Annotated in this window: 38 protein-coding genes; 12 read left to right on the top strand and 26 right to left on the bottom strand. The window is 64.3% G+C overall.

Going from position 1 to position 50625, the window contains the following annotated elements:
• Nucleotides 1–90: 90 nt before the first annotated feature.
• From JW897_RS23410 to JW897_RS23435, 6 genes are all read right to left on the bottom strand, one after another.
• Nucleotides 91–2640: a TonB-dependent receptor gene (locus tag JW897_RS23410; protein WP_259045910.1), complete on the bottom strand. Its 2550-nt coding sequence runs from the start codon at nucleotides 2638–2640 to the stop codon at nucleotides 91–93.
• Nucleotides 2641–3211: 571 nt separating this feature from the next.
• Entirely contained in the window at nucleotides 3212–5803 is a 2592-nt protein-coding gene (locus JW897_RS23415; RefSeq protein ID WP_240352353.1) for a TonB-dependent receptor, read from the bottom strand.
• A gap of 389 nt (nucleotides 5804–6192) precedes the next feature.
• Nucleotides 6193–8460 carry a glycoside hydrolase gene (locus JW897_RS24575; RefSeq protein ID WP_205467840.1) on the bottom strand — a complete coding sequence of 756 codons (2268 nt, stop codon included), beginning with the start codon at nucleotides 8458–8460 and terminating at the stop codon, nucleotides 6193–6195.
• An 83-nt stretch (nucleotides 8461–8543) separates the two neighbouring features.
• Nucleotides 8544–9320 carry a DUF2861 family protein gene (locus tag JW897_RS23425; RefSeq protein ID WP_205467841.1) on the bottom strand — a complete coding sequence of 259 codons (777 nt, stop codon included), beginning with the start codon at nucleotides 9318–9320 and terminating at the stop codon, nucleotides 8544–8546.
• The gene (locus JW897_RS23430) at nucleotides 9320–9964 is read right to left on the bottom strand and encodes a response regulator transcription factor (RefSeq protein ID WP_240352354.1); all 645 of its coding nucleotides are present in this window, start codon (nucleotides 9962–9964) and stop codon (nucleotides 9320–9322) included. The genes JW897_RS23425 and JW897_RS23430 overlap by 1 nt, the downstream gene beginning before the upstream one ends.
• Entirely contained in the window at nucleotides 9961–11343 is a 1383-nt protein-coding gene (locus JW897_RS23435) for an ATP-binding protein (protein ID WP_205467842.1), read from the bottom strand. The genes JW897_RS23430 and JW897_RS23435 overlap by 4 nt, the downstream gene beginning before the upstream one ends.
• Nucleotides 11344–11442: 99 nt before the next feature.
• Here JW897_RS23435 and JW897_RS23440 point away from each other — a divergent pair, with 99 nt between their 5' ends.
• Entirely contained in the window at nucleotides 11443–12750 is a 1308-nt protein-coding gene (locus tag JW897_RS23440; RefSeq protein ID WP_048416027.1) for an MFS transporter, read from the top strand.
• A gap of 254 nt (nucleotides 12751–13004) precedes the next feature.
• On the opposite strand, the gene JW897_RS23445 is transcribed toward JW897_RS23440, so the two are convergent.
• The 8 genes from JW897_RS23445 to JW897_RS23480 form a co-directional block, all read right to left on the bottom strand.
• Entirely contained in the window at nucleotides 13005–13550 is a 546-nt protein-coding gene (locus tag JW897_RS23445; RefSeq protein ID WP_205467843.1) for a DUF1120 domain-containing protein, read from the bottom strand.
• Between the two features lie 2 nt (nucleotides 13551–13552).
• Nucleotides 13553–16036 carry a fimbria/pilus outer membrane usher protein gene (locus tag JW897_RS23450; protein WP_205467844.1) on the bottom strand — a complete coding sequence of 828 codons (2484 nt, stop codon included), beginning with the start codon at nucleotides 16034–16036 and terminating at the stop codon, nucleotides 13553–13555.
• Between the two features lie 35 nt (nucleotides 16037–16071).
• Nucleotides 16072–16749, bottom strand: a complete 678-nt coding sequence (locus tag JW897_RS23455; RefSeq protein ID WP_205467845.1) for a DUF1120 domain-containing protein — start codon at nucleotides 16747–16749, stop codon at nucleotides 16072–16074.
• A gap of 16 nt (nucleotides 16750–16765) precedes the next feature.
• Nucleotides 16766–17494, bottom strand: a complete 729-nt coding sequence (locus JW897_RS23460) for a fimbria/pilus chaperone family protein (protein ID WP_205467846.1) — start codon at nucleotides 17492–17494, stop codon at nucleotides 16766–16768.
• A gap of 162 nt (nucleotides 17495–17656) precedes the next feature.
• The gene (locus tag JW897_RS23465; RefSeq protein WP_156188015.1) at nucleotides 17657–18388 is read right to left on the bottom strand and encodes a DUF1120 domain-containing protein; all 732 of its coding nucleotides are present in this window, start codon (nucleotides 18386–18388) and stop codon (nucleotides 17657–17659) included.
• A 327-nt stretch (nucleotides 18389–18715) separates the two neighbouring features.
• A complete protein-coding gene (locus JW897_RS23470) occupies nucleotides 18716–19447 on the bottom strand; it encodes a DUF1120 domain-containing protein (protein WP_205467847.1) in 732 nt (243 codons plus the stop codon).
• Nucleotides 19448–19972: 525 nt separating this feature from the next.
• A complete protein-coding gene (locus JW897_RS23475; RefSeq protein ID WP_205467848.1) occupies nucleotides 19973–21367 on the bottom strand; it encodes a dihydrolipoyl dehydrogenase in 1395 nt (464 codons plus the stop codon).
• 148 nt (nucleotides 21368–21515) lie between these two features.
• Complete coding sequence (locus tag JW897_RS23480; protein WP_205467849.1) at nucleotides 21516–22247, bottom strand: glutathione peroxidase; 732 nt, start codon at nucleotides 22245–22247, stop codon at nucleotides 21516–21518.
• A 184-nt stretch (nucleotides 22248–22431) separates the two neighbouring features.
• Here JW897_RS23480 and trkA point away from each other — a divergent pair, with 184 nt between their 5' ends.
• The 7 genes from trkA to JW897_RS23515 all read left to right on the top strand — a co-directional run bounded on the left by trkA (nucleotide 22432) and on the right by JW897_RS23515 (nucleotide 31013).
• On the top strand, nucleotides 22432–23805 hold the full coding sequence (gene trkA, locus JW897_RS23485) for a Trk system potassium transporter TrkA (RefSeq protein WP_048416042.1): 1374 nt from the start codon (nucleotides 22432–22434) through the stop codon (nucleotides 23803–23805).
• A 2-nt stretch (nucleotides 23806–23807) separates the two neighbouring features.
• Entirely contained in the window at nucleotides 23808–24200 is a 393-nt protein-coding gene (gene gloA2, locus JW897_RS23490) for an SMU1112c/YaeR family gloxylase I-like metalloprotein (protein WP_156188017.1), read from the top strand.
• A gap of 3 nt (nucleotides 24201–24203) precedes the next feature.
• Nucleotides 24204–25658, top strand: coding sequence for a TrkH family potassium uptake protein (locus JW897_RS23495; RefSeq protein WP_205467850.1), 1455 nt, complete (start codon nucleotides 24204–24206; stop codon nucleotides 25656–25658).
• Between the two features lie 81 nt (nucleotides 25659–25739).
• Nucleotides 25740–27635, top strand: a complete 1896-nt coding sequence (locus JW897_RS23500; RefSeq protein ID WP_240352356.1) for a lytic transglycosylase domain-containing protein — start codon at nucleotides 25740–25742, stop codon at nucleotides 27633–27635.
• A 71-nt stretch (nucleotides 27636–27706) separates the two neighbouring features.
• Nucleotides 27707–28654, top strand: a complete 948-nt coding sequence (locus JW897_RS23505; RefSeq protein ID WP_205467851.1) for a complex I NDUFA9 subunit family protein — start codon at nucleotides 27707–27709, stop codon at nucleotides 28652–28654.
• A 15-nt stretch (nucleotides 28655–28669) separates the two neighbouring features.
• A complete protein-coding gene (locus JW897_RS23510) occupies nucleotides 28670–29893 on the top strand; it encodes a multifunctional CCA addition/repair protein (protein WP_048416018.1) in 1224 nt (407 codons plus the stop codon).
• Between the two features lies 1 nt (nucleotide 29894).
• Entirely contained in the window at nucleotides 29895–31013 is a 1119-nt protein-coding gene (locus JW897_RS23515) for a 2-methylaconitate cis-trans isomerase PrpF family protein (RefSeq protein WP_048416017.1), read from the top strand.
• A 12-nt stretch (nucleotides 31014–31025) separates the two neighbouring features.
• Here JW897_RS23515 and JW897_RS23520 read toward each other — a convergent pair whose 3' ends face one another.
• From JW897_RS23520 to tssK, 12 genes are all read right to left on the bottom strand, one after another.
• On the bottom strand, nucleotides 31026–31847 hold the full coding sequence (locus JW897_RS23520) for a rhomboid family intramembrane serine protease (RefSeq protein WP_053077542.1): 822 nt from the start codon (nucleotides 31845–31847) through the stop codon (nucleotides 31026–31028).
• Nucleotides 31848–31957: 110 nt separating this feature from the next.
• Nucleotides 31958–32518 carry a DUF2867 domain-containing protein gene (locus JW897_RS23525; protein ID WP_048416016.1) on the bottom strand — a complete coding sequence of 187 codons (561 nt, stop codon included), beginning with the start codon at nucleotides 32516–32518 and terminating at the stop codon, nucleotides 31958–31960.
• Nucleotides 32519–32554: 36 nt separating this feature from the next.
• Nucleotides 32555–33355 carry a TrmH family RNA methyltransferase gene (locus JW897_RS23530; protein ID WP_205467852.1) on the bottom strand — a complete coding sequence of 267 codons (801 nt, stop codon included), beginning with the start codon at nucleotides 33353–33355 and terminating at the stop codon, nucleotides 32555–32557.
• Between the two features lie 5 nt (nucleotides 33356–33360).
• Nucleotides 33361–34686, bottom strand: coding sequence for an HDOD domain-containing protein (locus tag JW897_RS23535; RefSeq protein ID WP_205467853.1), 1326 nt, complete (start codon nucleotides 34684–34686; stop codon nucleotides 33361–33363).
• On the bottom strand, nucleotides 34673–35413 hold the full coding sequence (locus tag JW897_RS23540) for a class I SAM-dependent methyltransferase (RefSeq protein WP_205467854.1): 741 nt from the start codon (nucleotides 35411–35413) through the stop codon (nucleotides 34673–34675). The genes JW897_RS23535 and JW897_RS23540 overlap by 14 nt, the downstream gene beginning before the upstream one ends.
• A 22-nt stretch (nucleotides 35414–35435) precedes the next feature.
• Entirely contained in the window at nucleotides 35436–36365 is a 930-nt protein-coding gene (gene motB, locus JW897_RS23545; protein WP_048416013.1) for a flagellar motor protein MotB, read from the bottom strand.
• Nucleotides 36366–36380: 15 nt separating this feature from the next.
• On the bottom strand, nucleotides 36381–37238 hold the full coding sequence (gene motA, locus JW897_RS23550) for a flagellar motor stator protein MotA (protein WP_039755446.1): 858 nt from the start codon (nucleotides 37236–37238) through the stop codon (nucleotides 36381–36383).
• A 193-nt stretch (nucleotides 37239–37431) separates the two neighbouring features.
• Entirely contained in the window at nucleotides 37432–40053 is a 2622-nt protein-coding gene (gene tssH, locus JW897_RS23555; RefSeq protein WP_205467855.1) for a type VI secretion system ATPase TssH, read from the bottom strand.
• A 160-nt stretch (nucleotides 40054–40213) separates the two neighbouring features.
• On the bottom strand, nucleotides 40214–40699 hold the full coding sequence (locus tag JW897_RS23560) for an Hcp family type VI secretion system effector (protein WP_048416012.1): 486 nt from the start codon (nucleotides 40697–40699) through the stop codon (nucleotides 40214–40216).
• Between the two features lie 126 nt (nucleotides 40700–40825).
• Nucleotides 40826–42469, bottom strand: coding sequence for an OmpA family protein (locus JW897_RS23565; RefSeq protein ID WP_205467856.1), 1644 nt, complete (start codon nucleotides 42467–42469; stop codon nucleotides 40826–40828).
• 13 nt (nucleotides 42470–42482) lie between these two features.
• The gene (locus tag JW897_RS23570) at nucleotides 42483–43145 is read right to left on the bottom strand and encodes a DotU/TssL family secretion system protein (RefSeq protein WP_205467857.1); all 663 of its coding nucleotides are present in this window, start codon (nucleotides 43143–43145) and stop codon (nucleotides 42483–42485) included.
• Nucleotides 43142–44485 carry a type VI secretion system baseplate subunit TssK gene (tssK, locus tag JW897_RS23575; protein ID WP_205467858.1) on the bottom strand — a complete coding sequence of 448 codons (1344 nt, stop codon included), beginning with the start codon at nucleotides 44483–44485 and terminating at the stop codon, nucleotides 43142–43144. Before tssK ends, JW897_RS23570 begins: the two co-directional genes overlap by 4 nt.
• Before the next feature lie 523 nt (nucleotides 44486–45008).
• On the opposite strand from tssK, the gene tssB reads away from it, so the two are divergent.
• The 4 genes from tssB (at nucleotide 45009) to JW897_RS23595 (ending at nucleotide 50460) form a co-directional block, all read left to right on the top strand.
• Nucleotides 45009–45515, top strand: coding sequence for a type VI secretion system contractile sheath small subunit (gene tssB, locus JW897_RS23580; RefSeq protein ID WP_048416010.1), 507 nt, complete (start codon nucleotides 45009–45011; stop codon nucleotides 45513–45515).
• A 15-nt stretch (nucleotides 45516–45530) separates the two neighbouring features.
• Nucleotides 45531–47063, top strand: coding sequence for a type VI secretion system contractile sheath large subunit (tssC, locus tag JW897_RS23585; RefSeq protein ID WP_205467859.1), 1533 nt, complete (start codon nucleotides 45531–45533; stop codon nucleotides 47061–47063).
• Between the two features lie 206 nt (nucleotides 47064–47269).
• Nucleotides 47270–49651 carry a type VI secretion system Vgr family protein gene (locus JW897_RS23590; protein ID WP_205467860.1) on the top strand — a complete coding sequence of 794 codons (2382 nt, stop codon included), beginning with the start codon at nucleotides 47270–47272 and terminating at the stop codon, nucleotides 49649–49651.
• Between the two features lie 14 nt (nucleotides 49652–49665).
• A complete protein-coding gene (locus tag JW897_RS23595; RefSeq protein WP_205467861.1) occupies nucleotides 49666–50460 on the top strand; it encodes a DUF4123 domain-containing protein in 795 nt (264 codons plus the stop codon).
• The last annotated feature ends 165 nt before the right edge of the window (nucleotides 50461–50625 follow it).

Here is a 50625-nt window from a genome sequence, read left to right on the forward strand (position 1 = left end):
TCCACTGTCTTCTGATTCGCTCGGCGGCGGCGCGCCGCCGAGCCCGAGAACAGGGCGGATCCGATCCGCCCCGTCCAGTGTCCCGCCGCCTTAGAGCTTGTAATTAGCCTTGAGGAAGAAGGAACGGCCCATCGGATCGGTAAAGCGCGGATCGTAGCTACGCGGCGTGGTATCGCTCTGGTTGGAGTACGGCGGCTCTTGATCGAACAGGTTCTTGATGCCGGCGGTCACCGTCAGCTGCTTGTTCCAGGCGTAGGAACCGGACAGATTCCAGGTGGAGTAAGGCCGCACAGTATTGTTCTGACCTTTCTTCGAGTTGCTGTCGGTGTAGCCGGAACGATAGTTCTGCGCCAGCACCCCGCTCCACGCGCCCAGCGACCAGTTCATCGACAAAGTGTGCTGCCAGCGGAAAGCCGGACCGTTCGCATCGATGTAAGATCCAAGGTTGCTGAAGTACGGGCCCTCTTTCTCTTTCTGGTAGGAGTACTTGGACAGATAGGTGCCATCCAGGGACGCATTGAAAGTGCCAATCGCGGTCCTGGGCAACAGCCAGTTCATCTTGATATCCACCCCTGCAGCGCTGAGATTGCCCAGGTTGGAATAGTCATCGACTAGATAAGACAGATTGCCGTTGCTATCGCGAATGAAGCGATCCGAATATTTGGACGGATTAGCGAAGATAGTATCTTCCGGGATCACATTGATCTGATTCTTGATCATGGTCCACCAGAAGTCGGCACTGGCGGTAAAGCTCTTCACCGGCTCGATCACGATGCCAAAGGACAAGGAGGACGACTTTTCCGGCTCCAGGTTCTTGTTGCCGCCGTAACGGATATCCCGCTGAATACTCTGGCACGCCAAGGCGTTCGCGCCAGGCACCGGGGTTTTGCCATTAGGGCAAGCACCGTAATCCACATAGGCACGGCCTGTCAGCTGCAACTGGTTAGGCTTGTGCATATTGTACAGAGACGGCGCACGGAAACCGGTACTGGCGGAGGAGCGGAACATCAGCTGCGGCAGCGGCTGGTACTTCACCGCCACCTTCGGATTGAAAGAGCTGCCGGAGTCGCTGTAGTGGTCGTAACGCGCGGCCAACTGTGCGTCCAGGTTCTTCAGAACTGGAATATCCGCCTCACCGTACAACGAATAGGAGTTGCGGCTGCCAGCGGCGTCTTCGGTCTTGTTCTGACCAGTGCTCAGCGCATCGCGGGTTACCGCTTTGTTGTAGATCGTGCTCAAGGACTCGCGGCGTACCTCCGCGCCAAAGGCGATGGCCATCATCCCGGCCGGTAGTTGCAGCACTTCGCGGCTAGCCTTGATGTCGGCCATGTCTATGGTGGACTTGGCTTCCTTGGTCTGGCCGGTTATGCCCACCGAACGCCAGGCCGCCAGATTATTGCCGGACAAGTCAAACGGATCCAAAGCCCCGCTGTCGACCGCGGACTGCATCTTGCTCTTGCTAACGTAGCCGGAGTTCAGATTTTCCTTGACCAGGTTTTCCGAACGGCCGATGCCGGCGCGATAATCCCAACCGGCGATCAGGCCTTCCATATTCAACATCAGGCGCTGCGTGACCGAATTGGCTTCAGTCACGCGATTACCTAGCGGGACGGTACGCACGTACAACTGGTCGCGCTTGCTCGGGTCCACAGCGTTGGCGCGGGTGATGTCTCCCCCAGTCGGCAACGGCGCGTTTTGGGAGGTAGTGGTGGTTTCGGTGCGGGTGTATTGCAGCGACAGCTCGTGATTGTCGCCGATGCGTTTAGTGGCCTTGATCACACCGGAAATCTGCTCTACCTCCGGAATAATGCTGGGGTACAGCGAGTAATATTCCTGGCAGTTTTCGCCATTGAACGTGGAGAACGGCGGCCGGCAATTCGGTGCGGATGGAGTCATTAAGTCCCCGGTAACCCCATCAACATAATTGCCAGGCCAGGCATTGGGACTGGAACCGGTATCTTTATTGATCAGCGAAGCAAAGCCGCGCTGAGATGCCATCACTGGGTCTTTTTTCTGGTAATCGATGGCGCCGTAAATATTGAAACCGTCGTTACCCAAATCCCCGTAGCCATAGGAAACATTGATGTTTTTATCATCGCCGCCGCCGTGCTGCGGATTGGAAACACTGCCTCCAATGCTGAAGCCCTTCAAGCTCTTCTTGGTGATGAAGTTCATCACGCCGCCGATGGCGTCGGTGCCGTAAATAGCGGAGGCGCCGTCCAGCAACACTTCCACACGATCAATCACGGAAAGAGGGATGGCGTTCAGGTCGGCGGAAGTACCGTCAATCGCCTGATTGGCCATGCGACGACCGTCCAGCAATACCAGGGTGTATTGATTGCCCAGACCACGCAAGCTTGCAAACGCGGCACCGCCCGTAGAGGCGCCCACTGCAGCTGCCGCACCTTGCGACGACTGGTTGGCGGCGATGCTGTTGACCACCTGCTCCACCGTGGTCAGACCTTGCTTGGCCAGGTCTTCGGTTTTGAGAATGGTGACGGGCAGCGCTTTTTCCTGCTTGATGCTGCGCTTGATGTTGGAACCGGTGACCTCTACCCGATCCAGCTGACCGGAGTTCGCCTCAGCGGCGAATGCGAACGGCGCATGGCTCGCCATGCCGGCCATGGCCAGGGCAAGCACTAGCTGCTTCTTTTGACTTCTCAACTTGATTTCTCCTTAACTGCACACGGAAACCAGCAACGCTTCTGGCGAACGTTTGCTGGATACTGCAGGTCGTCGACAATCGAACGTCATGACCGTGTTTCGAGTGTGTTAAGGATTGTTGCCTTCCGTCAATATTTGTTGAGGGACGATCCGCGCTGTCCGGCGGCCCGCGCCAATGTGCCGTTTGACGGAGAAATGCGTAAAAATCATGTTAGCGCTTGAAAATCAATAGACTATGCCCCTGATTTTTGCCAGCAGCTTTTACAATCCCCAGCTAATTCCATGTCATTTTTTATAGCGAACACAACTTGCCATTGTTGCTTTTTTGCATTTTCACGACAAATTTGTACAAGAATTTCAGATTAGACTAATTTTCCAAAAACTTATGCATTCGTTTTTTTAATGGCAGACATGCAAAAAATCATGGATCGCCAATGTCGTCCATTCCAACTTAGCCATTTCCATACAAGAAAAATCATTCCAAAAACATAAAACCCCGCCGCGCCAAACGGCGCGACGGGGCTTGGTCAATCCAACTTGCCGAGGCTTAAAGCTTGTAGCTGGCTTTCAGGAAGTAAGCGCGCCCCACCGGATCCGCCACCACCGGATCAAAACCGTACTGGAAGGTCTTGGTCTGATTGCTGTATGGCGGCTCCTGATCAAACAGGTTGCGGATGCCGGCGGTAATGGTCAGCTTCTTGTCCCAGACATAGCTGCCGGACAAGTTCCAGTTGGAGTACGGGCGCACATTATGACCCTCTTTCTTGGGATTCAGGTCGGTGTAGCCGGACGAATAGTTCTGCACCAGCACCCCGCTCCACGGCCCTTGCGCCCAGTTGAACGCCAGGCTGTGCTTCCAGCGCAAGGTCGGCTGCAGAATATTCTTGTACCAACCGCCCAACGAACTTAGATAAGGCCCCTTGGGCTCTAGCTGTTGCTCGTACTTGGAGGTGTAGGTGCCGTCCAGATTGACGCTGAAATTTCCCCAAGAATTCTTGGGCAGACGGAAGGCCAGACTGATGTCCACGCCGGCCGCGCTCAAGGTGCCCAGGTTCTGGGTAGTAGTGATCACATGGTTGAGCGAGCCGTCGGGATTGCGCACGAACTTGTCGGCGTACTTGCCCGGATCAGCGAAAATCACGCCCGGGTCCAACGCGCCTATGGTGTCCTTCACCGTGGTCCACCAGAAGTCAGCGCTGGCGGTGATTTCCTTGATCGGCTCGATCACGATGCCGAAGGTCAGCGAGCTGGCCTTTTCCGGCGACAAGTTGTTGTTGCCGCCCTGCAGCGCCTCGAACTGGGTTTTGCAATCGTCCACTTTGTTGCCGCCGTTAGCCGGCGTGCCGCCCGGGCAGCGCAAGGGGTCATCGAACTTGTCGGCGGTGTAGGTCTTGCTATTGGGCGTGAACACATCGTACAACGTCGGCGCGCGGAAGCCCTTGCTGGCCGAGGAACGGAACAGGACCTGCGGGATAGGCTGGTACTTGACGGCGATCTTCGGATTGAAGGAGCTGCCGAAGTCAGTGTAGCGGTCGTAACGAGCCGCCAACTGGGCGTCGAAGTTCTTGAAGATGGGGATATCCGCTTCGACATAGGCCGCGGTCACCCCGCGGCTGCCGCTGGTGGATTTGGAATCGGCGATGCCGGAACCCAGCGCGTACTGGGCAATGTCCTGGATCTGGCTGTCCAGCTTCTCGCGCCGGGTTTCCACGCCGAAAGCCGTCGCCAGCATACCGGCCGGCAACTGCAGCACTTCCTTGCTGACCTTGAAATCCGCCATCACCGTCTGGTATTTGGCGACCCAGCCGTCTCCCGTCAGTTCGGTGCTCTGCCAAGCGCCTGGCGCCGAGTCGCCGAAGGGGTTGATGGTGCCGTCCTGGAAGGCGGCGGCGATCTTGTCGCCGTGCACATAGCCTGACTTGTAGTTGATGATGGTCTTGTTCTCGGAGTAGGCCACCCCGCCGCGGTAATCCCAGCCCGCCAGCAAGCCTTCGGCATTGAAAGCCAGCCGCTGCGTGGTGGACAGGCTCTCGGTCACGCGCGGTCCCAGCGGCACTGCCCGTGAGTTGATCACCACGTCGCTGCCGTCGGTGGGAGTACCGTCCGGCAAATGGGTCGGATAGTACTTGTCGCCGGCCTTCAGCGTGGCGATCTTGGCCAACGGCACCGGCGAGATACGTGTGGTGCTGACGTTGTGCGCGCCCATGTATTGCAGCGACAGGGTATGGTCCCCAATCTGCTTGGTGCCCTTGACGAAGGCGGTCAGCTGTTCCACCTCCGGCGTCAGGTCCATGTAGAGGGTAGCGTTTTCGCCACAGGAGTTGGCGTCTATCGGCTTGGCGTACGGCGGTTTGCAGTTCGGCGCCGCCGGGTTGTAGGCGCTGCCCTTGTAAGTGAAGTTGGACGGGAAAACCCGGCCGTTCAGATTGTCCGCAGTCAGGTATTTGTTGGCGAAGGAACGGTTCAGCGTGGTGATGGCGTCCAGCTTCTGATAGCTCAAGGAACCGTAAACGTTGTAGCCGTCCTTGTTCAAATCGCCGATGCCGGCGGTGATGCTGGCGCTGCCGGTGTTGCCGCCCTTGTGGTCGGTGGACACCAGTTCGCCCACCACCGTCACGCCCTGATAGCTTTTCTTGGTGATGAAGTTGATCACGCCGCCAATGGCGTCGGTGCCGTAAATGGCGGAGGCGCCGTCGCGCAGCACTTCGATGCGCTCAATCGCCGACAAGGGAATGGCGTTCAAATCCGTGGCGTAGCCGCCAATCGCCTGGCTGGCGACGCGACGGCCGTCCAGCAACACCAAGGTGTACTGCGAGCCCAGGCCGCGCAGGCTGGCGTAGGACGCGCCGCCCGACACCGTCTGCACCGACGAGGCGCCCACCATGCTGGACTGGTTGCTAGCCAGCGAATTCACCACTTGCTCCACCGTGGTGAAGCCCTGTTTGCTCATTTCCTCGGTGCGCACCACCGTGACCGGCAGCGCCTTTTCCTGCTTGATGCTGCGTTTGATGTTGGAGCCGGTGATCTCCACCCGGTCCAGGGTGCCGCTGCTGGATTCCGCCGCCCAGGCGCTGCCGGCTTGGCCGCCCAGGCCTGCCAGGGCCAGGGCCAGCACCAACTTCTTCTTGCTAGTTCTCATGATTTCTCCAGTCATGTGTCTAACCTGCTTAGCGCGCTTCTCTAGACACGCTTTTCGCAGATCATCCAGCCACAGACTATTTGTCATATGGCCTGACACGATGCTTGGAGCATTTATTACAGACGGTCAATCGGCATCATGATTCGTCACACTCGGCTTTTCCGTCCCTGCCGGTTCCCAGAGCTGCAACCGCCCCGCCGCCATCGGCCGGAAAGGCCGCCGGCAAAGGCTCGCCACCTATACCAGGGCATGGTCCGCCGCGCCGGCGAGCGCAACGGCGCGTTGCCTTTTTGCCAATGCGCTGCGCGGCACGATATTTTTATGACATGTGTAAAAATCAGAAAGACGATTAAATCAATGCATTTAACTCATGCCTATCGAACGCCGACTCATGAGGCCGGACTCGGTTCGCAGTCCTTTAAAGAAACCATGCGTTCCGACTGTCCGGCCAGTTGCACCCGCATCGCCCGGCCGGCCAGTTCGCGTCCTTCCAGCCGGCGCGGCTCGGCGCTGAAATTCACCGTCAGCCGGCTGCCGTCGGCGAAGCGGGTCTGCTGCGACAAGCGATCCGGCGTCAGCCAGGAGAAGCCGGTCATCGCCTGGGTCGCCAGTTGCCGATGCAGCGGTCGGAACACTTGGTCGGCGCAACGCATCAGCGGCAAACGCCGCGCCAGGCTGTCCGCGCTCAGGTGCCAGAGCGGCGGCGTGTTGTACAGCCACTGCGCCAGCAGATTGTCGGCGTAGGCGTTGCTGAACTTCAGGTTGTCGTACAGCCAGTGATTGGTGGTGACGATGGAGTCGTGGAACACCGCCTGATAGAGCGGTAGCCGGTATTGCGGCTGGTAGTAGATGCTCAGGTAAGGCTGTTTCAAGGGCACTGAACGGAAAAACACCTCGGGCTGATTCGCCGGAAACCAGCGACCCAGGAAATACGGCGACTTGGGGTTTTTCTGCAGATCGACATCGCCCCAGCCCAGCACCGGCACCTGCATGCCGTGCGCGAAGGCGATGCCGAGGGAGGTGGCGGCGTTGCCGTTCTCCGAACCCACCGGCACGCCGAAGCGATCCCGCACCCAGGCCATGCTGCGCTCGTTGCCGGCCGCCATCCCGGCCTGGCTCATGCGCCGCCCCGGAGTGTAATCGTCGAACACCATGCCGGTGGCGTAGGCGTCCAGGAACCAGCTGTTGAAGCCCAAGGCCCGATGCAGCGCCTGGCTGCGCTGGCGCAACACCGGCCGCACGCACTCCGGATTGGTGTAATAGCCGGACTGCTGGAAGCCGCTCTTGCGCCGGCCGCCGGCCAGGGTGATGCCGCAGTCCCGGTACGCGGCGGCGCCCAGCTGCGCCGTCAGCCAATCTTCGCGCCGCCCCGGCTGCAAGGCGGTTTGATAGGAGTCGTAAGACGCCATCAAGTAGCCGGCGCTCACGCCCTCCGCCATCGCTTGCGGCTGCCACAAGCCCCCTTCCCAATTGTCCATGCCCAGCCACAGCCGCTCCAGGCCGGCCTCGCGCAAAGCCCGGAGCGTGCGCAGCGACAAGCCGCCGCCCCAGTCGTCCGCCGGGCCCAAGGCCGCGCCGAACACCTCCCTCACCTCGCGCCGCAGGCGGCGGTAAGGCTCGGCCAGCTTGTTCCACGCCGGCGCGGCGCTCAGCCAGCCGGCGCGCGCCTCCGCCGTGGCCGCCTGATTGAAGGCCGCCAACAACACCCGGCGCTGGTAGGCGTCGGGCCGGGCCGAGGCCGTCCGCAGCGCCGCGGCGGCTTCGGCGTCGAAGCGCTCTCTCAGCCGCCGCGCCAGTGCGCTGTCGCCGCGCAACAGGCTCAGCCAGCGTTCCCAGTCGCTCACATCGGCCGCGCCCAGCAAATCGTTGCCCCACAGATAGACATGGCTGGCGCCCACCAGCTTGGCGGTTTCAGGCTGCGCGCGCATCTTGTCGGCCAAGCTCTCGAAACGCCCCGCCTCGATCAGCCATTGCCGATAACGCTTGGCCCCGGCCAAGGGATCGCCGTCCGCCAGATGCAGCAGCAGCGTCATCGGCTCCCGCTGATTCACGGCGTTGAAATCATGGCTCAGCGCCAGGCTCAGGCCGGCGCCGTCCCGGCTGATCCGCAAGCGGTTGTTGAAGGGATTGAGCAGCAGCCAATGCAGACTGTTCGCGCCGTAGTCCATGCCCCACAGCGGCAGACTGAGGTTTTCCGAGGTGTTCAGCCCGTCGCCGGCGAAGCGCGGCAGGAAATCCAGCCACAGCGGATCGCCGGCCGGCGCATAACTGCCCTCGGCCAAGGGCAGCAGCAAGCCGCGCCCCATCGCCGCCGCCGGTTGCCGCAGCAACGGCACCGTCTCCGCGGCGCCGGCCTTGGCTTGAACCGTCAAGCTCAGGTCCGGCCCGTCCAGGCGCGCGCTCAAACGATAACGGCCCTGCTCCCAGGACCAGGCGGCGCCGGCCTCGTCCGCGCGCAGATCCGCCACCGCCCGCGCCGGACCTCCGCTAGACACCGCCAGCGGCGGCTGCCCGGCCGGCGTCGCGGTCACCGCCAGGGTGGCCGGGTCCAGCGCCACCCGCCATTGCGCGTTTTCCAGGCGGATTTGCGCCCAGGCGCTCAGAGGCAAGCTCATCGCCGCCAGCGCCAGAACAAGGAAACGAGGGGTAATCGGCATCGCGAACGCTCTCCATATTGGAATCAAGATGGAGAGATTAGAAAGGCAAAGGCCGGCGCGATTGTCAGGCCAATGTCAGGATTTCAGCGCGGGCCGACCTGACGGTGCGCCAGCCTCAGCACCAATTGGCCGCGCGCCTCGGCGCGCACCAGGGCCACGCTTTGCCACAACTCGCCCCGGCTGGGTGGCCAGCGCAGCGCCTCGCCCAACTCGCGCCGCCGCCACCAGACAAAACCATAGTCGCTGCGCCGCAGCAGCGACTGCTCCAGCCAAGGCTGCGCGCAGGCCGCGCGCGGCGGCGGCAAGCGCGACACCGCCAGCGGGCTGCGCGACAGCCAGTCCAGATTGGCCACTTCCGGCAAGGCCAGCTCCGCCTGCCATTGCCGGCCGGCGGCGCTGAGCTGCAAGCGATAAGCGCCCGCCGCCAGCGGGCGGCTCAGGTCCTCGCTTTCCAGGCGGAAACCCTGGCCGTCTTCCCGCTCCAGCAAGCCGCCGCGCAACAGGTCATGCCCCTGCGCGTCCAATAGCCTGGCGTCCTCCAGCGCGCCGCGGCCGCTCAACACCACCCGGTAGGCGCGCGCCAGCGGCATGTCGCGCTGCGCCAGTTCCAGCGTCAGCCGCGGCAACCAGGCCGGCAGCGTCAACGGCGCGTCCTTGCCGCAATGCTCGGCGCTCAGCGCCGCCAGCGCCTGCGTCCAGGCCTGCCGCTGCGCCTGGCTGCGCAAGGCCGGCCAGCTCTCGGACAGCGCGCGCCAAGCGGCCGCGTCGTCCGCCCCCAGCAAGGCTCGGTTCAAGGCCGCCAAGGGGTCGGCGACGGCCGGCGCGGCCAGCGCCAGGCACAGGCACAAAGCGCGCCGCATCAGGCCTGCTCCAGGCGGTAGCCGACGCCGCGCACGGTTTCGATGGCGAGGCCGGGCAGCTTCTGCCGCAGTTGCAGGATATGGGTGTCCACGGTGCGCGTGGACGGGAAGTGCTGATAGCCCCAGACCTGGTTCAGCAGTTCGTCGCGGCTCATCACCCGCCCGGCCATGCGCGCCAGCAAGGCCAGCAATTCGAACTCGGTGCGCGTCAAGGCCACCTCCCGTCCCTGCCAGTTCGCCGACTGCCTGGCCGGCTGCAGGCTCAGGGCCCCCAGACTCAGGCTGCCGTCGCCCAGGGGCCGCAGCTGAGCGCGAACCCGCGCCAGCAACTCGGCGTGGGCGAAGGGTTTGCTCAAGTAATCGCGCGCGCCCGCCTCCAAGCCGGCCACCCGGTCGCCCACCTCCACCCGAGCCGTCAGCACGATGACCGGCAAGGCTTTGAGCGCCAGCCAGCCGGGCAGATGCCGCAGACTGTCGCCGTCCGGCAAGGTGCGGTCCAGGATGACCAGGTCGGCGCGCAGCCACTGCGCTGCCGCCTCTTCCGCCCGCCGCAGCCACAGGCAGCGATAGCCCGCGTCCTCTAGAAAGCGGCTCAGGCCCTCGCCCAGCGTCTCGTCGTCTTCAATCAGCAGCAAGGTGTTCATGCAAGATGATCCTGTCGCGGCGCCCGCTTGACGGGCAGTTGCAAGCTAAAACTCGTGGGCGGGCCGGACAGGCGCAGCCGCCCGCCCAACCTCGCCAGCACCCGCAGGACAATGGCCAGGCCCAAGCCCATGCCTTCGCCGCCGCTGCCGCGCCGCCTCAGTCGGCGCAGCCGGTAATCCGACAAACGGCCGCCGTCGCACACCGTCAGCGTCAGTCTGCGGCCGTCCCAGTCCGCCAGCACCCGCCACGGCGGCCGGCCGTGCCGGCGCGCGTTGGCCAGCAGATTGTCCAGGCACAGACCCAGCCAATAGGCCGGCAACAGCAGCGTCGCGTCCTCGTTCAGGCAAAAAGCGGCCTGGTGCCGCTCCGCGACCGCGTCCAGCCACTCCGCCAGCCGCACCGCTTGCCGCCCCTCGTCCAGCCGGTCGGCGGACAAGTAATGGCGGCTGGCTTCGGCCAACTGGCGCAGGCGGCTGACGCCGCCGGCCAAATGGCCAAAATGATCTTGAGCGGAATCCGGCAGGCGGTCGAAGTCGCGGCGCAGCCCCTCCACCACGCCGGCCAGGCCGGCGATGGGAGTGCGCAACTCATGGGTCAGCATCTGCAAGGCGAAGCGCCGCTCCCGCTCCAGACGCCGCCGCTGCCAGGCCAGCCAGCCGCCGCCGGCCAACGCCAGCCCGGCCAGGCCCGCCAGCACCGCCCGCCACGGCCAGGCCGGCGCCGGCATAGGGTTCAAACACAGCCCGTCCATACGCTCCGCGCAAGCACTCGTCCCGGCCGCCGACACACTCACCCCGGCCGCTTCCGCCCGCTCCCGCCAGGCGGCGGCCGGGTAAAGCCGCCAATGGCCGTCGCGCAGCCGCCACAAGGCGCCGTCCTGCCACAGCCAGCGCGCGCCGGCCAGCAAGGCGTCCAGATTGTCGTCGGACAAAGCGCCCAACAACCCCAGGTCGTCGGCGCGCTCGCGCACGTGCAGCCAGTCCGCCGCCTCCGCCCGCGGCCGGCCCTGCCGCCAATGCGCGGCGCTGCTGCCACCCAGCGGATGGACCGGATGCAGGCGCAGCCAATCCGTCGGCAAGCGCCCGTCCATGCAGCGCCGGCCTTCGAAATCCCGCCACAGCGGCGGCACGGCGGACAAGTCCCCCTCGCAGCCGCGCTCGTGCGCCGCCAGCTGCCGCAAGGCGCGCAGGCCGTAGCGAGACCAGGCCGGCTGCAGCGACTCCGGCGCGATCAGGCCCTCGTCCAGCGACTGGATCCGCGCCAGCGCCAAAGACTGCGCCGGCCGCGCTCCGGCCAGGGCGGCGTCCAGCCGCGACGACAGCCCGCCGGCCCAGGCGGCCTGGCAAAACAGCAGACAACAACACAGGCGTAGCATCATGCCTCGCATTATACGGAAAACCCGCCGCCGCTCGGCTGACAGCCCGGCGCGAATCCGCTAGCATGCGTTTCCGGCACATGACACCAGATCGGCATCCACGTGAAAGCAGGCTTCTCCTTCTTCGCCACCCGGCGCTTCTTCCCGCTGTTCGGCACCCAGTTCCTGGGAGCGTTCAACGACAACCTGCTGAAGACCGCCATCGTGGTGCTGATCAGCTTCCATGGCCTCAGCCTGGCCGGGCTGCCGCCGGAGCAACTGGTCAATCTGGCCGCCGGCGTGTTCATCCTGCCCTTCTTCCTGTTTTCCGCCACTGCCGGCAAATTGTCCGAGCGTTACGACAAGGCCGTCATCGCCCGCTGGATCAAGCTGGCCGAGATCGCCATCATGCTGCTGGCCGGCGCCGGCTTCTTCCTGCACTCCGCCGGCCTGCTGCTCTCCGCGCTGTTTCTGATGGGCGCCCACTCCGCCTTTTTCGGCCCGCTCAAATACTCGGTGCTGCCGCAATACCTGAAAGAGCATGAGCTGGTGGGCGGCAACGGCCTGATCGAAATGGGCACCTTTCTCGCCATCCTGGTCGGCCAGATCGGCGGCAGCATGCTGACCACCGGCGGCCCGCTGCTGATCACCGCCACCTTGCTGGCCACCGCCCTGTTCGGCTACGGCGCCAGCCGCGCGATGCCGCCGGCCCGGCCCGGCGCGCCGGAGTTGAAGCTGTCCTTCAATTTCCTCAAGGACTCGGTAGTGCTGATGCGCGACGCCTGGCGCATCCGCGACGTGCGCTGCGCCATCCTCGGCATTTCCTGGTTCTGGCTGATGGGCGCGGTCTACACCACCCAGCTGCCCACTTTCACCCGCCTGCACCTGGGCGGGGACGCCGGCGTCTACACCCTGCTGCTGGCGCTGTTCTCCATAGGCATCGGCCTGGGTTCTGTGGTTTGCGCCAAGTTGTCGCAAGGCAAGCTGCAATTGGGCATGGTGCTGGTGGGTAGCGTGGGCATGACGCTGTTTGGCGGCGACCTGGCGCTGTCGGCGCTGCCGCACTACCGTGGCGAGTTGATCGGCCTGGCCGATTTCCTGGCCCGCGCCGGCAGCTGGCGCAATATGGTCGATGTGGCGTTGCTGGGCTTCTTCGGCGGCTTCTTCACCGTGCCGCTGTACACCTGGCTGCAAACCGCCAGCCCGGACGATTTCCGCTCCCAGGCCGTGGCCGCCAACAATATCGCCAACGGCTTCTACATGGTGGCCGCCGCCATCGGCAGCGCGCTGGCTCTGAAGTTTTACGACAGCATCGCCATCCTGCTGCTGGCCACCGCCGCGCTCAATATTCTGGCCACACTGCATCTACTCAGCGCCGCGCCGGTGATCTGGCGGCAACGGCTGGACTGGCTGCGGGCGTTGCGCGGCTAAGAACCTGTTTACGATCTGCTGCGCTGCGTGGAGCGTTACACGATGAGTACGCCTTCGAAATGCTCATGTACCGTGTGTACATTCCGCTTTCTCAGCCGTTTTCGCCTTGTCTCGCCTTAGCTCGCGAGATCGTAAACACGTTCTAAGAGCGGCTAACATTGTCAGTTTCACGCCTGAGGCAAGGCGCGCCGACGCAGGCAGTACTTGAGTACGACAAGGCGGCGCAACGCAGCATCAGGGGTTTGTTAGCCGCTCTAAGCGTCGACAGCCTCCAGCTCGAACACCCCGTCCATCCGCCAGCGCTCCCGCTCCCGGGAGGGCACCGCGCCGGCCGGCAGCGCCGGCCGCACTTCCAGCTCCAGTTGCAATGCTCGGCCCGTTTTGCCGCCATCGGGGTACACATACACCCGCTGGCCGGGACGCAGCGGGGCCGAGCGCAGACGTTCGCCACCCGCTTCCCCCTCTAGCCGGAAGTAGGCGGCGCGCCCATCCAGCGTCGCCGAGCGCAACACCAGACGCACCGAGCCCTGGGGACCGAAGCGGAACGAGGCCGCATCCGCCGCCGGGCCGTTGAAACGCAAGGCCAGCGCCTGGGGCTGATCGCAGACGGCTTGCAAGCTCAACACCCGCGCCTCCAGGCCGGCCCCCAACACGCCTCGACCGACATGTTCGCGCAAGGCGGCCAGCGGCACCACGCCATAGTCCAGATGGGGCGAGCTCACGGTCAACGCGCACCGCCGCTCCTCGGCCGCGACGCCGGCGCTCAAGGCCGCCAGCACAAGCAAACTCCACTTGCTCATTCTCATCCCTCCGCTCCTCTGTCTTCGTCGCGGCGTTCCGACGCCTCCGCTTTGAGCTGCGCGCTTGGCGGCTCCTGCACGCAGCTTGCCTTGACGGTTTGGTACAAGGCGGACGCCTCCTCGTCCGGCAACACATAGCTCAGCCGGCAGCGTTGCCCCGGCAGATGCTCGACATACAGTCCGTTCTGCGCCATCGCCTGATCCAGAAACACCTCGCCGCCGCTCCCTGTTATCGTGACAAAACGCCCTTCCGCGTCAACCACGCTCAAACCCGCCGCCAATGACGTGCCGCCCTCGCCCACAATCTGGATCAACAGGCGCTGGGTTTTAAGCACCGAGAACGCCACCTGGCTGACCGAACCATGCCCGGCGCGCACTACCTTCAAGCCGTTCGCCACATCCGCGTTGCGCGGCAGGCTAGGCGTCTGCAGTTCCACCCGGGTATCGGCATAAGCGTTCAGGCTTGCCAATACCGCGTGGCCCTCGCCATCGCTCCACACCGGGCCGCTGGGCGTGCTGAACTTCACCCCGGACAAGCCCCCCACCGACACCACCCCTATGCTGTCGCGCAGCGGATAGGGCGAGAAAGTCAATCCGCGTTCATGCCACAGCGCGCCACCGCGCAGGCTGGCGTTGTAAGACTGCGCGCCGCTGCGCTGGCTCAAGCCCAGGCCCAGCTGGGCGTAACGCGGAATCCAGTGCAAGTTGCCGTTGAAGCCAGTGCTGTTCCTGTTGGCGTCCCGCTCCGCCGCCACGCTGTAATTCAGGTTGTCGCTGACGATTTCGCGGTAACTGGTCCCCAGGGTTTCGCTCTGACCATAGCGTTGCAGATAAGCGCTCAGGCTGGCGCGCTCCAGCGGCAGATCCACGTTCAAGTAAAACTGATTGCGATGCGCGCCCGCGCTCTGCCCCAAATCGCGGCCCATGTTCAAGGTCACATTGGCGCCGCCCAGACGCCGGCTCCAGCCGCCATTCAACCGCTGAGTGGCATCCGCGCCGTTGCGGGAGCGAGTGACGCCCAGGCTGAACGCGCCCAGCGCGTCATGGCGATAAGACAGAGACAGGCCGTACTGCGTCAACGCCGTCGGCGTCTCCTGCTGCCGAGCCGCGGAGTCCGACAGCGTGCGGAAGTGGGCGCTCTGCCGGCTCACACTCAAAGCGCCGGATAAGCGCTCGCCCCAGGCCGCGCTCAAGGACGCGCTGTATTGCATGCCGCTCCGGTTCGCCGCATTGTCGCGGGAGGTCACCGCTCGCGCGCCGGCCAAGACCTGAGGACTCAGCAGATAGGACAAGGCCCCGCCGGCGGAATGAAAGCGCTCGGACCACAGGCCGCCCAGGCTGAGATCCAACTCCCGGGCCAGCCGCCAGCTGCGGCTGCCGGAAAACAGCCACGGCGTGTCGCCATCCTGGCCTCCAAACTGGCGCACCCTGCCCGCCGCGATATTGAAACCCTCATCGTCGCCGGCCGGACTAGCGAAAAACGCCGCCGCCGGCACGGTGAAAGCGTGCTGACTGCCATCGCTTTCAGTAACGGTGACATGTAGATCGAAACCCGCCGAGAGGATGGGCACATCGTTCAATTCAAAAGCGCCGGGCGGCACCATCGTGCTGTACACCAACGCGCCGGATTGCCGCACTTCCACCCGGGCTTCGCTCTGGGCGATGCCCTTGACCAGCGGCAAGTTGCCTCGCGGCAACAGCGCTCCTTGCGGCAGCCACTGCGCGCCGGAGAAGTTCACGCCGGCGAACAGCGGGTTGTTCAGCGACAGCTCGCCCAATTGCAGGATGGACTTGCTGTCCAGCAGGGTCTTCTGCGCATAGCTGTACAGGTACTGGAAACGATTGCTCGCCTCGTTGCGCGCAAAGCTTTGCCGGCTGCGCACCATCCAGTCGTTCCAATTGAATCCCAGCTCCGTGAAGCCCTGCAGATACTGCAGGCTTCGCCCGCCGCTGCTGCTGCGCATGGCCAGCAACTCATAGTTGAACAGACCGGCGCCGCCGCCGCTGTCGTAGCCGTCCAGCTGTGCCTGCTCGCGCCGCAAGGCGCTGCTGGGCGCCAGGATGTCCACCCGCGCCAGTTCCGGCCGCAGCTTGACCACCGCCTGCGGATAAAAGTCCGTCAGCTCGCGGCAGCCTGCCTCCGCCGGCTGCCGGTCAGCCGTGGGCAACAAACCGGCGGCGGCCCAGAACCCGTCGTCGACGCACAGGCGACCATTCCCGTCTATCGTCAGCTCGGTGCTGCCGCGGCCGGCGCCATTGACGGATAAGGACACCCGATTCCTACCTGGCACAAAGCGCGCGCCCTGGCTGAAGTACTCCGCCACGCCGGGATCGATGCCGCTTGCCTTCAATACGCCCAAGTCGAACATCGTGCCGTCTTCGGGCACGCCTCGCGCCGCCGCTTCAACGGAAAACACCGGAACCAGCCCGACCAGCCACAGCAATAGCGGAATGGGCCGGAGCAACCATTCAATTGAACACTTCATCTAGCAGGACCAAAGAATTTGGATGAATAGGGAAATCAGGGATAGAAGACCGTGACCGTCGCGTGGCCATCCAGCTGAACGAGCTCGCGCGCGCTGAGCGCTTGCCGCCCCCTGAGCGCGGCGCCGACCCGCAGAGTGAGCACATGGGTGCTGGCAGGCTGCAACGCCTTGTGCGTTCCCAAGGCGTAGCCGTAGCGCAGGTCCAACGGCGCGGCGTCGGCTTGCAGCCACCCTTCTTGCCTGACGTCGCTGCGCATCAGCGCCGCCGTGCGCTCGTCTGCTCGGGCTTCAACCGGAGTCAACCACCAATAACCCAGCGCTTGCTTGCGGCCATCCCGGCCCAGACCCAGAGTCTGTTCCGCCTCCGTCGGCAGCAAGGACGCCGACGCCCGGACCGCCCCCATGACGGCGATGTCCGCTCGGCTGTCGCGTCGGTTGTCCCGTATGCTCAAACCCACCAGAGCCGGCTGATCGCACTGCACCCGCAAGCTGAGCTCACGCTCGCTCAGTAGCGTCGCGCCCTGATTCAGCGTGGACCAGGCGATGACGCCGTAGTCGACCACGCCGTTGTTGGAAAAACTGGGCGTGCAGCTGGGCGGCACCACTTCGGCCGTCAACTCGAACGGCGCGCTCGCCGCCAGGGCCGGCGCGCACGGCAGCCAGGCCAGCATGACAACACGCATCGCTGCGACAATCGCTTGGCTAATGTTCATGACCAGACTTCATCGTTCAGTTCAAGGACGCAGTGAATGAGTCCACCGCATAGCCGTAACTGGTTGCCGGCCATAACTTGACGTGAGTGGCATCCAACGGCAGCGTCTGACCTGCCGACGCCAGTTGCAGACGCTCGCCGGGCAGGATATAGGCCTTGGGTAGCTCCAACGCTTGCTTGCCTGGCTGCAACTCCACCTTGTGCGTGGACAGCCGCACTACATAAGGGCTGTCGTTCTTCACTTCCACCATGCCGTTCTCCGCCAGGCCCCATTGCAACTTGGTCCATGGTTCTCTTTCACGCGGCAGGCCCTTGGGACGGATCAGCACCGGCAAATTCTGATTGAAGGTCATCTGGATGCGATGCCCTTTCTCGGCGGTTACCGCGGGAATTCCCTCGAAAGAAGCTCGCATCAGCCGCTCAGTCTGCAGCGGACGCGACGATTTCAATAAAAAGCGGACCAATTGCTTTTCTCCACCCTCCACCCTGGAAATGGGCGGAGAAGCAAGCAGCAGGCCCTCCGGGTCTTCCGGCAGGTTTTCCAGGCGGACATACATCAGGCTGGCATGGGCGTCGGTATTCTTGACGTTGATCACACCCTCTCCGTCGCCCTCTTCCACCACCACCAAGGAGGTTTCCGGCACCACGCCGGCGGACCAAGCCATCAAGGGCAGCAAGGCTAATAGCAGGGCACCCAGCGCCCTGCCGACGTTCTCGGCGGCCAACATATTCAAGGCCTTCTTCATCTGGAACTCTCTCTCGTCAAAAACCAATCGCAATCCAGCCATGCCGTGACGACAGGCGGGATCCAGCATGCCTGCATTAGAAAGCCGGCACGCTGCGCGCCGGCCCGCCCATGTTGATCAACGTTGGGGGCGGGCGACCGCCCCCTAAGTCGATTAATTAACTTACTGATAGTAAATAGTGAAAGTACCTACTCCATCCAGCGTAGTGTCGTCCTTCACGTTCAAACGCCCCTTGGTATTCAATGCGGCGCCCACAACCATCGGGAAAGTATGTACGGTTGCCACAGCGGGAGTATTCACGCCCTTGCCCTTGATGGCGAAAGCCCCTACCCCGGCCCCGGCGAAATGCGGGTTCAGAGGAGACGTGGTGGTTTCTCCCCAACTAATACCACTATTATCGGAGTACAACAGGCGGGGCTCGCTGACCTCTTCGGACAAACTATTGGTCGCTCTCAGATTGGCCCTATCAACCGTCATCCACCATACGCCGAGCTTGCCCGCAGCCGCATCATTCCCCAAGCCCATGGTCTGGGTGTTTGCAGTGGCCACGGCAAGGTTGGATTGAGAATGCTTGACCGGCTGTGGAATTTCACTGCCCAGCAAAGGCTTGCTCTCCGCGCGGGCATCGGTGATGCGAATTCCCAGCGCGGTATCTTCCTCACAAGTCACCGTCAAACTGACATCACGGTCTTCCAGCGTATGCGCGGCACTGGCGCTTAGATTGGATACCGGGATGTCTCCATAATCAATTACCGCGCCGCCGCTCAATGTCGGCGTACATGCCGGTGGAATCAACCTCCCGGTAATCAGCAAGTCTGCGCTGTTTGCTGCCGCCCATTGCGCTGTTCCAGCAAAAACAGCTGCCAACACCAAAATCATTTTTTGCTTATTCACGGATAACTCTCCAAATAAATTAGAACTCACAACCCAAGCCCCCCTTTGAAAGCCTTTGCCTCCAACAGAAAATCTAAGCGCTGGCAACGTTTACTTCCATTAGTGGGCAGATCAATATTGCATCGTTCGCACTGACCCACACAATAGGATTTATCCTAAGCCATACAGATATTTACCCTAAAATTTCTCAAAACCACTCCCTTCAAGCTGCTCAATCATTAATTGATGAATATTTTAATTATTTGCAAAATAAAAACCGGCGAACTCAATAGTCGCCGGCCACTCCACAACATCTCCCTGTCACTCACATCCAACTCCATCCTCGTTTCATTGGTAGTAAATTGTAAACACCCCTTTGCCATTCAGTCTGGTGTCGTCCTTCACAGTCAAGCTGCCCCGGGCATTGATCGCGCCTCCAACGACCAAAGGAAACTCATGCAAAACCGCCACGGCAGGACTGGTCGCCGCAATGCTCTTGATGGCAAAGGTCGTTGAATCGGCCCCACCATAATGCGGGTCAAGCGGGGAGGTTGTCGTCCTGCTCCAGCTCTTGCCATTATTGGTGGAGTACAACAACTTGGCCTCGCTCACTATTTCAGACTCGCTATTGCTTGCCTTCAAATTTTCCCTATCAACATGCATCCACCAAACACCCAGCTTGCCTGAAACGGCATCCAGGCCAAGACCCATTGTCTGCCTGTCTGTTCTTGCAACCGCCAGATTCGAGTCGGAATGTTGGCTCGGCCTGGGAATTTCTCTATTCAACAAAGGCTTGGTATCAGCACGTGCGTCAGTGATCCGAATGCCTAATGCGGTATCTTCCTGACAAGCTATGATCAGGTTTACATTACGGTCCTCCAAAGTGTATGCCTCTTTAGGATGAAGGCTTGCAACTGGAATATCCCCATAATCAATTACGGCCCCACCACTCAACGTCGGAGTACACGCCATGGGAATCAATCTGCCGGCAATCAACAAGTCGACGCTATTGGCCGCCGCCAAAGATGGCACTCCGATGAAAGCACTACCTAGCAGCAAAATCAGACTTCTTTTCTTCATAAGTTCCCCTTTAAGAAAAAATCATCTCCAGCGAAATCATACGTCCTAGAACACAACTCACCGCAAAAGCAACTATAGCGACGACCATGCCCTCCATTGACACTGAGCGCGGCCATATTGCATTCCGAACCATAAGCTGTGCCATAGGATTTATCCTAAGACAATTAAATATCTCCTGATCCAAACTCACGTCACCTCAACCATATTATTTATGCCAACAACAAGGACAAGGCATGCGGCGGCGCACCCATCGGAGAAAAGCATTTGAAATTCATGGAGAATTTTCTATCGTCGCGCAACGCAAGCAGATAGTCCCGCGCTTTTGAAAACGGAAATCCATAAAGCACAATGGAATCAGGCCTGGCCAAATGCGGAGAAGAATTTTTTCGTGAACCAACCGTCCGCACCTATGCCGCGGCTGGATAAAAAGGAGAGGAGGCTCCTTGCCTTTCGGACATGAAAAACGCCCGCGATGACCATGGTCATCAGCGGGCGGGGGTCGGCCGGTTACGGTTAGGCGCGGCTTCAGTCTTGCGCCAGCTTGGCGGCGGCGTCGCGCAGCGCGGTGCGCAAGCCCTCTTCTATCACCGGGTGGTAGAACGGCATCTCCAGCATCTGGGCGATCGTCAGGCCTTGCTGATGACTCCAGGCCAGCAAGTGGGCCAGGTTCTCGGCTCGCGGGCCTATCATTTCAGCGCCCAGGAAGCGGCCGCTGATACGATCGGCGTAAACATGCAGCAGGCCTTGATTGACGCCCATCACCCGGCTGCGGCCCTGGTCCTCGAAGCTGACTTCGCCTACCGCGAACTCGCCCGCCGGCAAATCGGCGTAGCGGCTGCCCACCATCATCATCTGCGGGTCGGAAAACACCACGGCGATGCTGGAGCGGCGCAGGCCCGGCCCCACCGCCGGATACAGCGCGGCGTTGTCGCCGGCGGTCTTGCCTTCGTCGGCGGCCTCATGCAGCAGCGGCAGGATGTTGTTGGCGTCGCCGGCGATGAAAACCGGCGAGTTCCCGCACTGCAACGTCCGCGGATCGAACTTGGGCACCCCGCCCGCATCCAGTTCCAGGCCGGCGTTTTCCAGCGCCAGGCCGCGCACATTCGGCGCGCGGCCGGTGGCGGCCAGCACGTAATCGAAACGCTCGCAGACTTCCTCGCCGTCCAGATTCAAGTAGCGGATTTGCGGCTTGCCGTCGGCCAGGCCCATTTCCAGCACCTTGGCGTCCGGATCCAGGTAGAACTCTCGGCCCAAGGCCTGGCTGGCGTAGTCGCGCACCGCCGGATCGGACAGCGGGCCGACGCCGCCGCCGCGGCCGAACACGCGCACCTTGACGCCCAGGCGGGACAGCGCCTGGCCCAGTTCCAGGCCGATGACGCCGGGGCCGAACACCGCCACGCTTTCCGGCAGCGTGTCCCAGTCGAACACATCGTCGTTGATGATCAGTTTGTCGCCAAACACCTGGAACGGCGGCGGGATCAGCGGCGAAGAACCGGTGGCGATCACCACGCGGCGCGCCTGCACCAGCGTGTGTTCGTCCACTTGCAAGGTGGTGTTGTCGATGAAGCGGGCGTAACCGCGCAACCGGTCTTGCGGCGGAATGCCTTCCACGCCCTTGAGCACGAAGCCGACGAAACGGTCGCGCTCGCGCTTGACCCGGTCCATCACCTCGCGGCCGTCGATGCGCACCTCGCCGTCCACATGCACGCCGAAGGGCGCGCTGTGGCGCAGCGCGTGCGCGGCTTCGGCGGCGGCGATCAGCAGCTTGGACGGCATGCAGCCGACGCGGGCGCAGGTGGTGCCGTAAGGGCCGCCTTCAATCACCACGGCGCTGGCGCCGCGCGCCTTGGCGGCGCGGTAGGCTGCGAGGCCGGCGGTGCCGGCGCCGATCACGGCGACATCGATGTTCAAGGTGTGCATCTCATTCCTTTCGGTATCGGGATACGGCACGGCACGCTGAGCATGCCGTCTCGTATCCCGGTAAAAAAAGGGCCGGACGGAGCATCCGGCCCGCAACAACTCCGGTGGCATCAGGGCCCGAGCCACCGGGGACGAACACGGTCAGGCCTTACTTGGAGAAGTACTTTTCCACTTCGTCGGCGGAGCCGATCAGCTCGCCGTTGATGAACACTTGCGGCGCGGTCATCTTGCCGGCCACGGCGCCCAGCACCTTGCCGCGCACCTTGTTGTCCAGCGGCACTTCGACGAAGTCGTAGCCGTTTTCGCTCAACACTGCCTTGGCGCGCGCGCAATGCGGGCAGCCCGTCTTGGAGAACACCACCACTTGATCCGGCTTTTTGGCGCTGGGGTTGATGTAGTCCAGCAGGGTGTCGGCGTCGGACACTTTGAACGGATCGCCCGGCTCTTGCGGCTCGACGAACATCTTGTCCACCACGCCGTCTTTCACCAGCATGGAATAGCGCCAGCTGCGCTTGCCGAAGCCCAGGTCCTGCTTGTCCACCAGCATGCCCATGCCGGCGGTGAAGTCGCCGTTGCCGTCCGGGATCATCACCAGGTTCTGCGCTTCCTGGTCCTTGGCCCATTCGTTCATCACGAAGGTGTCGTTGACCGACACGCACAGGATGGCGTCCACGCCGTTGGCGAAGAAGGCCGGCGCCAGTTCGTTGAAGCGCGGCAGGTGGGTGGACGAGCATGTGGGGGTGAACGCGCCCGGCAGCGAGAACAGGGCTACGGTTTTGCCGTCGAACAGTTCGGCGGTGCTGACATCTTTCCACTCGTTGTTGTCACGAACACGGAAAGTGACATTCGGTACGCGTTGGCCTTCACGGTTTTGCAACATGGCGAGACTCCTTGGTTCGGATTGGCTGACAGGTTTAATAAATCGATGGGTGCATTCTGATAGCTGAGAGCAAATTCGTCTAATTGATTGTGGCAAGGCTGCTGATTTGCTTTTTTAATCGCCAAGCAAGTGGCCGCAGTAACCGTTAAAATTGCATAAACAAACCAACAACCAGGCCAGTGCGGTGAAGATTCTGATTCTCGGCGGCGGACAGGTCGGCGCCAATGTGGCGGAGAACCTGCTTTCGGAAAACAACGACATCACGGTGGTGGATCAGAACGCCGAGCGGCTCAAACAGCTGCAGGACCGGCTGGACATCCGCACCGTGGCCGGCAACGCCGCCCATCCGCAGGTGCTGGCCGAGGCCGGCGCGGCGGACAGCGACATGGTGCTGGCGCTGACCCGAGACGACGAAACCAATCTGGTGGCCTGCAAGATGGCCGAAGCCTGTTTCAACATCCCCACCCGCATCGCCCGCATCCGCTCCAGCGACTATCTGGCGTCCGAACACGGCGACCCGCTCGCCCATTTCGGCATCGAGTCCGCCATCTGCCCGGAACAGATCGTCACCGACCACATCTACCAGCTGTTCGCCTACCCCGGCGCGCTGCAAGTGCTGGACTTCGCCGACGGTAAGCTGCAGCTGGTGGTGTCGCGCGCCCATTCCGGCGGCCAACTGCTGGGCATGCCGCTGCGCAATATCCGCGAACACATGCCGGACGCGGACTGCCGCGTCTGCGCCGTCCACCGCCGGGACAAGCTCCTGGTGCCGGACGGCGACACCGTGCTGGAGGAAGGCGACGAGGTCTTCTTCGTCGCCGCGCGCGAGCACGTGCAGGCCATGCTCAAAGAGCTGCGCTTCAGCGAGCGCCCCATGCGGCGCATCATGATCGCCGGCGGCGGCAATATCGGCTACCGGCTGGCCAAGCTGCTGGAGAAGGATTTCAGCGTCAAGGTGATAGAGGCGCGGCCGGAACGCGCGCAGTGGCTGGCGGAGCGGCTGGAGCATGCGCTGGTGCTGCGCGGCGAGGCCACCGACGAAGAGCTGCTGGACGCCGAGAACGTGGACGAGATGGACGTGTTCTGCGCGCTGACCAACGACGACGAGGACAACATCATGTCCACGCTGCTGGCCAAGCGCATGGGCGCGCGGCGGGTGGTGGCGCTGGTCAACCGCACCAGCTACGTGGACCTGCTGGAAGGCCACCGCATCGACATCGTGATTTCGCCGCACCTGTCCACCATAGGCTCCATCCTGGCCCATATCCGCCAGGGCGACGTGGAGGCGGTGCATCCACTGCGCCGCGGCGCGTCCGAGGCGATGGAAGTGGTGATTCACGGCGACGCGCAGCAATCGCGGCTGACCGGCCGCCGCATCGAGCAGATCGACATGCCGCACGGCAGCCACATCGTGGCGGCCATCCGCGGCGAACAGGTGCTGATGGCGCATCACGATCTGACGGTGGAGAACGGCGATCACCTGATCATCTTCCTGTCCCGCCGCCGGGTGATCCGCCAGGTGGAAAAACTCATTCAGGTCAAACTGGGCTTTCTGTGACCATGCATCTGACCGGCCTGCACCATGTGGCGATCATCGCCTCCGACTACGCCCGCTCGCGCGACTTCTACCACCGCATCCTCGGCCTGCCGATACTGGCCGAGCACTGGCGCGCCGAACGCCAGTCCTGGAAGCTGGACCTGGCCACGCCGGGCGGCGGCCAGCTGGAGCTGTTCAGCTTTCCGTCGCCGCCGCCGCGCCCCACGCGGCCGGAAGCCTGCGGCCTGCGCCACCTTGCCTTCGCCTGCGCCGACCTCGCCGCCTGCCGTCAACACCTGCTGGCCGAGGGCGTGGCGCTGGAGGAGGTCCGCGTGGACGAATACACCGGCGCGCGCTTTTTCTTCTGCGCCGACCCGGACGGCTTGCCGCTCGAGTTTTACCAGCCGCGGGACTGAGACATGCGCAAAATCCTCGCCATCCTCTACGTGCTGTCCAAGCTGATCATGCTGTTCTCCTGCACCTTTCTCGCGCCGGCCCTGGTGTCCATCCTCTACCGCGACGGCGCGCTGGACACCTTCGTCACCGCCGCCGTGGCCGGCCTGGCCATGGGCCTCGCGCTGTGGTCCGCCACCCGCCGCTACCAGCGGGAGCTGAAACCGCGCGACGGCTTCATCCTGGTGACCACGCTGTGGGTGGGCTTCGCCATCACCGCCTCCTTCCCCTTCATGCTGGCGCGGCCGGAGATGCCGTTCAGCCACGCCTTCTTCGAGGCGATGTCCGGCCTGACCACCACCGGCTCCACCGTGATCAGCGGCCTGGACGCGCTGCCGGCCTCGCTCAACTTCTGGCGCCACTTCCTCAACTGGATGGGCGGCATGGGCATCATCGTGCTGGCGGTGGCGATACTGCCCATCCTCGGCATCGGCGGCATGCAGCTGTACAAGGCGGAAACGCCGGGGCCGATGAAGGACAGCAAGCTGGCGCCGCGCATCACCGAAACCGCCAAGAACCTGTGGCTGGTCTACAGCGGCTGGACGCTGGCGGTGGCGCTGGCGCTGAAAGCCGCCGGCCTGAGCTGGCTGGACGCGGTGTGTCACGCCTTCGCCGCGCTGTCGCTGGGCGGCTTTTCCACCCGCGACAGCAGCGTGGGCGCCTTCGACTCGCTGCCGGTGGAGCTGATCCTGAGCTTCGGCATGATCATAGGCGCGATGAACTTCGCCACCCACTTCCTGGCGCTGCGCCAGCGCTCGCTGCGCGCCTACCTGCGCGACCCGGAAGCCAAGGCCATGCTGTGGCTGCTGCTGGGCAGCATCCTGGCGATGAGCGCCTATCTGTGGGCCCACCATGTCTACGACTTCCCCACCGCGCTGCGCCACGTCAGCTTCAACCTGATCTCCATCGCCACCGACAGCGGCTTCGCCAGCGTGGACTACGCGCGCTGGCCCATCTTCGTGCCATTGTGGATGCTGTTCCTGTCCAGCATCACCGCCTGCTCCGGCTCCACCGGCGGCGGCATCAAGATGGTGCGCACCCTGATGCTGAGCAAGCAGAGCGTCAACGAGATGACGCGGCTGCTGCACCCGGCGGCGGTGCGGCCGGTGAAAATCGGCGGCAAAGTGGTGCCGGAAAGCGTCATGCTGTCGGTAATGGGCTTCATATTTGTCTACTGCATGTGCATAGTAATATTAAGCTTCGCGCTGATCGCCAGCGGCCTGGACTTTCTCAGCGCCTTCACCGCGGTGATCGCCTCGATCAACAACGCCGGGCCCGGACTCGGCGTGGTCGGACCGGCGTCGAACTACGCGTCGCTGTCCGACTTCCAGATATGGATTTGCAGCCTGGCCATGCTATTGGGCCGGCTGGAAGTGTTTACCCTGCTGATCCTGTTCACGCCGGCCTTCTGGCGCAAATAGGACGCGAAGAATTTACCCGCCGCGCGCGGGTCTGAACCAAAGCGGCGCCCAGCGCCGGACAATAAAAGACGAAACCGGATCATGAACCCTATGACATTCACCGCCCCCAGCCGCATGCTCGCCCTCAGCCTGGCGCTGACGGCCGCCCTGCCCGCCTTCGCCGGCGCCGACGACGAACTGATCGCCGCCCGCGACGCCTTCCGCGGCAACAAGCTGGGGCAACTGGCCAGCCTGGCGAACGGCATGCCGTCCAACTACCCGCTGAAGGACTACCCGGCCTACTGGCTGGCGCTCAAGGCGCTGGACGGCGACGACGACGGCCCGGCCCAAAACTTTCTGGCGCGCGTGGACGAAGGCCTGATGCCGGAGCGCGTCCGCAACGAATGGCTGAAAAAACTGGCGGCGCGCGAAAGCTGGAGCCGCTTCGCCGCGGAATGGAAAAAGCTGCCGCCGGAAGGCCGCGACGAAGAATCCAGCTGCTACGGCCAGCTCAACGATCTGAACCAGGGCAAGGCGCCCGCCGATCTGGACCGCTTCCTGGAGAGCCGGCCGCTGCCGGAAGGCTGCAACCGCCTGATCGCCGAAGCCGCGCGCCGCGGCGTCGTGAAGCGCGACTGGCTGTGGCAGCGCGCCCGCCTGCTGCTCGCCGGCAACTATCTGAGCCAGGCGCGCCAGCTGGCGTCCAACACCGGCCTGCCGCTGGACAACGCCGCGCTCAGCAAGCCGGCCAGCGCCGACCTGTCCACCCCCGGCGGCCAGGAAGCCGCGGTCTACGACATCGTGATCAAGGGCAAGGCCAATATCAGCAACGGCCTGGGCAAACTCCTTGAACACGAAACCAGCTTGAGCAAGGAACGCGCCGGCTTCGCCTGGGGCCAGCTGGCGCTGCTGTCCGCGCGCAAGCAGCAGGCGGCGCAGGCGCTGCAATGGTTCGACAAGGCCGACGCCGACCAACTGACCGCCGAACAATGGGAATGGTGGGCGCGCTCGGCGCTGCGCCTGGAGCAATGGACGCAGCTGGAGAAAATCATCCGCTCCATGCCGGCCAGCGTCGGCGCCAAACCGGCCTGGCGTTACTGGCGCGGCCGCTCGCTGCAACAGCTGGGCCGCCAGAACGAGGCCGCGCCGCTGTTCAGCCAGGCCAGCGTCGGCCACAACTACTACGCGCTGCTGTCGCTGGAAGAACTGGGCAACAGCCTGTCCACCCCGGCCAGCAAGAGCGGCCCCGGCAAAGACGACATCAAGCAGATGAGCGAGGAACCGGCGATCAAGCGCGCGCTGGCGCTGCTGGAACTGGCCGAACGCCACGTCAAGCCCGAGTTCCGCGCCGACGCGCAGCGCGAGTGGCGCTGGGCGATGCGCAACCGCAGCGACATCGAACTGCTGGCCGCCGCCGAAGTGGGCCGCCGCGCCAGCTTCTACGACATGGCCATTTACAGCGCCGAGCGCACCAAGGAAGAGCACGATTACTCGCTGCGCTATCTGACGCCCTACCGCGACGTCACCCAGCGCTACGCCAAGCAGCTGGACATCGACGACGCCTGGGTCTACGGCCTGATCCGCCAGGAAAGCCGCTTCATCACCATGGCGCGCTCCGGCGTCGGCGCCTCCGGCCTGATGCAGCTGATGCCGGCCACCGCAAAATGGGTGGCCAAGAAAATCGGCCTGGGCCAGTTCGCCGTCAACGACATCGAAACCAATGTGCAGCTGGGCACCTGGTATCTGCGCTATGTGCTGGACAGCCTGTCCAGCAACGAAGTGATGGCCACCGCCGCCTACAACGCCGGCCCGGGCCGCGCGCGCGCCTGGCAGGCGGACCGCACGCTGGACGGCACCATCTACGCCGAAACCATTCCCTTCACCGAAACCCGCGACTACGTGCAGAAAGTGATGGCCAACGCCGCTTATTACTCCAGCACCTTCGGCCACGCCAACATCTCCTTGAAGAACCGGATGGGCGTGGTGCCGGCGCGTTGAACCTCTGCTTGGTCCTCCCGGCGGCGGACCAAGCCCCCTCCCACAAGCACCATAAGAAAGGGACCGCACTCATGACTTATCAACGCATCTGCGTCATCGGCGGCAGCGGCTTCATCGGCAGCTACATCGCGGAACGGCTGACCGAACAAGGCTGCCAGCTGACCATAGCCACCCGCCGACGCGAACGCGCCAAGGCCTCGCTGCTGGTGCTGCCCGGCGCGCAGCTGGTGGAAACGGACATCCACAGCCCGGCAGCGCTGGAACAATTGATTTCCGGCCACGACGCGGTGGTCAATATGGTGGGCATCCTGCACGGCAGCGCCGCGCAGTTCGACAAGGCCCACGTGCAATTGAGCGAAAAAGTGATCGCGGCCTGCCAAAGCCGGGGCGTGCGCCGGCTGATCCACATCAGCGCGCTGGGCGCAGACGAGAACGGCCCCAGCCTGTACCAGCAGAGCAAGGGCCGCGCCGAGGCGCGCGTGCGCGAGAGCGGCCTGGAATGGACCATACTGCGGCCGTCGGTGGTGTTCGGCCACGGCGACAGCTTCCTCAATATGTTCGCCAGCCTGCTGCGCAAGGCCCCGCTGCTGCCGCTGGCCGGCGCGCAAACGCGCTTCGCGCCGATCTGGGCCGACGACGTGGCCCGCGCGGTGGAGGCCAGCCTGGCGCGCCGCGCCGCCATCGGCCAAAGCCTGGACCTGGCCGGCCCAGGCGTCTACACCCTGGCCGAGCTGGTGAGCCTGGTGGGCCGCAGCATAGGCAAACCGCGGCCGGTGATCGCGTTGCCGCAAGGCCTGGCCATGCTGCAGGCCGCGCTGATGGAATGCCTGCCCGGCCCGGCGCTGATCAGCCGCGACAATGTGCGCTCGCTGAGCGTGGACAATGTCAGCGAGCGGCCCTTCCCCGCCGCGCTGCTGGGCTTCAGCCCCACGGCGCTGGAGGCCTTGGCGCCGGGCTTGCTGGGCAGCGACGAATTCAATCTGCAGATGTCCGCCTACCGCCGCCAGATTGCGCGCTGAACGGGAAACGGATAGATGCAATGCTATATCGTCGGCGGCGCCGTGCGCGACCGCCTGCTGAAGCAGCCGGTGAAAGACCGCGACTGGGTGGTGGTGGGCGCCAGCCCGCAAGACATGCTGGCGCTGGGTTACAAGCCGGTGGGCAAGGATTTTCCGGTGTTCCTGCACCCGGACACCCACGAGGAATACGCGCTGGCGCGCACCGAGCGCAAAACCGGCAAGGGCTACCACGGCTTCGCCGTCTACGCGGCGCCGGACGTGACGCTGGAACAGGATCTGGCGCGGCGCGACCTGACCATCAACGCCATCGCCGAGGCGGCTGACGGCAGCCTGATCGATCCCTACCACGGCCAGCGCGACCTCGAGGCCGGCGTTCTGCGCCACGTCAGCCCCGCCTTCGCCGAAGATCCGGTGCGCATTCTGCGGCTGGCGCGCTTCGCCGCCCGTTTCGGCTTCGCCGTGGCCGACGACACCATGGCGCTGATGCGGCAGATGGTGGAAGCCGGCGAAGCCGACGCGCTGGTGGCGGAGCGGGTGTGGCAGGAATTGGCCAAGGGCCTGATGGAAGAGCGGCCGTCGCGCATGTTCCTGGCGCTGCGCGCCTGCGGCGCCCTCGCCCGCGTGCTGCCGGAGCTGGACGCGCTGTTCGGCGTGCCGCAGCGCGCCGATCATCATCCGGAAATCGACACCGGCGACCACGTGATGCGGGTGCTGGACTGCGCCGCCGAGCAAGGCCTGCCGCTGGCGGCGCGCTTCGCCGCGCTGACCCACGACCTGGGCAAGGCGCTGACGCCGGCGGAGGTGCTGCCGCGCCACATCGGCCACGAAGCCGCCGGCGAGGCGCCGCTGCTGGCGCTGTGCCAGCGGCTGCGCGTGCCGGCCGATTGCCGCGACCTGGCGCGCATCACGCTGTTGAGCCATACCAAAGTACACTGTGCTTTCGAATTGAAGCCGAGCACAATATTGCGATTGTTCAAGCAAACCGACGCCTTGCGGCGGCCGGAGCGCTTCTTGCTGATGCTGGACGCCTGCCGCGCGGACGCGCGCGGGCGCCTGGGCTTCCACGACCGGCCCTATCCGCAGGCGGACTACCTGTCCGCGCTGCTGGACGCGGCGCTGGCGGTGGACGCCGGCGGCATCGCCAGCCAGTGGGAAGACAAGCGCACCCTGCCGGAAGCGATAGACCGCGCCCGGACCCGCGCCATCGCCGTCCGCAAGGAGCAACTGGAGACGCACTGACATGGCCTCGATCCATCGCCTGCCGTCCACGCTGATGCGCGGCGGCACCAGCAAGGGTCTGTTCATCCGCGCCGACGCGCTGCCGGAGGACACCTCCGCCTGGGAGCGCATGCTGCTGCGCGCCATCGGCAGCCCGGACCCTTACGGCAAGCAGATAGACGGCCTGGGCACCGGCCGGGCCAGCACCAGCAAGGTGATGATACTCAGCCCGTCGCGGCGCGAGGACTGCGACGTCGATTGCCTGTTCGGCCATGTGTCGATAGAAGACGCGCTGATAGACTGGTCCGGCAACTGCGGCAACCTCAGCGCCGCGGTGCCGCTGTTCGCGGTGATGGAAAAACTGGTGGAGCCGCGCGACGGCGTGGCCGCCATCGGCATCTGGCAGGCCAACGTCGGCAAGCGCATCGTCGCCGAACTGGAGATCATGCACGGCCAGCCGGTCTGGCAGGGCGACTACCGCATCGACGGCGTCGCCTTCCCCGGCGCGCCGATCCGGCTGCGCTTCCTGGACCCGGCCGGCGGCAGCTCCGGCGAGCTCTACCCCACCGGCAAGCTGGTGGACGAGCTGGCGCTGCCGGACGGCAGCCGGGTGGAAGCCACGCTGGTTGACGCCGGCAACCCCACGGTGTTTGTGCGCGCCCGGGATTTCGGTCTCAAGGGCGACGAGGAAATGGCGGCCCTGCCGGAGGCCGCGCGCCATAGGCTGGAATGGGCGCGGGAAATCGCCGCCGTGGTCATGGGCCTGGCGCCCGACATCTTCGCCGCCCGGCGCGAACGCCCGGGCACGCCGCGGATCAGCCTGCTGTCGGAAAGCCGGGACGAGGATTGCCAGATCAACGCCCGCATCCTGACCTCGGGCCGCTCGCTGCACCACGCCTTCACCGGCACCGGCGCCATCGCGCTGGCCTGCGCCTGCGCCACCGAAGGCACGCTGCCGCAACAAGTGGCCGGCGCGCCGGTGCGCGGCATGCCGCTGACCTTCAGCCACGCCAGCGGCAAGCAGACCGTGGAAGCGGTGCTGGGCCACTCGGACGAATACGGCTGGATCATCAGCGAAGTGGTGATGACCCGCACCGCCAGGCCGCTGATGCGCGGCGAGGTCTACATCCCGCTGGACTAGCGGGCCGCCGCGTCAAGGCTGGGCGGGCGTCGCGACCTGCTGTTGACGCAGTTGCGCCGCCAGCTCGCTCAAGTCTTCGGAACCCAGCGTCTGGCTCGCCTGATGCGCGCCCAGGACCGCCGCGCCCGCCAGCGCGACGAACAGCAGGGAACGCTGCAGCGGACGCCGCTTCAAGCGCTCCGACCAGCCCAGCGCGCCCAGCGGCAGACCGGCCAGCAGGCCGCCGACATGGCAAGCCTGGTCCACGCCGGACACCATGAAGCCCATGCCCAGGTTCAACAGCACCACTTGCGCCAGGGCCTTGCCCTGCGAACCGCCCATGTCGGCGTCGCTGAGGCCGGCCACGCACAGCGCCCCGGCCAGCCCCATCAAGGCGCCGGACGCGCCCACGCTGGCCACCAGCCGGATGCTGCTCTGCATAAACAGATTGGTCACCGGATGCGTGCCGTACCACCAGGCGCTGACCAGGCCCGCAACCAGGCCGGTGGCGAGATAGATCGCCAGGAAGCCGACGCCGCCGAAGCGCTTTTGCGCCAGGGGGCCGATCAGCAGCAACATATACATATTGAGCAGCAAATGCATGGCGCCGCCGTGCACGAACATGCTGCTGAACAAACGCCAGCTGTCGCCGCCCAGAGTGAACGGCGCCAGGTTGGCGCCCCAGCTCACCAATTGTTCGGGGTCGGGCTCGGTCCAGGAGACGCCAGAGGCCCCCATCCAGACGTAAACGATCAGATTGGCCAGCAACAGACCTATCGTGGCCCATTGTTGCCGTAGCAAGGCAGAAACGCCGCCAAAGCGGGTTGAGGAGGTATCGAGCGCGGCTTCATTCATTTGTTCTGGTTTCCTGTCTTTCAATTTGCCGTTTAAATATCACCGACGCATGATAAAACAGATTCTCCAAAATAAAAACCAACCGCTACTCAATATTCATGCGCGAAGACTCAAGCCATTGCCGCGCCGCGCAACAACTCCCGCTCCACCTGGCGCAGCATGCGCCGGCGGATCAGGCCGCTGACCGGCCGGATCAGATACCAATACGGCGCGAAACGCAAACGGGTGGCCGCGTCGGGACAGTGCACTCGGGTCTGGGTAGACAGGCGGACGCCCCCGGCGACGGCTTCGCAATGGAAGCTCAGCAATAAGCGGGCCACGCCCGGCTCATTCAAAGCGATGAAATCCTCGAGGCCGCCGATTTCGCGCAAACCGAAATCCGCGCGCCAGAACGCGCCAGCCAGGCCCAGGACCATCTCGCTCTCGCCGTCGCGCGCCAGCGGCGTGAAGCTGTGCATGCCGAACGGCGGACGGTTTTCGGGCAAGGCGCCGCTCAAACGGCCGGGCAGCTCGCGCAAGGCCATGAAGCGCCGCGCCCAGCGGTCGTCCGCCGGCGCGACGCGCTGCACCGCGTCCAATACCGAGCCCGACGCCGCCGGCAAGATCCGGGCGTGAGTCTCGACATACTGATAACTCGGCAGAATGCGTTCCGCCAGCGCAAAGCGCTCCATTCGTCCTTCTCCGTTTTGGGCGGCGGGCGCGGCGGCTCAGCCGGCCGCCGTCTCCAGCTGCCGCACCCGCTCGAACAAACACACGGTCGCCGCCATCGCCACGTTCAGCGATTCGGCGTGACCCGGCATCGGAATCCTCACCCGCGCATCGGCCAGCGCCAGCGCCTCCGCGCTGACGCCTGCGCCTTCGTTGCCGAACACGAAGGCCACCGGGCCGCGCAAGTCCTGCGCGTACAGCGAGGTGGAGCCTTCCAGATGCGTGACCAGCTTGCGGCCGTCGTAACGCGCCAGCTCGGCGCACAGATCGACCTGCTCGTGGATGTTGAGCGCGAAGTGCGCGCCCATGCCGGCGCGCAGCACCTTGGGCGAATACACGTCGACGCAGCCCTTGGACAGCATCACATCGTAGACCCCCGCCGCCGCCGCGCAACGCAGAATGGTGCCCAGATTGCCCGGATCCTGGATATCCTCCAGCATCACCCTCGACGCGCCCGCCGGGCTGGGTCGCGGCTGCGGCCGCGGGCACAAGGCCAGCAGCTCCCCGGCGCTGGCCAGCGCGGTGGCCTTGGCCAGCACGGCTTCCGGCACCGCGATCACGACCGTCGGCGCGCTCAAACGCCGCAGCAAAGCCCTCACCTCGGGATGCGATTCCGCCGCTTCGTTCAGATACACCCTCTCGGGCACGATGCCGGCGTCCAGGCAGGACTCGGTCAGATGAATGCCCTCCAGCAACATCGCCTGTTGCTTGCGGCGTTCGCGCGGGCTCTGCGCCAGGCGCGCCAATTGCTTGATTTCGTCGTTATGGGCGGAGGTGATGGTTTTGCTGATGTACGACATGTGTCCTATTGCGGCAGCAGGGTCAGGCGCGCCACTAAATCCTTGAATCGGTGATAACTGTCCTCGTCGATCGCCTGGCCGCTATGGCCGTTGTCGACATAGAACACGCCGGACAGCGTATGTCCGACAAACAGGGTGATCAGGGCGAATTCATTGTCCCCGACATGCTCGAAAAACAGATCCTCGTAGCGCCGCTCCAGCTGCTGGCGCACCGAGGCCGGCGCGTGGAAGCTTTGCGGCTTGCTGGTCAACACCGCGAAGAACGACCCCGGCTCCAGCCCCAGGGGCAGCTTGCGCAGCGGGTGGCTGTCGCCCAGGCCCAGCTGATAACGCAGCTTCAGCGCGTGCGCGTCCTGATCGTAGCGGTAATACAGCACCCGCTCGAACTTGAGATCGTTGGCCAGATGGCGGATGGATTCGCGTATCGCCTTCTCCATCTGCTCGGCGTCGCTCAAGGCGGCGGTTTTCTGCAAACTCGGGCGCTTGTACTCGCCTTCCAGCATCAACAGGCTGCGCACCGGATACATATAGCCCACCGCCCTGGGATGGCGCGCCACCGACACCGCCGCGTGCACCACCGCCTGATGCGCCAGATGCGGCGCGCAACCTATCAGCTTGGCCGCGGCCTCCACGCCCACCAGCCAGGTGCTGCGCCAAGTGCCTTGCTCCAGAGAGTTGGCGGTGGCCATCGCCAGGCGCAGCAACTGGCGGCGCTTGGTCGGGCTGCCCGGCCCCAGCAGGGCGTTCAGCCCGGTCGGCAAGGGCATCAGCTTGATGAATTGCTCCAGCACCTGGGCGTAATCGCAATCGAAGGCGTTGGACATTTCCTGCAGCAGCGGGCGGTCCGGCAGCTGATTGCGCTGCATCATGAACAGGCAGGCGGGCAGATTGTACAGCAAGGCGGCCACGAAGCAGTCCTCCACCTTGTGATCGCCCTGCAGGGACAGCCACTCCTTGATCAGCAAGGCCGCCACCCGGGAGCGGCCCAGCCAGTCCTCCACCGCCTCCAGCACCTCCTCGTCCAGCTTGTCCGGCACCGCTTCCAGCGCGGCGACGCGGCCAAAACGATTGGTCACCGCCTCCAGCCCCATCAGCAGCAGCGTCTGCTCCACCGAGGGAATGCTCTCATTGCGCTGCAAGGCGCGCGAACCGCCCACCACCCGGACCAGGTCCAGCAGCAGGAAGGGATCGGACAGACAGAGATTGGCGAGGTCGGTGAAATTGATCAGATCGCTGTGGCGAGCGCAGATGTCCTTCAGCTCGCCCAGCGTATTGGGCAGAATCGGCCAACGCCGTTCGGCGATGGACTTGATCCAGTTAGCAAGCTCCATGTGGGTGGCGCCAGATCAGAAGTTCGGTTTGCAAAGCGCCTCCCAGCGGGATGCGTTCATCGGGTTCGACATCGGGGACGGCGAAGGTGTTGCTGACCAGCAGGCTGCCGGGACGGCCTTCGGCCAGGAACTTGCGCCAGACGCGCGCCATAGGCTCCGGGGACAGAAACACGTACACCGCATCGTACTCTCCCCACGGCTCCCTCCAAAAACTGCGGCAGGCGAACTCCAGCCGCCGCGGCCGCCGCGCCAGCCACCAGCGCGCGCGCGCCAACAACCAGCTGCCCCAGGCGCTTTCCAGCGCCCTCACCCTGAGATCCGGCCGCAACCGGCACAGCCACACCGCCAGCCTGCCGTCGCCGCAACCGGCCTCCAGCAAGGCGGACCGGCCCGGCAAGCGCTCGGCCAGCCGCTCCGCCGCCTGGGCGGAGGAACGATACAAGGGCACGCGCTCCAGCACGGCGTTGCGGCCCAGCGCGACCGTCAGCGCCAGCCCCAGCAAATACACCCAGGACGGCAGGGCCGCCTGCTGCATCAAGGCCAGCGCCGGCACGAACAGCCCGTGCAGCAAACGCTGCCAGCCCGGCAGGCGCATGAAAATGGCCAAGGCCGCCGCGCACAGGCCCTGCAAGATCGCCCAGCCCAGAAGCTGGACCGCGGGCGCGACGAAATACATCGCCGCCAGCGCCGCCAGCAGCTGCAGGCCCAGGTGTCGCAAGCGGCTCAACAAGACAACGCTCGCATCGGCATTACTTGGCCGGCGCTTCCGCCGGCTCGGCGGCCGGCTCCGCCCCGCTCTCCGCGGGCCCGCCGATCACGTCCTGATTCATCTGCGGCTTGTAGCCGTCGTTGAGGATATTGCTCTCCGCCTCCTTGTTCAGCACCACGATGGCGATGCGCCGGTTTTCCGGGCTGAACACATTGGTCTTGACCAGCGGATTGGCCGAGGACAGGCCCACCACGCGCAGCACCTTGTTGTCCTGCAGGCCGCCGGCCACCAGCTCGCGCCGCGCCGCGTTGGCGCGGTCCGCGGACAGTTCCCAGTTGCTGTAGCCGCCCTGGCCGCTGCCGAACGGCTTGGCGTCGGTATGGCCGGAGATGCTGATCTTGTTGGGCATCATGTTCAGCTCTTTCGCCAGCTGCTGCAACAGCACGCGGGTATGCGGCAGCATGCGCGAACTGCCGGAGTCGAACATCGAGCGGTTCTGCTCGTCCACGATCTGGATTTTCAATCCGTCCGGGGTGATCTCCAGCTTGAGCTGATTCTTGTACTCCTTGAGCAGCTCGCTGTGATCCACCGTGCTCTGGATCTTGTTCTGCAACTGCTCCATCGCCGCCTTTTCCTGCTGCTTGCGCATGATCTCGTCCTGCGGCGAGCCGGACTTGTTGACCTGGCCGGTCTGCTTGGTCAGGTCATTGCCGCCGCCCTTGATCACCGAAGTGGCGTCGCCGGCGCCGGCGCCGCCGGACAGCGCCACCTTCAGCGGCGTCTTGAAGTATTCGGCGATGCCGTTGAGCGTGCCCTGCGAGGCCGAGCCCAACAGCCACATCAGCAGGAAGAAGGCCATCATCGCGGTCACGAAGTCGGCGTAGGCGATCTTCCAGGCGCCGCCGTGGTGGCCGTGGCCGCCCTTCTTGATGCGTTTGACGATAATGGGCCGTTGCGATTCGTCAGCCATGATCGCTCCCCCCGCTTATTTCTTCGCCTGTTTCACGTGATCTTCCAGTTCCTTGAAGGACGGACGATCATGCGAAGCCAAGACTTTGCGGCCGAACTCCACCGCCACTTGCGGCGCGTAGCCGTTGAGGCTGGCCAGAATGGTGACCTTGATGGTCTGGTACACCCGGGTGCCGTCGCCCAGCTTGTGCTCCAGAATGGTGGCCAGCGGGCCGACGAAGCCGTAAGCCAGCAAGATACCGAGGAAGGTGCCCACCAGCGCGTGGGCGATCAGCATGCCCAGCTCGGACGGCGGCGCGCCCACCGACTCCATAGTGTGCACCACCCCCATCACCGCCGCCACGATACCAAAGGCCGGCAGACCGTCGGCCAGGCCCTTCACCGCGTTGACCGGCACCTCGCCCTCGTGATGGTGGGTTTCGATCTCCACGTCCATCAGGTTCTCGATTTCGAAAGCGTTGAGGTTGCCGCCCACCATCAGGCGCAGGTAATCGCAGATGAATTCCACCACGTGGTGGTCGTGCAAAACGGTGGTGTATTTGGAAAAGACAGGACTGGCTTCCGGATTCTCGACATCGGCCTCGATGGACATCAGGCCTTCCTTGCGCACCTTGGTCAGAATCTCGAACAGCAGCGAGAACAGCTCCATGTAGAAGGCCTTGCCGTAAGGCGTGCCCTTGAACACGGTGGGGAAGGCTTTCATCGTCGCCTTCAGCGGCGCGCCGCCGTTGGCCACCACGAAAGCGCCGAGCGCGGCGCCCGCGATCATCACCACCTCCAGCGGCTGCATCAACGCGGCGAGATGGCCCCCCGCAGCGACGAATCCCCCCAGCACGGAGCCAAGAATTATGAGGTACCCGATTCCGACGAACATGCGTCAAGTCCTGTCTTTGTGATTTTTCGGATCGCTGCGATTTCCATTACAGCACGACTTTTATTCTATTCATAATAGAAAAAGCGGATTGAATTGTATCAACCCGCTTTCCCAGCTGCAAAAAACATGGAAGGTGATATTCACTAGCGCTGAAAAATGACGAATCCAAGTGCCGGCAAGGCTTAGAAACCATTTACGACATCGACATTTCCAGCTGTCCTCCCTCTCCCGCCGCCAGCTCGATCCGCAAGGGCATGCGTCCTCGCTCCAGCCGCCATTGCAAGCACTGCGCCGCCATCTCCGGCAACAACTGCTGCCGGATCAGGTGATCCAGGCCGCGCGCGCCGTTGTCGCGCCGGCCGCAGGCGCCGGCCATCCCCTGCGCGACCTCCGCCCCCGCCTCCAGCGCAATGCCTTGCGACGCCTTCAGATGCGCGGCCAGCGCCGCCAGCTTCAGCTGCGCGATCTCCGCCAAAGCGGTCTCGGACAACAATCCGTACGGCACCACCTGCATCCGCGCCAGCAGCGGCGCCTGGAAATGGGCCAGCAGCAGGGGGCGCAAAGCCTCCAGCCACGTCTCTCGCTCCGGCTCCCCCTCCTGCTCCAGCAGCAACTCGCTGCCCAGATTCGACGTCATCAGGAACAGCGTATTTCGGAAATCGATCTCGCGTCCTTCGCCGTCCCGCATGAAACCGCGGTCGAACGCCTGGTAGAACAGATTGAGCACATCGCGGTGCGCCTTTTCCACCTCGTCCAGCAGAATCACGCTATACGGCCGCCGCCGCACCGCCTCGGTCAAGACCCCGCCCTGACCGTAGCCGACATAACCCGGCGGAGAGCCTTTCAACTGCGAGACCGTATGCGCCTCCTGATATTCGGACAGGTTGATGGTCAGCAGCGCCTGCTCGCCGCCAAACAATAAATCGGCCAGCGCCAGCCCGGTCTCGGTCTTGCCCACGCCGGACGGCCCAACCAACAAGAACACCCCCAGCGGCCCGCGGCTGGGCTCCAGACCGGACTTGGCGGCCAGCAGGGATTGGGCAATCTCCGCCACCGCGGCCTCCTGGCCGCGCACCCGCTCCCGCAGAGCCGGCGCCAAGCCCAGCAGATTGGCGGCGTCGTCGGCCAGCAGCTTGCCCACCGGCACGCCGGTCCAGTCTGCAATCACCTCCGCCACCAAGGCGGCGTCCACATCGGCGGCGGCCAAGCGGCACTCCCCTTGCAACGCCGCCAGCTCGGCCCGCGCCTGCGTCAGCCGCTCCGCGCCGCCCGGCTGCCCGGCCAACTCTCGGCACAACTGGCGCAACCACTCCGCGCCCTGCCGCTCCTGCTGGTAACGCTGCTGCAAGGCCTCGTTCTCAAGCCGCGCCGCAGCCAGCTCCGCGTCTATCGCCTGCAGGCGCGCCTCCAGCTGCGCGCCGCCGGCGCCCAAACCCGCATCCAGCCGCAAGGCCTCCCTCTCGCTGTCCAGCGCCAACACCCGCGCCTGCGCGCCCTGCAGTTCCGCGGCGGCGCCCTCCAGGCTCATCCTCGCCCGAGCCGCCGCGGTGTCGATCAAATCCACCGCCTTGTCCGGCAACTGCCGGCCGGCCAGATAACGCCGCGACAAGCTCACCGCCGCCGTGATCGCCTCGTCGCGGATCGCCACCCCGTGATGCTCGGCATAGCGCGGTTTCAAACCGCGCAGCATCAGACAGGCGGCGGCATCGTCCGGCTCCTCCACCTTCACCATCTGGAAACGTCGTTCCAACGCCGCGTCCTGCTCGAAATACCGCTTGTACTCGGACCAGGTGGTGGCGGCTATCGTCCGCAACTCTCCACGCGCCAGCGCCGGTTTCAACAGATTGGCCGCGTCGCTGCCTCCGGCGGCGTTGCCGGCGCCCACCAGCACATGCGCCTCGTCGATGAACAGCAAGATCGGCTCCGGCGCCGTGCGCGCCGCCTCGATCACCTGCTTCAGCCGCTGCTCGAACTCGCCCTTGACCCCGGCGCCCGCTTGCAGCAAACCCAGGTCCAGCGCCAACAATCGCACTCGGCGCAAGGCTTCCGGCACTTCTCCTGCCGCGATGCGCAAAGCCAGTCCCTCGACCAGAGCCGTCTTGCCCACCCCCGGCTCGCCCACCAGAATCGGGTTGTTCTTGCGCCTGCGCAACAGGATGTCCACCATCTGGCGCACTTCCTTGTCGCGCCCCAGCACCGGGTCGATCAAACCCTGGCGCGCCTTGGCGGTCAGATCCCCGGCGAAGCGGCTCAACACCTCCGGCAAGGCATCCGCAGCCGCGGGCGCCTCCTTGCCGGCCGCCGGCCGGACAAGCTCCGTCCCCTCCGCAAGCTCAAGCGTCTCCGACTCCGCCGACACCCGTTCCAGCCAGGTCCAGCGCGCGCGCACCTGCGCGGCGGACAAGCTGAACAAGGGCCAGGCCTGCCGGCAGGACAGGCGTTCAGGCGCAGCCAGCAAGGCCAGGAACAGATGAGCGGAGCGAATCTGCTGGCCGCCGAAATCCAGCGAAGCGATCAGCCAGGCAGCCTGCAGCAATTCCTGCAGCCCTCGCGACAAGCCCGGCTTGCCGCGCCTGTCCCGCGGCAGGCGCTCCAGCGCGGTCAGCAAGCCTTGCCAGATGTCATCCACGTCGATCTCGTAGTGCCGCAGCAAGGCGGCCAAGTCGCCGTCGCCCTGCTCCAGCAGCTTCACCAGCCAGTGCTCAACCGTGATTTCCGCATGCGTGCGCGCCTGGCAAAGCCCGGCGGCTGCCTCCAGCGCCCGAGCGCAGTGCTCGTTCAGCCTCCGCAACAAATGAACAGAATCGAGAGTCATTTCCGCCTTTTCCCAAACAAAACGCATGCCGGCCAGAATGGCCGGCATCGCTAAACGCCCTCTGGATCTCCGCCGGCAACCGCGAAGCGCCGCGTCAGAGCGTCATGCCGGCAGCCTCCCCGGCTCCGCCCAGACGCCGCGCTCGCCGCGCGCGGCGGAACTAACGGTTTTCAATCCAGCTGTCGGAGTGGATGATGTTGCCGTCCTTATAGGCCCAAGTGATTTTCTCGTAGCGCATTTCCACCTCCTCCAGGTGGTTGTAACGCTCGCGGTCCGGGTCCTTGATGTTGTACATCTTGGGCGCCACCGACACGACCTTGACGTTGTCCAGCTTGATGTTGAAATACTCCTGCTCGCTGCCGGCGTCGTCGATCTGATACCACTTGAACTCCACCTCCTTCAGGGTCTGGCCGCTGGTCACCGCCTTGTACAGGTAAGGAGACGAAGCGTCGAACTCCTTGACCAGAGTCAGCGCCTCGTGCACGCGGGTGCCGGTCAGTTTTCCGGTATTGCCGTCGGTGGGAATGCGCACCGCGTGGTCGAACTCCACCACCTCCACGCTGCTCTCCCGTCCCTGCACCGTCACAGAGCCCTTGATGTCCGCTCCGCCATCGTCTTTCAGCCACATATATGCGGGTATCGCCATGTCAAACACTCCTTGGGTTAACTTAATAACTTAAGTTTAAACAAGCCCGCCCACCGCCACGTCCAAGCTAAACGCCGCGGAGCGAGCGCGCCGCGCCCTGCGGCCACTTCGCCGCCTTGCCGCCCGTCACTTGACTGGCGGCGCCGGCAGCAAGGTAATCTCGACTCGCCGATTGCGCGCCCGGCCCTCGGCGTCGTCATTGCTCGCCACCGGCCGCGTCGCGCCATACCCCTGGATCGCGAAGCGCGTCAGCGGCAGCCCGCTCGCTTGCGCCAGCCAGTCGCGCACCGCCGCGGCGCGCTCCAGCGACAAGCGCTGGTTGGACTCCGCCTGGCCCACGCTATCGGTATGCCCCGCCACCAGCACATTACGCTCCGGATAACGCGCCAGCGCCGCCAGCGCGGGCTGCAGCGCCGCCTCCGCTCCAGTGCGCAACACCGCCTTGCCGCTATCGAACAAGGACAGGCTGTCCAGCGACACCGAGGCCGGAGCCGCCGTCGGCGGGCGATACTCGGCAATCAGCCGGGCAATGCGCTCCCGCCACGGCTGCGCCCGATAAAACCCGAAACCCAAGCGCAAGGGCACGCCAAGGTCGGCGTGGCTTTGCAACTCGCGCGCGTCGCTTTCCAGCGTCCGCAACGCCTGGCGACGCTCCGCATCCCGTTCTACCGGCAAGGCGCGATAGTGCGCGACATTGGCCGACAAGCGTTCCAGCAACTCGCGATTGGACCAGGCCGAAGCGGCGAATGTCGCCAACGCCGTCAGGCAGGCCAAAAGCCAAAGCCTCAGCGCCAGCCTCCAGGCAGCGGACAGCCGCCCGCCCGGCTCCAGACCGAACAGCCAGCCTCTGGGCACTCCTTCCCACTCGCTCTTGCCCATGCTCAGCGAGCGCACCGCCAAACCGCTCAAAGCCTGCCTGCAGCGGCCCCATGGAGACAGCGCCGCATCCCTCCCCTGCGCCGGCAGCAAAGCGATTCCCTGTAAACGGGGCGCGGGGGTCGGTTCCGCGCCCTGCAATAAGGCAGGCAACACCTGGGCCCCCAGCCAACCGCCCACCGCCCCGGCGCGCAAGCGCAGATCGAAACGCGCGCGCGCATCCTCGTCTCCCAAGGCCGGCGGCTGCAACTCCATCCGGCTGCGCCAAGCCTCCAGCCGCTCGCGCCACTGCCGCAGGCTGGAACACGGCGCGCCTTGCAACACCACGCCTAAAAGCTCATTGATGCCGGCGCAACGCGCCGGGGCGGGAAACCCCACCAACAAATAGACCGGCAAGCGACACGTCAGGCGCCCCTCCACATCGGCAATCGCCTGCCGCCAGGCCTGCAAGCGCCCCAACCAGGCCGGCTCGCTGCATTCGGCCGCGGCCTCCAGGCGCAAGGCCAAGGCATCCGGCGGCGAACCCTGCCGCCAAGCCGCCAGCTCGGCTACCGCGCGCTCCAGCAAAGCCGGCGTCGGCACCATCACCCGCAGCACGCCGTCTTCCGCCGCCACATAGGCGCCGCGCCGGCTTTCCAGCTCCACCACCGCGGCGCGGCCGCGGCGCCAGCCCTGCGGCAAATCCTGCAACCCCGGCAACAGCAACTCCCGCTCCGCCTCGTCGCGCCGCCAACGCCACAAACGCCAAGCGCCCCAGGCCAGCCACAGCGCCGCCGCCGCCAAAACCGCGCCCAGGCGAACCGTCCCGCCCCACGGCGCCATTTGCGTCAGCCACCAAGCCACCGCCGCCAGCGACAACCCCCACAAGCAGAAAAAATGCGCGTGAGCCCGCATCGCCCGCCCCCCTTTAGGTCAACGCCAAGGCGGCGTCGGCGGCGCTCAACCACCCGCTCAACGCCGCATGCGCCAGCAGCGCCGCAGCCAGGCCCGCCACAGCGACAGCCAGCGGCAAAGCCAAGCGCCGAAAACGCCTGGAAACGCCGCTGCGCAGCATGGCGACCCCGCCGTCGAACTCGCCGGACGGCAACGAGGGAGGAGCCGGCAGGCCCGCGCTGAGTTGCCCCAACAGCGCCTGGCAGGCCGCTTCGTCTTCTCCTCCGCGGAACCCCAAGGCCAGAGTCGCCGCATAGCACCAGCCCAACACCGGTTCCGCCGCAGGCTGCGCCAAATGCGCGCGCATCCGCCCCAGCAAAACCTCGCCGGCCTGATAACTATTGAAAAAACGGACCTGCAAAGGCTCCCGCGCCCACGCCGCCCGCTTCGCCCCTTCCAGACGGCGCAGCGCCGCCTCATCCAGCAACGCGCATTGCGCGTAACTGGCCCGCTCTATCAAGGCCTCGCCGGCGCCGCCCTGGCGTAAATCCTCGCGCGTCGCGCTCACCAGTCCGGCTGCGTGCTCACGCCAATCCTCCACGTGCTCGGGCGCGTCCTTGTCGGCCAACATCGACACCGTCAGCGCAGTGTCCCGGAAACTGCGGGCCAAAGCCTCCGGCGAAAATTGCTTGCTCATGATTTCAACACCACGAAGAGTTCAAGCACCACGCCCGGCAAAGACGCGGGCACATAGCAAGAACACGCCTGCGCCGCCAGCATGCGCAGAAAAGCCGGGTGGCCGGCATCCAGGGCGAAATACAAGTTTTCCATCCGCAGCGACAGAGCGGCGGGCAAACGCGCCGGCACGCTCAGCGGCACCCCGCCGGACGCGGTGCTGACCACGGTCTCCACATCCTCCGGTGCCCCTATCTTGCACACAGCCGGAAAGCGCTCCAGCAACTGCGCCGGCGGCATCTCCGCCCTCACCGACAGATAAAAACCGCCCTGCTCGCCCAGCCTCGAATCCACCAACTGGCCATGCCACATCGACGCCTCCCCTTTCACCAAAGGCACCGACACCACCTGCGAAGGAATCACCGTGTCCAGGCAGCCCCTGATCCTGTCCTCCAACAACAGGAAACCGGGCCTGGCGTCCTCATGCCGATAAGCGGGGATGTCCGCCAGATCCTGCTGTAACGAAAACGTGGACAGCATGCCGCACAGCTGAGCCAAAGCCCGATGCAGCGCCTCCGGGTGGCAGGCCGGCGTCTGCCTTAGATGCGCCAGCACCGGCCAAGCGCTGTTCACGCAATGCAAGAACCAGAACAAGCCGGCGTCCGACACTGAAAAATCCACCAAACCATGTCCGCGCTCGCGCCGGCGCTCCGACAGCTGCCGGCTGCGCGCCAACAGCGTCTCCTCAATCCGCCCAAGCAAATCCATCAAGCCCGGCGCCGTGTCCAGACGCAGCGCCGGCGGCCAGAACGAAGCATCCCGCTCCCATTGGCCCTGACCGTTGCGGCTCAAACGCAACAAGGGGCAGCAGACATAATCCGCCCGCTCCTCAAACTCCAGCAGCACACGCAAATTGCCTCGCTCTACCGCCAGCTCCGCCGGCGGGCCGTCGTACAAGTCCTCCACCTCCAGGTATTCGCAGCGCTGCCGCCTGGGCCGCGCCGGCGTTTCGCCATCGAATTCTCCGTTGCCGCCCCCTGCTTCCCACATGGGCAGCCCCAGAAACACCTGCACGCTCTGCGCCTCGGCCGGCGCTGCCAAATCCCGCGCCGGCGGCAGGCGGTCCGCCTCCGCGCAATCGACCACGACGCCATCCGGCAGGATCAGACGCAGCCTTTCCAGCTTCAGCTTGCCCAGGGCTAAAGCGGCTTCATCCCACGCCAACTCCCAGCACCCCCAAAAATATGGCTGGGCCAAACGTCCAAACGAGGCGGCCAGGTGGGAAAACCACAAGGACTGCTGCTGAAAATGCTGAGGGGACAGCAAGGCGCCCTCCAGCCACATCGGACGGAAAAATCTCATGCAGATAACCTCCGAATAAATCCTTACACGAATATTTGCTATGCGTAATACAAATCAACAACACACAACGTCTCCACAAAAATAAAACCAACTCGATCTGTTCACGTAAAAACAAATAAAAAACACAAAATCATTTAAATTAAATTTATTAAATTACCAAAAATATATTTGATTAAACAATGAATGCCATTGAAATAACACAACAATCAACATAGAAAATTTCAAGCATTCTAGACATCAAACATCACATCATGTCAACTTAAAAACAATATTGCGCCAAAGCACACAACCTGGTTACCATTGAAAAACAATCCAGCAAAAACAAACAAGTATCAAAAACCAAAAAAAACACAAACAAAACCACAACAAACGCACCTACCTAAATAAGGAGAAAAAACAAACCACAAACAAACTCAAAAAAACCTTAAATCCGCGCCCAGCGCGGCAAACAAGACAACCACGTTCATTTACCCAACAGGATGAATGGACAGCTTCAACCTTGATCGCAAGCGAGGAAAACACCATGGCTGAAAGCTTTCAAAACGAAGTGCCCGCCGCGCGGGTCAACATCAAGCTGGACCTGCACACCGGCGGGGCGCAGAAGAAAGTGGAGCTCCCACTGAAACTGCTGGTGGCGGGGGACTACAGCCATGGCCAGGAACAGCGGCCGTTGGCGGAACGGGAAAAGGTGTCGATCGACAAGAACAACTTCGACGCGGTGCTCGCCGAACTCAACCCCAGGGCCAAGCTGGTGGTGGAAAACACGCTGGCCGGCGACGGCTCCGAAATGGCGGTGGATCTGGACTTCAAGGCCATGAAGGACTTCCACCCGGAACAGGTGGCGGCGCGGATTCCGGAGCTGCGCGCGCTGCTGGCGATGCGCAACCTGCTGCGCGACCTCAAGGCCAACCTGCTGGACAACGCCTCCTTCCGCCGCGAGCTGGAAAAAATCCTGCGCGACGACTCGCTGTCCGCCAACCTGCGCAGCGAACTGGAACGCATCATCCCGCTCAGCCAAGCCGCCCACTAAGCCAGGAGCCCTTCCATGTCTACAAAAACGCAACAGCAGTCCGACGGCACCGTTGTGCTGGAATCTCCGGCCAGCGTTTACGAATCGCTATGCGCCAAGATCAACCTGGCCCCGGTGGCCAGCACCCAGCCCATCGAGGCCTATCAGACCGCGGAAGTGATGTCCGACGCGCCGCTGGACGAACGCATCGCGGTGGCGGTCAACGTGTTCCTGAAAATGATTCAGGAGTCCTCGCAAAAGGTGGACCGGCTGGACAAAAGCCTGCTGGACTTCCACATCGCCCGCATCGACGCGCAGATCAGCCGTCAGCTGGACGCGGTGATGCACAACCCATCCTTCCAGCAGATTGAATCCGCCTGGCGCGGACTGCGCTTTCTGGTGGACCGCACCGACTTCCGCAAGAACGTCAAGATCCAGGTGCTGGACGTCAGCAAGGAAGACCTGCGCAACGACTTTGACGACGCGCCGGAAGTGATTCAGAGCGGGCTGTACCAGCACACCTACATCCAGGAATACGACACCCCCGGCGGCGAACCGATAGGCGCCATCATCTCCAACTACGAATTCGACCGCGGCGCGCAGGACATCGCGCTGCTGCGCGACATCGCCAAGGTATCCGCCGCCGCCCACATGCCCTTCATCGGCGCCGTGGGGCCGGCCTTCTTCGGCAAGGACAGCATGGACGAAGTCGCCGCCATCCAGGACGTGGCCAACTACTTCGACCGCGCGGAATACATCAAATGGCGCAGCTTCCGCAACAGCGACGACGCCCGCTACATCGGCCTGGCCCTGCCGCGCTTCCTGGCCCGTCTGCCTTACGGGCCCGACACCGTGCCTGTGCGCAGCTTCAACTACGCCGAAAACGTCAAGGGTCCGGATCACCAGCGCTACCTGTGGGCCAACGCCGGCTTCGCCTTTGCCGCCAATATGGTGCGCAGCTTCATCCGCAACGGCTGGTGCGTGCAAGTGCGCGGCCCGCAGGCCGGCGGCCTGGTGGAAGACCTGCCCATCCACCTGTACGACCTGGGCATAGGCAACCAGGTGAAAATCCCCACCGAAGTGCTGATCCCGGAAACCCGCGAATTCGAATTCGCCAACCTGGGCTTCGTCCCGCTGTCCTTCTACAAAAACCGCGACTACGCCTGCTTCTTCTCCGCCAACTCCGCGCAAAAGCCGGCCTTGTACGACACCAAGCAAGCCAGCGCCAACAGCCGCATCAACGCTCGGCTGCCGTACATCTTCCTGCTGTCGCGGCTTGCCCACTACCTGAAGCTGATCCAGCGCGAAAACATCGGCGCCACCAAGGACCGCCGGCTGCTGGAGCTGGAGCTCAACACCTGGATCAAGCTGCTGGTCACCGAAATGACCGACCCCAGCGACGAACTGCAAGCCTCGCACCCGCTGCGCGACGCCCAGGTCATCGTCGAAGACATCGACGACAACCCCGGCTTCTTCAAGGTCAAGCTGTTCATCGTGCCGCACTTCCAGGTGGAGGGCCTGGACATCAACCTGTCGCTGGTCTCGCAAATGCCCAAGGCCAAAAACTAAGAACGCGTTTACGACCTAGCGAGCAAGAGCGAGACAAGGCGAAAACCGCTGAGAAAGCGGAATGTACGTTTGGTACGTGGGCATTTCGAAGCGGTACTCGCCGCGCCGCGTTTCACGACGCGCAGCAGATCGTAAACAGGTTCTAAGCGTCCGTCCCCTCGGGCCGTCTCCACGGTCCGAGGACAGGTCCAATAAGGAGAGCCGCCATGCCGCCGCAACAGCTTTACCATCTGAAGATCGCCGAACTGCCGGCAGAGCAGCTGTCGGTCCAATCCTTCACCCTGAACGAAACCCTGGGCCGGCCCTTCGCCGCCGACATCCGCGTCACTTCCGCCCGCCAGGACATCGACCTCGTCTCCCTGCTGGACCGCTACGCGCTGTTCTCCATCCACGGCCCCCACCCGGACCTCGCCATTTTCCCCGACACCCCGCCGCAGCTATTGCGCCGCTGGCGCGGCGTGGTCAGCCACGCTCGCCGCCTCAGCGCCAGCCGCGACGAAGCGCTGTACGAGCTGCGCATCGAATCCCGGCTCGCCCGCCTGGGCGAAGGCCGCTACTCCCGCATCTTCCAGCACCAATCCGTGCCGGAGATCATTGAAGCCGTGCTGCGCCGCCACGACTATCGCGGCCACGAAATCAGCTGGAAGCTGCGCCCGGCCTTCAGCCAGGGCGGCGAGGCCTATCCCAAGCTGGAATACGTGACCCAGTACCAGGAGTCCGATCTCGACTTCATTCACCGCCTCGCCGAAAAAGCCGGCCTCTACTACTACCTGGTCACCGAAGCGGACAGCGCCGCCTGGGAAACCATCGTCTTCGGCGACGATGTCGACGTCTACGTCCGCACCGGCCGCGACCCCGCCCAACCACCCCAGGGCGGCGTCAAGCTCAAGCTCCGGCCCCAGGCCGGCATGGCCGACAACGAGGAAACCCTGAGCCGCTTCGAACTGGCCGCCCAGCCCATCCGCGCGCAAATCCAGCGCAACGACTACAACTACCGCAGCGCCGACACCCGCCTGCTCAGCCAGGGCGGCCCGGCCGACAACACCCCCGGCGCGCGCGGCGTCGATTACCTGTGGGGCGAACACTACAAAGACCCGGCGCAAGGGCTGCGCGCGGTGCGGATCGCCCAGCAGCGCGAACACTGCCGCCAGTGGGTCGCCGCCGGCGACGGCAACTGCCTGCAAGCCTTCGCCCCCGGCCAGATCTTCAAGCACGACGGCCCGGCGCTGGCTCCGGCCCCGGACGGCTGGCTGCTGGTCTCGGTCCAGCACCAGGGCGGCCGCCGCGACGCCTACCGCAACGCCTTCAGCGCCACGCCCGCCGACCGGCCCTATCGCCAGGAATTATTCACCCCGGTGCCAAACATCGCCGGCGCGCTGCCGGCCCGCGTGGTCGCCCCGGAAAAAACCCATTACGGCGCGATAGACCTGCAAGGCCGCTACTGCGTGCGCATGCCCTTCGACCTGGACGAATGGTCGCCCGGCGGCGACAGCCGCCCCTTGCGTCTGGCCCGGCCCTACGCCGGCCCGGAATACGGCCAGCACTTCCCGCTGCACCAAGGCACCGAGGTGCTGGTCAGCTTTGTGCTGGGCGATGTGGACCGGCCCTATATCAGCGGCTGCCTGCACAACTCCGAACTCACCGACAGCAACCCCGGCGCTTACTGGGACAGCCGCAACCTGATCCGCACCTGGGCCAACAACAAGCTGCGGCTGGAAGACCGCAAGGGCGAGGAACACATCAAGCTGGCCACCGAGTTCGACAAGAGCCAACTCAACCTCGGCCACCTGGTCAACGGCCAGCGCGCGCCGCGCGGCCAGGGCTTCGAACTCAGGACCGACGGCTGGGGCGCCATTCGCTCGGCCAAAGGGCTGTTCCTGTCCACCGACGCCCAGCCCAAGGCTGGCGGCAAGCAGCTGGACATGCAGGCGGCGCTGGATCAGCTGGACGCCGCAATGAACCAGGCGCGGGAACTGCTGCGCCTGGCCGGCGAACACCGCAACCCCAAGCCGATGCTGGACACCCTGCAAACCCTGCTCGACCACAGCAAGCAACTGGCCGGATCCGCGTTGCTGGCGCACGCCCCGGCCGGCATCGCCCACGCCACCCCGGCCTCGCTGCTCGCCAGCGCCGGCCAGGCCATCCACCTGCAAGCCGGCGACGACATCAACCTGGGCAGCGGCGAATCGCTGCACGCGGTGGCGGTCAAGGCCATCGCCCTGCTGGCGCAAAGCCAAGGCATGCGGCTGGTGGCGGGCCAGGGCAAGCTGCAACTGGAAGCCCACGGCGACGCGCTGGAGCTGAGCAGCGAAAAGAACATGACACTGCAAACCGTCAACGGCCAACTGCTGCTCAACGCCAAGCGCGGCATCACCCTGGCCAGCGGCGGCGCCTTCATCCGCCTGCAAGACGGCAAGATCGACATCCACAGCCCCGGCGACCTCAAGCTACGCGGCATCTACGACATGGCCCCGCCCGGCGGCCAGACCCTGCCCTTGCCGCAACTGCCAAACTCGGTGTGCAAAGAGTGCCTGCGCAACGCGCAGGCCGCCGCCAACCCCTTGGTTCCCTTATCCGCCCCCAACTAACCCCGGAGACCAAGATGAGCTCATCCCAAACGCCCGCGCCTCAAGCTACGCCCTTCCGCGCCATCACCCAGCAACATGCGGCCCCCTTCCTCGATCTGCTGCTGGACCCAGTCGCCGATAGCGGCAACTGGCAACAACGCATCGCCATGATCCAGCCCCCGCTGGAATGCCTGCGCCTGTTCGACGACACCTCCTTGAGCGATCTGGGTCAGGACTCTCCGTTGCTGGCACGGGTATGGCTGAACCAGAGCGAACATTGCGACTGGCTGGAAAGCACTCTCAACCTGCTGTGGCAACAGCCACAATGGATCGTGCTGTTCAGCTCAAGCTCACAACCAGCGCTGGCCGCCCACCTGCGCCGCTTCCTGACCGTCAAGCTGGACGACGGCGGCTTAACCCTGCTGCGCTATTACGATCCGCGCCTGCTGCGCATCGTGGTCAATACGCTGACGCCGGCACAAGGCGCCGCGCTCGGCCAACGTATTGATCTATGGCTCTGGCGTAATCGCGACGGCGAACTTGAGCGCTGGACCGCGCCCCAGGAACACACCATCCCGCTGCCCTCCAGCCGCCAGCCGCTACCACTGGACAGCGCACAGCGCATGCAACTGGAGTCCTACGTGGAAGCCCATGCCAGTCTGGGTCAACTGCTAAGTCTAGAGCCTGAACGCGCCAAGCAATCCCAGGAACGACTCCTCGACGAACTGGCCCGGCTCAACCGGCAGGCCGATGTTGAAAGTCACTGGAGCAACGTAGAACGCGTGGACTGGATACGCCGCCATTTGCCGGAAATCACCGCCACCACTTGAAACCCTAAGGAATTGGAAATGCCAAGCTTCCCCGCCGTCTGCTGGCGGCTTACCCCGCCGCGCCTGGCCCTGCTGCTCGTCCTGCTGCCCTGGCTGCCGGCCCAGGCCATGGGCACCAACCCGGCCACGGAGATGGTCCCCGCCGGCGTCGAGGGCTACAACCAC

Origin of the sequence: Chromobacterium alkanivorans (assembly GCF_016937655.1) — a bacterium.
Taxonomy (GTDB): Bacteria; Pseudomonadota; Gammaproteobacteria; order Burkholderiales; family Chromobacteriaceae; genus Chromobacterium; species Chromobacterium alkanivorans.

Coding starts and splice junctions, on each gene's coding strand:
- JW897_RS23415 (WP_240352353.1), bottom strand. CDS start 5,803: ATGAGAACTAGCAAGAAGAAGTTGGTGCTGGCCCTGGCCCTGGCAGGC.
- tssH (WP_205467855.1), bottom strand. CDS start 40,053: ATGACTCTCGATTCTGTTCATTTGTTGCGGAGGCTGAACGAGCACTGC.
- JW897_RS23525 (WP_048416016.1), bottom strand. CDS start 32,518: ATGGAGCGCTTTGCGCTGGCGGAACGCATTCTGCCGAGTTATCAGTAT.
- JW897_RS23570 (WP_205467857.1), bottom strand. CDS start 43,145: ATGAGCAAGCAATTTTCGCCGGAGGCTTTGGCCCGCAGTTTCCGGGAC.
- motA (WP_039755446.1), bottom strand. CDS start 37,238: ATGTTCGTCGGAATCGGGTACCTCATAATTCTTGGCTCCGTGCTGGGG.
- JW897_RS24575 (WP_205467840.1), bottom strand. CDS start 8,460: ATGCCGATTACCCCTCGTTTCCTTGTTCTGGCGCTGGCGGCGATGAGC.
- JW897_RS23475 (WP_205467848.1), bottom strand. CDS start 21,367: ATGCACACCTTGAACATCGATGTCGCCGTGATCGGCGCCGGCACCGCC.
- JW897_RS23500 (WP_240352356.1), top strand. CDS start 25,740: ATGAACCCTATGACATTCACCGCCCCCAGCCGCATGCTCGCCCTCAGC.
- JW897_RS23530 (WP_205467852.1), bottom strand. CDS start 33,355: ATGTCGTACATCAGCAAAACCATCACCTCCGCCCATAACGACGAAATC.
- tssK (WP_205467858.1), bottom strand. CDS start 44,485: ATGAGATTTTTCCGTCCGATGTGGCTGGAGGGCGCCTTGCTGTCCCCT.
- JW897_RS23445 (WP_205467843.1), bottom strand. CDS start 13,550: ATGAGCAAGTGGAGTTTGCTTGTGCTGGCGGCCTTGAGCGCCGGCGTC.
- JW897_RS23425 (WP_205467841.1), bottom strand. CDS start 9,320: ATGCGGCGCGCTTTGTGCCTGTGCCTGGCGCTGGCCGCGCCGGCCGTC.
- JW897_RS23495 (WP_205467850.1), top strand. CDS start 24,204: ATGCGCAAAATCCTCGCCATCCTCTACGTGCTGTCCAAGCTGATCATG.
- JW897_RS23470 (WP_205467847.1), bottom strand. CDS start 19,447: ATGAAGAAAAGAAGTCTGATTTTGCTGCTAGGTAGTGCTTTCATCGGA.
- JW897_RS23560 (WP_048416012.1), bottom strand. CDS start 40,699: ATGGCGATACCCGCATATATGTGGCTGAAAGACGATGGCGGAGCGGAC.
- JW897_RS23430 (WP_240352354.1), bottom strand. CDS start 9,964: ATGAACACCTTGCTGCTGATTGAAGACGACGAGACGCTGGGCGAGGGC.
- JW897_RS23535 (WP_205467853.1), bottom strand. CDS start 34,686: ATGGAGCTTGCTAACTGGATCAAGTCCATCGCCGAACGGCGTTGGCCG.
- motB (WP_048416013.1), bottom strand. CDS start 36,365: ATGGCTGACGAATCGCAACGGCCCATTATCGTCAAACGCATCAAGAAG.
- JW897_RS23510 (WP_048416018.1), top strand. CDS start 28,670: ATGCAATGCTATATCGTCGGCGGCGCCGTGCGCGACCGCCTGCTGAAG.
- JW897_RS23590 (WP_205467860.1), top strand. CDS start 47,270: ATGCCGCCGCAACAGCTTTACCATCTGAAGATCGCCGAACTGCCGGCA.
- JW897_RS23455 (WP_205467845.1), bottom strand. CDS start 16,749: ATGAACATTAGCCAAGCGATTGTCGCAGCGATGCGTGTTGTCATGCTG.
- JW897_RS23450 (WP_205467844.1), bottom strand. CDS start 16,036: ATGAAGTGTTCAATTGAATGGTTGCTCCGGCCCATTCCGCTATTGCTG.
- tssC (WP_205467859.1), top strand. CDS start 45,531: ATGTCTACAAAAACGCAACAGCAGTCCGACGGCACCGTTGTGCTGGAA.
- JW897_RS23435 (WP_205467842.1), bottom strand. CDS start 11,343: ATGATGCTACGCCTGTGTTGTTGTCTGCTGTTTTGCCAGGCCGCCTGG.
- JW897_RS23515 (WP_048416017.1), top strand. CDS start 29,895: ATGGCCTCGATCCATCGCCTGCCGTCCACGCTGATGCGCGGCGGCACC.
- JW897_RS23565 (WP_205467856.1), bottom strand. CDS start 42,469: ATGCGGGCTCACGCGCATTTTTTCTGCTTGTGGGGGTTGTCGCTGGCG.
- JW897_RS23520 (WP_053077542.1), bottom strand. CDS start 31,847: ATGAATGAAGCCGCGCTCGATACCTCCTCAACCCGCTTTGGCGGCGTT.
- tssB (WP_048416010.1), top strand. CDS start 45,009: ATGGCTGAAAGCTTTCAAAACGAAGTGCCCGCCGCGCGGGTCAACATC.
- JW897_RS23460 (WP_205467846.1), bottom strand. CDS start 17,494: ATGAAGAAGGCCTTGAATATGTTGGCCGCCGAGAACGTCGGCAGGGCG.
- JW897_RS23480 (WP_205467849.1), bottom strand. CDS start 22,247: ATGTTGCAAAACCGTGAAGGCCAACGCGTACCGAATGTCACTTTCCGT.
- JW897_RS23595 (WP_205467861.1), top strand. CDS start 49,666: ATGAGCTCATCCCAAACGCCCGCGCCTCAAGCTACGCCCTTCCGCGCC.
- JW897_RS23505 (WP_205467851.1), top strand. CDS start 27,707: ATGACTTATCAACGCATCTGCGTCATCGGCGGCAGCGGCTTCATCGGC.
- gloA2 (WP_156188017.1), top strand. CDS start 23,808: ATGCATCTGACCGGCCTGCACCATGTGGCGATCATCGCCTCCGACTAC.